The 56,799-nt window shown below is 59.2% G+C and carries 54 protein-coding genes and 2 tRNA genes (2 of these 56 only partly in view); 21 read left to right on the top strand and 35 right to left on the bottom strand.

What is annotated here, in order from left to right:
• Positions 1-46: the final stretch of a hypothetical protein gene (locus QM647_RS13965; RefSeq protein ID WP_414996145.1), read on the top strand. Its footprint begins 1,676 nt before the window's first position; the window shows 46 of its 1,722 coding nt (coding positions 1,677-1,722); the start codon falls outside the window, past its left edge; it ends in the stop codon at positions 44-46.
• Here QM647_RS13965 and QM647_RS13960 read toward each other — a convergent pair.
• From QM647_RS13960 to polA, 5 genes are all read right to left on the bottom strand, one after another.
• Complete coding sequence (locus QM647_RS13960; protein ID WP_414996144.1) at positions 43-435, bottom strand: VOC family protein; 393 nt, start codon at positions 433-435, stop codon at positions 43-45. The genes QM647_RS13965 and QM647_RS13960 overlap by 4 nt on opposite strands.
• On the bottom strand, positions 432-872 hold the full coding sequence (locus QM647_RS13955) for a hypothetical protein (RefSeq protein WP_414996143.1): 441 nt from the start codon (positions 870-872) through the stop codon (positions 432-434). Before QM647_RS13955 ends, QM647_RS13960 begins: the two co-directional genes overlap by 4 nt.
• Before the next feature lie 48 nt (positions 873-920).
• On the bottom strand, positions 921-2,603 hold the full coding sequence (locus QM647_RS13950) for a methyl-accepting chemotaxis protein (protein ID WP_414996142.1): 1,683 nt from the start codon (positions 2,601-2,603) through the stop codon (positions 921-923).
• 196 nt (positions 2,604-2,799) lie between these two features.
• A complete protein-coding gene (locus QM647_RS13945; RefSeq protein ID WP_414996141.1) occupies positions 2,800-4,482 on the bottom strand; it encodes a methyl-accepting chemotaxis protein in 1,683 nt (560 codons plus the stop codon).
• A 220-nt stretch (positions 4,483-4,702) separates the two neighbouring features.
• A complete protein-coding gene (gene polA, locus QM647_RS13940) occupies positions 4,703-7,561 on the bottom strand; it encodes a DNA polymerase I (protein WP_414996140.1) in 2,859 nt (952 codons plus the stop codon).
• A gap of 206 nt (positions 7,562-7,767) precedes the next feature.
• On the opposite strand from polA, the gene QM647_RS13935 reads away from it, so the two are divergent.
• The gene (locus QM647_RS13935) at positions 7,768-8,049 is read left to right on the top strand and encodes a hypothetical protein (RefSeq protein ID WP_414996139.1); all 282 of its coding nucleotides are present in this window, start codon (positions 7,768-7,770) and stop codon (positions 8,047-8,049) included.
• Between the two features lie 20 nt (positions 8,050-8,069).
• On the opposite strand, the gene QM647_RS13930 is transcribed toward QM647_RS13935, so the two are convergent.
• The 3 genes from QM647_RS13930 to QM647_RS13920 form a co-directional block, all read right to left on the bottom strand.
• Positions 8,070-8,486 carry an endonuclease domain-containing protein gene (locus QM647_RS13930; RefSeq protein WP_414996138.1) on the bottom strand — a complete coding sequence of 139 codons (417 nt, stop codon included), beginning with the start codon at positions 8,484-8,486 and terminating at the stop codon, positions 8,070-8,072.
• Between the two features lie 71 nt (positions 8,487-8,557).
• Positions 8,558-9,013, bottom strand: a complete 456-nt coding sequence (locus QM647_RS13925) for a VOC family protein (RefSeq protein WP_414996137.1) — start codon at positions 9,011-9,013, stop codon at positions 8,558-8,560.
• A 3-nt stretch (positions 9,014-9,016) separates the two neighbouring features.
• Entirely contained in the window at positions 9,017-9,232 is a 216-nt protein-coding gene (locus QM647_RS13920) for a zinc-finger domain-containing protein (RefSeq protein ID WP_414996136.1), read from the bottom strand.
• 86 nt (positions 9,233-9,318) lie between these two features.
• Between QM647_RS13920 and QM647_RS13915 the strand changes: the two genes are divergently transcribed.
• Positions 9,319-10,608, top strand: coding sequence for an MFS transporter (locus QM647_RS13915; RefSeq protein WP_414996135.1), 1,290 nt, complete (start codon positions 9,319-9,321; stop codon positions 10,606-10,608).
• 102 nt (positions 10,609-10,710) lie between these two features.
• Here QM647_RS13915 and QM647_RS13910 read toward each other — a convergent pair whose 3' ends face one another.
• The 5 genes from QM647_RS13910 to QM647_RS13890 form a co-directional block, all read right to left on the bottom strand.
• Entirely contained in the window at positions 10,711-11,133 is a 423-nt protein-coding gene (locus tag QM647_RS13910; RefSeq protein ID WP_414996134.1) for a DUF3597 domain-containing protein, read from the bottom strand.
• A 109-nt stretch (positions 11,134-11,242) separates the two neighbouring features.
• Positions 11,243-12,064, bottom strand: a complete 822-nt coding sequence (locus QM647_RS13905) for a TIGR03915 family putative DNA repair protein (protein ID WP_414996133.1) — start codon at positions 12,062-12,064, stop codon at positions 11,243-11,245.
• Positions 12,065-12,068: 4 nt separating this feature from the next.
• Positions 12,069-12,440, bottom strand: a complete 372-nt coding sequence (locus tag QM647_RS13900) for a hypothetical protein (RefSeq protein WP_414996132.1) — start codon at positions 12,438-12,440, stop codon at positions 12,069-12,071.
• 62 nt (positions 12,441-12,502) lie between these two features.
• Positions 12,503-13,735 (bottom strand): putative DNA modification/repair radical SAM protein, encoded by a 1,233-nt coding sequence (locus QM647_RS13895; RefSeq protein ID WP_414996131.1) that lies wholly within the window; start codon positions 13,733-13,735, stop codon positions 12,503-12,505.
• A 32-nt stretch (positions 13,736-13,767) separates the two neighbouring features.
• Entirely contained in the window at positions 13,768-14,478 is a 711-nt protein-coding gene (locus QM647_RS13890; RefSeq protein ID WP_414996130.1) for an HXXEE domain-containing protein, read from the bottom strand.
• A 138-nt stretch (positions 14,479-14,616) separates the two neighbouring features.
• On the opposite strand from QM647_RS13890, the gene cutA reads away from it, so the two are divergent.
• Positions 14,617-14,934 (top strand): divalent-cation tolerance protein CutA, encoded by a 318-nt coding sequence (gene cutA / locus QM647_RS13885; RefSeq protein WP_414996129.1) that lies wholly within the window; start codon positions 14,617-14,619, stop codon positions 14,932-14,934.
• 77 nt (positions 14,935-15,011) lie between these two features.
• The gene (locus QM647_RS13880; RefSeq protein ID WP_414996128.1) at positions 15,012-16,136 is read left to right on the top strand and encodes a serine hydrolase domain-containing protein; all 1,125 of its coding nucleotides are present in this window, start codon (positions 15,012-15,014) and stop codon (positions 16,134-16,136) included.
• 33 nt (positions 16,137-16,169) lie between these two features.
• Here the strand turns inward: QM647_RS13880 and rarD are convergent, their stop codons facing one another.
• The gene (gene rarD / locus QM647_RS13875; RefSeq protein WP_414996127.1) at positions 16,170-17,093 is read right to left on the bottom strand and encodes an EamA family transporter RarD; all 924 of its coding nucleotides are present in this window, start codon (positions 17,091-17,093) and stop codon (positions 16,170-16,172) included.
• A 74-nt stretch (positions 17,094-17,167) separates the two neighbouring features.
• The gene (locus QM647_RS13870) at positions 17,168-18,199 is read right to left on the bottom strand and encodes an aspartate-semialdehyde dehydrogenase (RefSeq protein WP_414996126.1); all 1,032 of its coding nucleotides are present in this window, start codon (positions 18,197-18,199) and stop codon (positions 17,168-17,170) included.
• 130 nt (positions 18,200-18,329) lie between these two features.
• Between QM647_RS13870 and QM647_RS13865 the strand changes: the two genes are divergently transcribed.
• The 3 genes from QM647_RS13865 (at position 18,330) to zapE (ending at position 20,735) form a co-directional block, all read left to right on the top strand.
• Positions 18,330-19,175, top strand: coding sequence for an NAD(P)/FAD-dependent oxidoreductase (locus QM647_RS13865; RefSeq protein WP_414996125.1), 846 nt, complete (start codon positions 18,330-18,332; stop codon positions 19,173-19,175).
• Positions 19,176-19,195: 20 nt separating this feature from the next.
• Entirely contained in the window at positions 19,196-19,450 is a 255-nt protein-coding gene (locus QM647_RS13860; RefSeq protein ID WP_414996124.1) for a hypothetical protein, read from the top strand.
• A 172-nt stretch (positions 19,451-19,622) separates the two neighbouring features.
• On the top strand, positions 19,623-20,735 hold the full coding sequence (zapE, locus tag QM647_RS13855; RefSeq protein WP_414996123.1) for a cell division protein ZapE: 1,113 nt from the start codon (positions 19,623-19,625) through the stop codon (positions 20,733-20,735).
• Between the two features lie 9 nt (positions 20,736-20,744).
• Here zapE and QM647_RS13850 read toward each other — a convergent pair whose 3' ends face one another.
• From QM647_RS13850 to aceA, 5 genes are all read right to left on the bottom strand, one after another.
• Positions 20,745-21,248 (bottom strand): GAF domain-containing protein, encoded by a 504-nt coding sequence (locus tag QM647_RS13850; RefSeq protein ID WP_414996122.1) that lies wholly within the window; start codon positions 21,246-21,248, stop codon positions 20,745-20,747.
• 83 nt (positions 21,249-21,331) lie between these two features.
• A complete protein-coding gene (locus tag QM647_RS13845) occupies positions 21,332-21,754 on the bottom strand; it encodes a cupin domain-containing protein (protein WP_414996121.1) in 423 nt (140 codons plus the stop codon).
• A gap of 138 nt (positions 21,755-21,892) precedes the next feature.
• Positions 21,893-22,678, bottom strand: coding sequence for a DUF4253 domain-containing protein (locus tag QM647_RS13840; RefSeq protein WP_414996120.1), 786 nt, complete (start codon positions 22,676-22,678; stop codon positions 21,893-21,895).
• A gap of 133 nt (positions 22,679-22,811) precedes the next feature.
• Positions 22,812-23,018: a hypothetical protein gene (locus QM647_RS13835; protein WP_414996119.1), complete on the bottom strand. Its 207-nt coding sequence runs from the start codon at positions 23,016-23,018 to the stop codon at positions 22,812-22,814.
• Between the two features lie 11 nt (positions 23,019-23,029).
• Positions 23,030-24,328 (bottom strand): isocitrate lyase, encoded by a 1,299-nt coding sequence (aceA, locus tag QM647_RS13830; protein ID WP_414996118.1) that lies wholly within the window; start codon positions 24,326-24,328, stop codon positions 23,030-23,032.
• A 337-nt stretch (positions 24,329-24,665) separates the two neighbouring features.
• Between aceA and QM647_RS13825 the strand changes: the two genes are divergently transcribed.
• From QM647_RS13825 to QM647_RS13815, 3 genes are all read left to right on the top strand, one after another.
• Positions 24,666-26,072: a helix-turn-helix domain-containing protein gene (locus QM647_RS13825; RefSeq protein ID WP_414996117.1), complete on the top strand. Its 1,407-nt coding sequence runs from the start codon at positions 24,666-24,668 to the stop codon at positions 26,070-26,072.
• Positions 26,073-26,168: 96 nt separating this feature from the next.
• Positions 26,169-27,155: a LacI family DNA-binding transcriptional regulator gene (locus QM647_RS13820; protein WP_414996116.1), complete on the top strand. Its 987-nt coding sequence runs from the start codon at positions 26,169-26,171 to the stop codon at positions 27,153-27,155.
• Positions 27,156-27,215: 60 nt separating this feature from the next.
• A tRNA-Arg gene (locus QM647_RS13815) sits at positions 27,216-27,292 on the top strand.
• A 74-nt stretch (positions 27,293-27,366) separates the two neighbouring features.
• Here QM647_RS13815 and QM647_RS13810 read toward each other — a convergent pair.
• On the bottom strand, positions 27,367-28,275 hold the full coding sequence (locus QM647_RS13810) for a LysR substrate-binding domain-containing protein (protein ID WP_414996115.1): 909 nt from the start codon (positions 28,273-28,275) through the stop codon (positions 27,367-27,369).
• Between the two features lie 117 nt (positions 28,276-28,392).
• Here QM647_RS13810 and QM647_RS13805 point away from each other — a divergent pair, with 117 nt between their 5' ends.
• Positions 28,393-29,160 (top strand): SDR family NAD(P)-dependent oxidoreductase, encoded by a 768-nt coding sequence (locus QM647_RS13805; RefSeq protein WP_414996114.1) that lies wholly within the window; start codon positions 28,393-28,395, stop codon positions 29,158-29,160.
• Positions 29,161-29,228: 68 nt separating this feature from the next.
• A complete protein-coding gene (locus tag QM647_RS13800; RefSeq protein ID WP_414996113.1) occupies positions 29,229-29,639 on the top strand; it encodes a nuclear transport factor 2 family protein in 411 nt (136 codons plus the stop codon).
• Between the two features lie 278 nt (positions 29,640-29,917).
• On the opposite strand, the gene QM647_RS13795 is transcribed toward QM647_RS13800, so the two are convergent.
• The 7 genes from QM647_RS13795 to traA all read right to left on the bottom strand — a co-directional run bounded on the left by QM647_RS13795 (position 29,918) and on the right by traA (position 44,068).
• Positions 29,918-31,060 carry a reverse transcriptase family protein gene (locus tag QM647_RS13795; RefSeq protein ID WP_414996112.1) on the bottom strand — a complete coding sequence of 381 codons (1,143 nt, stop codon included), beginning with the start codon at positions 31,058-31,060 and terminating at the stop codon, positions 29,918-29,920.
• A 1,524-nt stretch (positions 31,061-32,584) separates the two neighbouring features.
• Positions 32,585-35,710 carry a type I restriction endonuclease subunit R gene (locus QM647_RS13790; RefSeq protein WP_414996111.1) on the bottom strand — a complete coding sequence of 1,042 codons (3,126 nt, stop codon included), beginning with the start codon at positions 35,708-35,710 and terminating at the stop codon, positions 32,585-32,587.
• Positions 35,707-37,653 carry a hypothetical protein gene (locus QM647_RS13785; protein ID WP_414996110.1) on the bottom strand — a complete coding sequence of 649 codons (1,947 nt, stop codon included), beginning with the start codon at positions 37,651-37,653 and terminating at the stop codon, positions 35,707-35,709. Before QM647_RS13785 ends, QM647_RS13790 begins: the two co-directional genes overlap by 4 nt.
• Positions 37,650-38,657 carry a PDDEXK nuclease domain-containing protein gene (locus QM647_RS13780; protein WP_414996109.1) on the bottom strand — a complete coding sequence of 336 codons (1,008 nt, stop codon included), beginning with the start codon at positions 38,655-38,657 and terminating at the stop codon, positions 37,650-37,652. The genes QM647_RS13785 and QM647_RS13780 overlap by 4 nt, the downstream gene beginning before the upstream one ends.
• Positions 38,654-40,492: a type I restriction-modification system subunit M gene (locus tag QM647_RS13775; protein ID WP_414996108.1), complete on the bottom strand. Its 1,839-nt coding sequence runs from the start codon at positions 40,490-40,492 to the stop codon at positions 38,654-38,656. The genes QM647_RS13780 and QM647_RS13775 overlap by 4 nt, the downstream gene beginning before the upstream one ends.
• Before the next feature lie 113 nt (positions 40,493-40,605).
• Positions 40,606-41,127: a hypothetical protein gene (locus tag QM647_RS13770; RefSeq protein WP_414996107.1), complete on the bottom strand. Its 522-nt coding sequence runs from the start codon at positions 41,125-41,127 to the stop codon at positions 40,606-40,608.
• Between the two features lie 13 nt (positions 41,128-41,140).
• Positions 41,141-44,068 (bottom strand): Ti-type conjugative transfer relaxase TraA, encoded by a 2,928-nt coding sequence (gene traA, locus QM647_RS13765; protein ID WP_414996106.1) that lies wholly within the window; start codon positions 44,066-44,068, stop codon positions 41,141-41,143.
• Between the two features lie 171 nt (positions 44,069-44,239).
• On the opposite strand from traA, the gene QM647_RS13760 reads away from it, so the two are divergent.
• On the top strand, positions 44,240-44,569 hold the full coding sequence (locus QM647_RS13760) for a conjugal transfer protein TraD (RefSeq protein WP_414996105.1): 330 nt from the start codon (positions 44,240-44,242) through the stop codon (positions 44,567-44,569).
• A gap of 13 nt (positions 44,570-44,582) precedes the next feature.
• A complete protein-coding gene (locus QM647_RS13755; protein ID WP_414996104.1) occupies positions 44,583-44,849 on the top strand; it encodes a conjugal transfer protein TraD in 267 nt (88 codons plus the stop codon).
• Positions 44,850-45,533: 684 nt separating this feature from the next.
• Here the strand turns inward: QM647_RS13755 and QM647_RS13750 are convergent.
• Entirely contained in the window at positions 45,534-46,082 is a 549-nt protein-coding gene (locus QM647_RS13750; RefSeq protein ID WP_414996103.1) for a hypothetical protein, read from the bottom strand.
• Positions 46,083-46,593: 511 nt separating this feature from the next.
• Here QM647_RS13750 and QM647_RS13745 point away from each other — a divergent pair.
• The 4 genes from QM647_RS13745 to QM647_RS13730 all read left to right on the top strand — a co-directional run bounded on the left by QM647_RS13745 (position 46,594) and on the right by QM647_RS13730 (position 48,881).
• The gene (locus QM647_RS13745; protein ID WP_414996102.1) at positions 46,594-47,178 is read left to right on the top strand and encodes a sigma factor-like helix-turn-helix DNA-binding protein; all 585 of its coding nucleotides are present in this window, start codon (positions 46,594-46,596) and stop codon (positions 47,176-47,178) included.
• Between the two features lie 86 nt (positions 47,179-47,264).
• The gene (locus tag QM647_RS13740) at positions 47,265-48,182 is read left to right on the top strand and encodes a HEPN domain-containing protein (RefSeq protein ID WP_414996101.1); all 918 of its coding nucleotides are present in this window, start codon (positions 47,265-47,267) and stop codon (positions 48,180-48,182) included.
• 241 nt (positions 48,183-48,423) lie between these two features.
• Positions 48,424-48,624 carry a helix-turn-helix transcriptional regulator gene (locus tag QM647_RS13735; RefSeq protein ID WP_414996100.1) on the top strand — a complete coding sequence of 67 codons (201 nt, stop codon included), beginning with the start codon at positions 48,424-48,426 and terminating at the stop codon, positions 48,622-48,624.
• A gap of 26 nt (positions 48,625-48,650) precedes the next feature.
• Positions 48,651-48,881 (top strand): helix-turn-helix domain-containing protein, encoded by a 231-nt coding sequence (locus QM647_RS13730; protein WP_414996099.1) that lies wholly within the window; start codon positions 48,651-48,653, stop codon positions 48,879-48,881.
• A gap of 54 nt (positions 48,882-48,935) precedes the next feature.
• Here QM647_RS13730 and QM647_RS13725 read toward each other — a convergent pair whose 3' ends face one another.
• From QM647_RS13725 to hemC, 6 genes are all read right to left on the bottom strand, one after another.
• Positions 48,936-50,129 (bottom strand): tyrosine-type recombinase/integrase, encoded by a 1,194-nt coding sequence (locus QM647_RS13725; RefSeq protein ID WP_414996098.1) that lies wholly within the window; start codon positions 50,127-50,129, stop codon positions 48,936-48,938.
• A 163-nt stretch (positions 50,130-50,292) separates the two neighbouring features.
• Positions 50,293-50,368: transfer RNA gene (locus tag QM647_RS13720), tRNA-Thr, on the bottom strand.
• Between the two features lie 82 nt (positions 50,369-50,450).
• Positions 50,451-52,001 (bottom strand): heme biosynthesis protein HemY, encoded by a 1,551-nt coding sequence (locus QM647_RS13715; RefSeq protein ID WP_414996097.1) that lies wholly within the window; start codon positions 51,999-52,001, stop codon positions 50,451-50,453.
• Entirely contained in the window at positions 51,998-52,939 is a 942-nt protein-coding gene (locus QM647_RS13710; protein WP_414996096.1) for a COG4223 family protein, read from the bottom strand. Before QM647_RS13710 ends, QM647_RS13715 begins: the two co-directional genes overlap by 4 nt.
• 1 nt (position 52,940) lies before the next feature.
• The gene (locus QM647_RS13705) at positions 52,941-53,669 is read right to left on the bottom strand and encodes a uroporphyrinogen-III synthase (protein WP_414996095.1); all 729 of its coding nucleotides are present in this window, start codon (positions 53,667-53,669) and stop codon (positions 52,941-52,943) included.
• Positions 53,670-53,673: 4 nt separating this feature from the next.
• Positions 53,674-54,615, bottom strand: coding sequence for a hydroxymethylbilane synthase (gene hemC / locus QM647_RS13700; RefSeq protein ID WP_414996094.1), 942 nt, complete (start codon positions 54,613-54,615; stop codon positions 53,674-53,676).
• 80 nt (positions 54,616-54,695) lie between these two features.
• Here hemC and tsaD point away from each other — a divergent pair, with 80 nt between their 5' ends.
• Together tsaD and QM647_RS13690 are read left to right on the top strand one after the other, a co-directional pair.
• Positions 54,696-55,805: a tRNA (adenosine(37)-N6)-threonylcarbamoyltransferase complex transferase subunit TsaD gene (tsaD, locus tag QM647_RS13695; protein ID WP_414996093.1), complete on the top strand. Its 1,110-nt coding sequence runs from the start codon at positions 54,696-54,698 to the stop codon at positions 55,803-55,805.
• Positions 55,802-56,799: the 5' portion of an NAD(P)H-dependent glycerol-3-phosphate dehydrogenase gene (locus tag QM647_RS13690; protein WP_414996092.1), read on the top strand. The gene runs 10 nt beyond the window's last position; the window shows 998 of its 1,008 coding nt (coding positions 1-998); its start codon is at positions 55,802-55,804; its stop codon lies off the right edge, out of view. The genes tsaD and QM647_RS13690 overlap by 4 nt, the downstream gene beginning before the upstream one ends.

The raw sequence follows: 56,799 nt of genomic DNA, 5'->3' as shown, positions 1-56,799 counted from the left end.
GACGCTCAAGCCGATGATGCAGGCCGCCGGGGTATTAGCCGCTTAATAGCGGAAGTTCAGTTCCAGCAGCACATTGTTGGGATCGACGACGAACAGTTGCGTCAGGCTTATCTCTGGGAGTTCATTGCGTTCATAGCGCAGGCCGCGCGCCGCGATGCGGGCGAGGGTGTCATCGAGCCCCTCGCACTCGAAAGCGATATGATGGATGGCGCCGGTGGGGGCGCCCGGCATGACCTCGCGTTTGTAGGTATTGTCGGTGCCGAAGAGATTGAGATGAATGACGGCGCGGTCTCCGGCATAGAGCCACTGGCGATGCTCCGGCCGGCGCTGCGGCGCGGTCTTCGCCACCAGACCGAGCAGATCGGCATAGAAGGCGATGGTGCCGGCCATGTCGCGGGTCTGGATATTGACGTGGTCGAGGGTTTTGACGGTCATTTTCGACGCAGTCTGTCTATGATTTTGAGAACTTCACCGCGGTTCTTCGCGACTTTTACCCATAAAGGCAGTCGTGAGCTGACAGATGAATTACGAAAAGTCACCGGGCCGAAATCGACTCGACGCAAGGGGGCAGCGACATAAGCAGCTATATGATCCAGATGCTCGAAATTGAAGGCATAAAACTTACCCAGACGTGTCTCAGCCTCAAGCCAGAGCGGATGGCCATTACAGATGTTAGCTGTTGGTGGATAGGTCGTTATGCCTTTGTCACGAGGCAGGATATTGCGGGCATGAAAACAAGCTGTGCAGGTCAGGCGACGCTTGCCAGGCTCTGATGATCGCCGCACTTCCGCTCTGCCGTGACATGCGGGGCATTCGACCAGGATCAGATCAAGAAATTCACATTGATGTCTGGCGAGTAAAGGCGCGCTCATAGACCGACCATAACAGATACGGTCAGGATGTGAACGCGCCTTAGTTAATTAAGCCGCTCTGACGTGCGCCAGGAAGCCATTGATCTGATTGCGCAGGTTGGCGGCCTGATGGGCCAGTTCGGACGAGGCCGACAGCACCTGAGCGGCGCCGGCACCGGTTTCCTCGGCCATGCGGGCCACGCCGGTAATGTTCGAAGTCACTTCCTGCGTGCCCATCGAGGCCTGGTTAACGGCCTGGACGATCTCGTTGGTGGCCGAGCCCTGCTGTTCGACGGCGGCGGCAATGGTCGACGACGAGTCGTTGATGTCGCGGATCGTGCCGGTGATATTTTCGATGGCCTCCACCGCGCGGCGGGTCGTCGACTGGATGCTGCCGATATGCTGGCTGATTTCGGAGGTGGCCTTGCTGGTCTGCTGGGCCAGCTGCTTGACCTCGGCGGCAACGACCGCGAAGCCCTTGCCGGCCTCGCCGGCGCGGGCCGATTCGATGGTGGCGTTGAGCGCCAGCAGGTTGGTCTGGGCGGCGATACCGGTGATCATGTCGACAATGCCGGTGATGCGGTCGGCGGCTTCGGACAGTTCCTGCACGATGGCGGCGGTGGAATCGGCTTCGCGCACGGCTTCACGCGCCTTGACCGAGGAATGCTCGACCTGGCGGCTGATTTCCTGCACGGAAGCGCCCAGTTCCTCGGCGGAACCGGCGACGGAGGTGACATTGGTGCCGGCCTCTTCGGCGGCGGCGGAAACCGAGGTCGCCTGGGCGGCGGATTCCTGAGCAGAAGACGTCAGCTGTGCGGCGGTGGCCTGCATTTCGGTGGCGGCGGAGGAGACCATTTCGACAATACCGCCGACGGCGCCTTCGAACTGATCGGCCAGTTCGTACATGACGCGCTTGCGCTCGGCCTCGGCCTCGGCGCGCAGGCGTTCCTTGTCGGCTTCGGAAGCAGCGTGGGCGTGGAGGGCGGCCAGCAGGAATTCACCGGCGGTGGACATCTGCTTCAGTTCGCCGACCTCATCCTTGCACGGCACGACGACCGAGGTATCGCTGTTGCACAGGCGGGTGAAGGCCGAAGCCAGTTCGCTGAGCGGCTTGGAAATGCCCATGATCATCAGCCAGCCGACGATGGCGCAGAAGGCGGCGGTGACGGCGAGGGCGATCATGATCAGGGTCATGGCGGCGTTGCCGAGGGCGATGCCGGCCATGGCGGCCTTGTTGCCGGCCTCCAGCTGATAGGCGCGGTCGGCGCGGATGGCCTTGCGCACGGCATTGGCATTGTCCTGCATGGCGCCCTTGTAGCGCTCGACGGCGCCGGCCGTATCTCCGGCCTCGACCTGGGCGATCAGGGGCGCATTGTCAGCCACATAGGTGGCCATGGCGGTCTTGATGGACTCGGCCATCTGGCTTTCCTCGCCCTGGGTCACCAGTGGCTCATAAGCCTTAATATCGGCATTCAGGCGCGTTTCCGAATCGGCCAGCTTGTCCTTCATGTCGGCGCGGCCCTCGGCCGGCACCAGGATCATCTGGCCCTGGCGGGCGCGCATCTGCTCGAAATCCTGCGACAGATCACCCAGCACATTGGCGGCGGGCAGCCAGTTGGTGGCGACATCCTTGGCGGCGGCATTGACCGCGCCCAGGCGCTGGATGGCGAAGATGCCCAGGGCCACGCAGGCGCAGAGCACAAGGCCGAAACCAAGCATGACCTTGGCGCGAATGGTGAGTTTTTTCAGCATGACGAACACAAATTCCCCTGGACCGACACAAACACAGGCCGTATCCGACAGCCTGCGTTATGCTGCAACGGATGGGTTTGGGTCCTTTAAAACGCAGACCACTTCGACACTGAAGTGGTCATACGTCCGACATGGTAAAAATCGGATTAAGGATAAATTTTGCGCGGGAAGGTTTTTTGTGAACTTTTTTTGCGGCTTATGCGGCTCTGACGTGCGCGAGGAAATTATTGATCTGGGTGCGCAGGTTGGCGGCCTGATGGGCCAGTTCGGACGAGGCCGACAACACTTGTGAGGCGCCGGCGCCGGTTTCCTCGGCCATGCGGGCCACGCCGGTAATGTTCGAAGTCACTTCCTGCGTGCCCATCGAGGCCTGGTTAACGGCCTGGACGATCTCGTTGGTGGCCGAGCCCTGCTGTTCGACGGCGGCGGCAATGGTCGACGACGAGTCGTTGATGTCGCGGATCGTGCCGGTGATATTTTCGATGGCCTCCACCGCGCGGCGGGTCGTCGACTGGATGCTGCCGATATGCTGGCTGATTTCGGAGGTGGCCTTGCTGGTCTGCTGGGCCAGCTGCTTGACCTCGGCGGCAACGACCGCGAAGCCCTTGCCGGCCTCGCCGGCGCGGGCCGATTCGATGGTGGCGTTGAGCGCCAGCAGGTTGGTCTGGGCGGCGATACCGGTGATCATGTCGACAATGCCGGTGATGCGGTCGGCGGCTTCGGACAGTTCCTGCACGATGGCGGCGGTGGAATCGGCTTCGCGCACGGCTTCACGCGCCTTGACCGAGGAATGCTCGACCTGGCGGCTGATTTCCTGCACGGAAGCGCCCAGTTCCTCGGCGGAACCGGCGACGGAGGTGACATTGGTGCCGGCCTCTTCGGCGGCGGCGGAAACCGAGGTGGCCTGGGCGGCGGATTCCTGAGCGGAAGACGTCAGCTGAGACGCTGTGGCCTGCATTTCGGTGGCGGCAGCCGAAACGGCTTCGACTACACCGCCGACAGCGTTTTCGAACTGATCTGCCAGTTCGTACATGGCTGTCTTGCGCTGGACCTCCGCATCCTCGCGCGCCTGGCGGGTTTCTTCTTCCAGCGCCAGGTTGCGGATCATGTTGTCCTTGAACACCTCGACCGTGCCGGCCATGTCGCCGATTTCATTGCGCTCGCCGGTATTGGGTACGGTGACGGCGGTATCGCCGTCCGCCAGTTTCTGCATGATGGCCGACATGCGGCCGATCGGCAGGGAAATGCCGCGGATCATGGCAAAGCCGATGACGAAACAGGCCAGGGCCGTCAGGGCGAGCGCAACCATGATCAGGGTCATGGCGGACTTGCCGAGCGCCGTCCCTTTAGCGGCGGCCTGGCTGCCCATCTTGAGCTGGAAGGCGCGATCGCCACGAATTGCCTTGCGCGCCAAGTCGGCACTGTTCTGCATGTCACCGAAATAGAGATCCGTGGCGCCGGCCATGTCGCCGGCATCGACTTTTGCGATCACCGGGCCGCTGTTCTGGATATAGGCGCTGATCTGGGTATTGATGGCTGCGGCCATTTCCGCTTCTTCGCCGGGGCTGACCAGCGGCTTGTAGGCGGTCAGGGCGGCATTCAGACTCTGTTCGGAGTCCTTGATCTTTTCGGCAAGGGCCGGTTTCTTGTCGGCGGGGGCCAGCATATATTGCCCCTGGCGGGCTCGAAGCTGCTCGAAGTCCTGGGAAATATCGCCCAGTATATTGGCGGAGGGCAGCCAGTTGGTGGAGACATCATTTGCGGCGGCATTGACCGCGCTCAGTCTCTGTATGGCAAAGAGCCCCAGGGCGGCGGTAGCGCAGAGCACCAGGGCAAAGGCGGCGATCACGCGCGCACGAATGGTGAGGTTCTTGAACATCGGCATTTCCCTGGACCTGGTACGCCACGCTCGCATCCGGCAGCCTGCGTTGCTGCGTCGAATCGGGTCGGTCCTGATACGCAGCCCATCGCGACCTCATTCAAATAACGCCGGTGCAGTAAATGAGGCGTTAATTGAAGACGGGCCGATGTATCTGGTTTTGTTGCACTTTTATGACAAAAAAGTTAAACGCATCCGGCATACGGTCGCCCAATACCGCCTAATGCGCCTCATCCCAGTTGTTGGCGGCATGGGCTTCGACCACCAGGGGCACGCTCATTTCCAGAGCGGGCAGGGTGGCGTTCTGCATGATATCGCGGATCAATGGGATCACGGTCTCGACCTCGGCTTCCGGTGCTTCGAAGATCAGTTCGTCGTGGACCTGGAGGAGCATCTTCGTGGCGAACCCGGCGTCGATCAGGGCCTGCGGCATCCGCATCATGGCGCGGCGGATGACATCGGCGGCCGTGCCCTGGATCGGGGCATTGATGGCGGCGCGTTCGGCGAAAGCCTTGAGCGCCCCCTTGCCGTTGATTTCCGGGATATGGATCTTGCGCCCCATCAGGGTGGTGACGAAGCCATTGGCGGCGACATAGGCCTTGGTGGCGTCCATATAGTCCTTGATGCCGGGGAAGCGGTCGAAATAGGTCTCGATATAGCGGCCGGCCTCGCCGCGCTCGATGCCGAGCTGGTTGGACAGACCAAAAGCCGAAATGCCGTAGATGATGCCGAAATTGATCGCCTTGGCGCGGCGGCGGATTTCCGAAGTCATCTCTTCCATCGGCACATTGAACATCTCCGAGGCGGTCATGGCGTGGATATCGTCGCCGCGCTGGAAGGCGTCCTTCAGTTGGGGGATATCGCCGATATGGGCCAGGATGCGCAGTTCGATCTGGCTGTAGTCGGCGCTGATCAGCTTGTGGCCCGGTTTGGCGATAAAGGCGCGGCGGATCTTGCGGCCTTCGGCGGTGCGGATCGGGATATTCTGCAGATTGGGTTCGTTGGACGACAGGCGCCCGGTCGGCGTCGCGGCCAGATGGAAGCTGGTATGGATGCGCTGGGTGGTTTTATCGGCGTAGCCGGTGAGGGCGTCGGTATAGGTGCCCTTGAGCTTGGCCATCTGGCGGTAATCGAGCAGCATTCGGGCCAGCGGCTGGCCCGGCTCCAGACCCGGCTTGCCCTCGGCGATCTCCTCCAGCACCTTGACATCGGTAGCCCACTGGCCTGAGGCCGTACGCTTGCCGCCGGGAAGCTGCATTTCGTCGTAGAAGATCTGGCCGAGCTGCTGCGGGCTGTTCATGTTGAATGGCCGGCCGACCAGGGCTTGCGCCTCCTGTTCGATGGCGGTCATGCGCGTGCCGAAATCGTGCGACAGGCTTTGCAGGATGGCCGGATCGATGCGGATACCGGCCAGTTCCATTTCGGACAGCACGGCGGGCATGCGGCGTTCCAGGGTCTCGTAGACTGTCACCAGACCTTCGCGTTGCAGACGCGGCTTGAGGATCTGCCACAGGCGCAGCGTCACATCGGCGTCCTCGGCCGCGTATTCGGTGGCCTCTTTCAGCGCGACATATTTGAATGACTTCGCCGACTTGCCGGAGCCGGCCACCTGCTTGAACGGGATGGGGGTATGGCCGAGGTGCAGTTCCGAAAGTTCGTCCATGCCGTGGCCGTGCTGGCCGCCTTCGAGCACATAGGAGATCAGCATGGTGTCGTCATAGGGGGCGACATCGATGCCGTGGCGATGCAGGACCGACAGGTCGTATTTGATGTTCTGGCCGACCTTGAGGATGGTCGGGTCTTCGAACAGGGGCTTCAGGGCGGCGATGGCCTGCTTGAAATCGATCTGCTGCAGGCCGCCATTATCTCCAAAATCGAAGCCTTCGCCGGAGGTATGAGCGAGCGGAATATAGCAAGCCTGGTTGACCCCGACCGCCAGCGAAATGCCGACCAGACCGGAATGGGAGGCAGACAGGTCGTCGGTTTCGGTATCGATGGCGATGATTTGCGCTTCATAGGCGCAGGCGATCCATTTTTCGAGGGCTTCCATCGTCTGGACGCATTCATAGGTCTCGCGGTGGACGGGCTGGATGGCCGCCTCGGCCGGACCAGATTTGGCGGCGCTGTAGAGCGGACGCAGGACCGGCGCTGTCGGCAGCTTGTCCAGCGCCGAGGAGGTTTGCAACAGGCTGAGCGTATTGCCGCCGACCCGCTTGGCCAGGGAACTGAACTCCATCAGCCCCAGGAAGGTGAGCAGGGCGTCCTGTTCCGGTTCCTTCAGGATAAAGGTATCGATATCGACCGGCGTGGGCGAGTCACAGCGCAGGGTGACCAGTTCGCGCGACATCAGGATCTGATCGCGGAAATCGATCAGGGTCTGGCGGCGCTTTTCCTGCTTGATCTCGGAGGCTCTGGCAAGGACGGCATCGAGATTGCCGTATTCGAGCAGCAGCTGCGCGGCGGTCTTGACGCCGATGCCGGGAGCGCCGGGCACATTATCGGCGGAATCGCCGATCAGGGCCTGGGCGTCGACCACGAGTTCCGGCGGTACGCCGAACTTCTCGATCACGCCTTCGCGGCCGACAATGGTGCCCTTCACCGGGTCCATCAGGCTGACATCGTCATCGACCAGCTGCATCAGGTCTTTGTCGGACGAGATGATAGTGACCTTGAAACCCTGTTTTTTGGCGAGGTGGCTGTAGGTACAGATCAGGTCATCGGCCTCGAAATTGGCCATCTCGACGGCGGGCAGGCCGAAGGCGCGGGTCGCATCGCGGATCAGCGGGAACTGCGGGATCAGATCTTCCGGCGCCGGCGGACGGTGGGCCTTGTACTGGTCGTAAATCTCGTTGCGGAAGGTTTTCGAGCCGGCGTCGAAAATGACCGCCAGATGCGAGGGGGCATCGTCGCCGCGGTGTTCCTTGATCAGTTTGAACAGCATATTGCAGAAGCCGCTGACGGCGCCGACCGGCAGGCCATCCGACTTGCGCGTCAGGGGCGGCAGGCCGTGATAGGCGCGGAAGATATAGCCGGAGCCGTCGATCAGGACGAGGCGCTTCTGTTTTTCGGTATCTGACATGCGGTATTTCTGCTCAGGGAGTGTCCGGCTGTCTTCATAGGCCGTTCCGCATCTGATGCCAATTCAAAGCGACAGGTAACGGCAGGATTTACATTCTGAAACCAGTTATGTCGGCACCGCCATTATGCCGCAGTGCAATATGAACTTCATTGTGCTAGTGCGAGATAAATTTTTCAACAGACCCAGTAAAAAGACGGAGTACCCCCATGTCCATGATGAGAGAAACCGACCAGAACCGCCTGCGCATCCAGGCCAGCGGCATTCTCGAAGGCTTTCTGCAGGCACACATCACCTTGCGTGAGGCCGTGGCCGATCTGGGGCTGCTGTGCCGTCTGGACCTGTGCCATCTGAATGGCCCCGCCCTGGACAAGCGCCTGGCGGATACGCTGGTGCTCGCCGCCAATGGCGAAATCGATGCGGAGTTTGCCCTGTCGCATCTGGTGCGCCTGGCCACGACCCATGTGCTGTGCGTGGAAGCTTTCAACTGATTGCCCTTCGCCCGCCCCGTTTACGGGGAGGGGGGACCGCCGCTTGCGGCGGTGGGAGGGGCTTTTGCAAGAAAAGCCACACGTTCAATGGCTAAATCCAAAACCCCTGTCGCGGCTTCATCGGGATCGGCCAGTAAATCTCTCGCAATAATTCGGTGAACGTGAATGCCTTGGCCCACGAGCCATTGATCCCGCACCAGGTCTCGTTCGCGCTGATGGTCATGCGTATGGATTTCTCCATCGACTTCAATGCAAAGCCTCGCCTTGACGCAATAGAAGTCGAGAATATATGGGCCGAGCGGATGCTGATTTCGAAAGATAATGCCGCCAGAGGTGCGGGCCTTTAATCGCAGCCACAGCCAGAGTTCAGGCTTGGTCAGGTCTTTGCGGAGCCGCCGAGCTGTTTTGATCTTAGAGTCAATTCGAATGGTTCGCATGGTTGCCCCTCCCACCATCGCAAGCGATGGTCCCCCTCCCCATAAATGGGGCGGGCGAAATCTGCGAGACCTTACCAGCTGCCGGTATTTGCCATCGAAGCCCATGGCTCTGCGGGTTCGAGCGAACCGTTTCGCTGCAGCAATTCCACTGAAATACCGTCGGGCGAGCGGACAAAGGCCATGTGGCCATCGCGCGGCGGGCGGTTGATCACCACGCCCTGGTCGCTCAAGTGCTGGCAGGCGGCGTAGATGTCATCGACCTCATAGGCGACGTGGCCGAAATTGCGGCCGCCGGCATAGGTCTCGATTTTGCCGTCGGCATCCGGCCAGTTATAGGTCAGTTCCAGTTCAGGGGCGCTAAAAGACCGCGCATGGTCTTCATCGAGCGGCGCCGCCAGATAGATCAGGGTAAAGCGTCCCTTTTCCGATTCCATGCGGCGGGTTTCGATCAGGCCCAGTCCCTTGCACCAGAAAGCCAGCGAAGCGTCCAGGTCATGGACCCGGACCATCGTATGCAGGAATCTCAAGGTTTAGTGCTCGCCTTCGGGACGCGGCGCCGGATCATGGTAATCGTGCGCATGGTCCTTATGAACGAACTTGCGGTCGCAATAGCCGCACTCGACCGTGCCGTCCTCGCCCAGTTCGTAATAGGTCAGCGGATGACCCAGTGCGCCGCCGCCGCCATTGCAGGCGACCTTGTGGGCGTCGACATAGATGACTTCGGGGGGCGGGATGGTGGCGCTCATGAGACTGGATACCTTGCGGGAGATGGTTGCCGATCCTTAAAACAAACCGCCTTGTCTCGTCAATTGAACTATGAAACCCTGCGATCATGAAACAGGGCAAAATAACGGGCACCAAACTGGGCTCCATCCTCGGCGGTTCGATCGGCAATCTGGTCGAATGGTACGACTGGTACGCCTATTCGGCCTTCACCCTCTATTTTTCCAAGGCCTTCTTTCCCAATTCGAGCCCGACGGCGCAACTGCTCAATACGGCGGCCATCTTCGCGGTCGGCTTCTTCATGCGCCCGATCGGCGGGTGGCTGCTGGGCTGGTATGCCGACCGCTACGGCCGCAAGGCCGGTCTGACCGCCTCGGTGCTGCTGATGTGCGCCGGCTCGCTGATCATCGCCATCACGCCGGGCTACACCACCATCGGCATAGCGGCGCCGGCCCTGCTGTTGCTGGCGCGGCTCCTCCAGGGTTTAAGCGTCGGCGGCGAATATGGCGCCAGCGCCACCTACCTGTCGGAAATGGCCGGCCAGACCCATCGCGGTTTCTGGTCGAGCTTTCAGTATGTCACCCTGATCATGGGACAACTGATCGCGCTGGGCGTGCTGATCCTGTTGCAGAAAACCCTGCTGTCCCACGCCCAGCTCGAAGCCTGGGGCTGGCGGATACCGTTCGTCATCGGCGCGCTGCTGGCCTTTGCGGCCCTGTTCATCCGCCGCCACATCAGCGAAACCGAGTCATTTCAGGAAAGCCGGAAGTTTGAACGCAACCGCACCCTGACCCTGCTGAAAGAACACCCCTGGCAGGCGCTTCAGGTGGTGGGCCTGACCATGGGCGGCACGGTCGCCTTCTATACCTACACCACCTATATGCAGAAATTCCTGGTCAATACCGCCGGCTGGAGCAAGACCGACGCTACCAATCTGTCGGCCCTGACCCTGTTCCTCTATATGCTGGCCCAGCCGCTGTTCGGCGCGCTGTCTGACCGGATCGGACGCAAGCCCCTGCTGATCGGCTTCGGCGTACTGGGCGTGATCTTCACCGTACCGATCATGACAGCCCTGGCGCATGTGCAGGGCTTCTGGCCAGCTTTCGGACTGGTCATGGCGGCGCTGATCATCGTCAGTGGCTATACCTCGATCAATGCGGTGGTGAAGGCGGAACTCTTCCCCTCGCATATCCGGGCACTGGGCGTGGCCCTGCCTTATGCTGTGGCCGTGTCGCTGTTCGGCGGCTCGGCGGAATATGTAGCGCTGTGGCTGAAACAGGCCGGCGCGGAGGAAAGCTTCTTCTGGTACGTGACCGGCTGTATCGCCGTATCGCTGCTGGTCTATGTCTTTACGGCCGATACCCGTACGAAGACCGCCTTCCATCCGGATGAAGGGTAGAGCACTTTCCGAAAAGTGTGACGCACTTTTCGGATTAAAAAGTGCGGTAAAGTAAAGAACTAGAGCGTTTTCCGATCTGATACAATCAGATCGGAAAACGCTCTAGTTTTTGAGTTCCGCTGGCACCTTGCCGCCGTTTTCGGCCAGAAGGCGCATGACCTGCTTGTGTAGCCAGACATTCATGGCGCCGGAGTGGCGCAGATCGCCGGTATAGCCCAGCTCGGCGGCCAGGGCCTGGCGGACGCCGAGATCGGATTCCAGGCCGACCAGTTTCAGCAGGTCGACGATCGACATGCGCCAGTTCAGCTTCGGATCGCGAGTGGCATTTTCCTGATCGAGAATAGCGGCGACATCGACCTGTTCCATGACCGGAGCGGGCATCGGGTCGGCCATGGTGGTGGCCGGCGCTATGGCTTCGGACGTATGAAGGGTTTCTTCGGCGGGAATGGGCTGCCTGGGGGCGGGCACGATCTGATCGCTGTGTTTGTGGAAAATGAAGTCTTTGATATGACTGAAAATACTCATAAGCCTTAACCTGTCTGTCAAACCCCCGTTTGCCACGACCCGCATACTGTCTAGGCTGTCGGATTGTAAAAATGCGATAAGGGATTACGGTGCGGTTATGATTGGCCGGTCACGATTGCCGTGTGCGCAGGCGATGATGAAAGGCCGGCGCCTGATCGCTGGCGGCGCGTTCGGCCATCTCGCGCACCCGCTGCTCGGCGCCTGAGATCAATTCGGGGATCAGGGCGGCTTCGGGCAGGTTTTTCCAGTATTTCTTCGGCATTTCCGTCTGCATCATCTTCACCTTCAGGCGCGCCGGATTGAAGATATGGGCGTAATAGGTGCGCCACAGATCGTCAGCCTCATCGCTGATGTCCGGTCGTTCCGCGGGCGCGTCGCAAAAGCGCACGGTTTCGCCATCCCAGGCAATGGAGCCTTTCGGCGTGGCGATCAGCCAGTCCATATCGGTAAAGCGGCGCTGGAAGAAACCGGCATTGCGGGCGACGATATAATGATCGGGTTCGAACCAGGCCACGAAGGCGCGGCGCTCCGTTTCGGAAGGCATTTCCTTGAAGCGCACAAAGGCGTGCATCTTGTGGCTGTCGCGATGGACCGCGCGATTAAGCGCATGGGCGCGCGTCACATCCGGATCGGAGCGGATGTGCAGCAGGTCTTTTTCGCTTTGCAGCCGCCACAACAGACGATAGGCCAGATCGAAACGCGCCGGATCGCTGTGGCAGATCAGGCTTTCAGCCAGCGGCAGGAAATCCTTCGGCACGGAGATGGCGCGGGCGGCCGTTTTGGGTGCGACGGGTGGAGGAAACAATTCCTGATCGGCGGCCGCTTCGCTCAGCCAGTCGATATCGCGCGGGGAAATGCCTTGCGCCAGCGCATGCCGGGCCGCGTCGCGCCATTCATCGAAATCACCACGAGCACGCAAGATGATCCGCATCTGACTATTTTAGCCCCAGCTTTTCTTTCAGATCGGCCGACAGATCATGGTTCTGTTCCCAGGTAATATGTTGTCGGCCGCAAATAGTGGTCGCCTGGTCGCCCAGCCATTGTTCGTAACCGCTTGTCTTGATGGTGGCGAATGGCGTCCAGTCGGACGGTTCGGTGCCCGAACCGGCACGAAATTCCCCGCATAAAAGATATTGATCACCGTTGCCTTGCTCTATGGCGCCCAGCCGCAGGTTACGGATATCGACAGGCTTGGGTGGCGCGTGTGTCTGGAAATCGCTTGCCGACGCCGTCAGCAATTCCTCGGTTACGGCTGGCTGACCGAATAGGTGAGCGCCGGCGAGCAGAGCTAAAATCAGTGTTTTCATTCTTTCCTCCTCTAGGCTTGCCGGATGACATGGGAACTGTATCGATTGTCCGCAATCCGGACTCACAACAGTTGCAGTTGTCGTGGTTCCGGCGCGAACATGCCGCGCAGGTCGCCGCGATCGATCAGTTTCAGCGGTGTCCAGCCGGCGGCCTCGACAAAGGCCTGCACTTTTTTAATCGACACTTTCAGCGGCGCCAGATCATCGAGGGCCAGCCGCTTGAAGCGGCGCGTATTAAGGATGGCATTGACCGTTTTTACGCCGAAGCCTGGCACCCGCAGCAGCATCTCCTTTTCCGCTTTATTGATATCGACCGGAAAGCGCGCGCGGTTTGCCAGGGCCCAGGCCAGCTTGGGGTCCAGATCGAGATCGAGCATGCCATCGGGCCGGGCGGCGGTGATCTCGTTGATGCCGAAACCGTAGAAGCGGTAGAGCCAGTCGGCCTGATAGAGGCGATGTTCGCGCACGAGAGGCGGCCTGATCAGCGGCAGGGCCTTCGAGGCATCGGGGATGGGAGAGAAGGCCGAATAATAGACCCGCCGCAACCTGTAGCCGCTGTAAAGCCCGGCGCTGGTATTCAGGATGGTGGCATCGCTGGCCGGATCGGCGCCAATGATCATCTGCGTGCTCTGACCGGCCGGCACAAAGCGCTTGCGCGTCTTACTACGCATCGTCGGTTCACTGGCTTCGTCGATCTTCGCCTTCAACTCGCCCATCGACCGCCGGATATTGGCCGGATGCTTCTGCGGCGCGAAGGCCTCCACCCCGGCATCGGTCGGCAGCTCGATATTGATCGACAGGCGGTCGGCGAAAAGCCCGGCCTCCTCGATCAGCTTCGCCGAGGCTTCGGGGATGGTCTTGAGGTGGATATAGCCGCGGAAATTATGCTTGAGCCGCAGGTCACGGGCGATCCGCACCATCTGCTCCATGGTGTAGTCGGAATTGCGGATAATGCCGGAAGACAGGAACAGGCCCTCGATATAGTTGCGGCGATAGAATTCCAGGGTCAGCCACACCACCTCTTCCGGTGAAAAGCGCGCCCGTTCGACATTGGAAGACGACCGGTTGATGCAGTAGGCGCAGTCATAGATGCAGAAATTGGTCATCAGGATCTTGAGCAGCGAGATGCAGCGGCCGTCTGGCGCATAGGCGTGGCAGATGCCGGAGCCCTCGGTCGAGCCCAGGCCACCGGACGCCGATGAGTCACGCTTCGTGGTGCCGGACGAGGCGCAGGAGGCGTCATATTTGGCGGCGTCCGACAGGATGGCCAGTCTCTCTTTAAGCGTCTTCTTCATAAATGTTCATGATATGTTCTTGTGGTGAAGTGTCAAGGATCGAAATGTTTGCCGCAGGCCAGCCACGGCAGAACAATAAGCCAGAGCGGATTGAGGGCCTGGATCGTATTGAGCGTTAGCGCACCGATCAGGCCATGAGTGTAGGCGAGCAGCGGCAGCATCAGGCACAGATGAAGCAGGATACCGGCCAGAAGGATCGCGATCAGGGCGCGATAGGGCAGTTTGCCCTTGCCGAAACAGGCCCGGACGATCCATCCGGTGATCGGGAAAAACAGCACAACCGCGGTCAGCAGGCCGGGATCATAACCCTGACCGCGTAAGACCGGAAGCAGATGGACAATGCCATTGGTTGCGGTCAGACCGACCATGGAAACGCCGAATACCGGATGGCGGCGCGCCAGCAGCGCGCACAGGGGCGCGGCGATCCACACGGCGCAGATATTGACGAACAGATAGAAGACGGGCGGGATCACGCAATTCGGGTAGGTCTGGAAGCCAAGCTGCGCGCACAATGCTGTGGGAAAGGCGTGGGGGTGACCTAGCGCATCGATCCCGTATTCTTCCACATTGTGGATGAGGTAGATTACGGTCAGAAGCCAGCCGAGCCAGGCCGGATCACGCCAGCGTGAAACATCATGATTGCGGCGCAACAGGTTGGTGCCGAAAAGCAGCGGCAGCAGGACCAGGGCGCCCGCCAGTCCGATCCACGGAAAGGCCAGGTCAAATACACTCCACTGATACATCTGTTCCTCCAGCGGCTACGGACGACAATATACGGGAAGCCCTGAATAGGCGTGTTGAAACTGAACTGAAGTGGTAATAGGTCAGCAGCATTGTCGTCAGTGACATTGCAGATATCTTGATTCCTAGCGGACGGCGGCATGACCGATATTGTGACTGTTTCCATTGCCTGCGCCAATGAGGCCGAATGCCAGAGCCTGACCGGCCTGCTGGTCACCGCCCGTCTGGCGGCCTGTGTGCAGAGTTTCGAAATCCATTCCACCTATCGCTGGAAGGGCGAGATCGATACGGCCGACGAGGTCATGCTGACCGCCAAGACCCTGGTGGAAAAACTGCCGATGCTGGAAAAGCTGGTCAAGCAGCACCACGGCTATGAGGTGCCGGAAATCCTCGCCACGCCGGTGGTCTGGGCCAGTGAGGACTATGAAAAATGGCTGCGCGAGTCGCTGGAGGTGTGAGCGCCGCCGGGCTATGTCTTGTCACATCCCAGGTGTAGCGATACACACGAAGGAATCAGAAAAAGGTGCCTCCCCCCATGACCGAAATTTCCGGTATCTGCCCGCCCAAATTCGCCGCCGTTAAGGATGTTTTCGCCGCCAATTTCGCTCAGGGGCTTGAACGCGGGGCGCGCTTTTCGGCCGTGGTCGATGGCGAGACGGTGCTGGATATCTGGGGTGGCAATGCCGACCGCGAAGGGGCGGTGCCCTTTAGCGACACGACCCTGACGCCGGTGTTCTCGACCGGCAAGGCGGTGATGGCGGTAATGATCGCGCGGCTGGTCGATGCCGGCAAGCTCGATTACGAAACGCCGGTGGCGCATTACTGGCCGGAATTCGGCCAGAACGGCAAGGCGGGGATTACGGTGGGCCAGTTGATCTCTCACCAGGGCGGTTTGCCGGGCTTTTCGCCGCCGCAGGACCCGTCGATCTGGTTCGATGTCCCGGCGACGCTGAAGGCGTTATGCGAGCAGGCGCCTTTGTGGACGCCGGGCGAGGGCTCCGGTTATCACCCCATTGCTGGTGGGTATCTGCTGGGCGAGGTGTTTCGCCGCGTCGATGGCCGTTCGCTGGGCACGGCCTTGCTTGAGGATATCGCCACACCGTTCGGGCTTGACCTGATGATCGGTACGCCGGACGAATATGCGCCGCGCATTGCGGTGATGCAGAAGCCGACCTCGGCACCGGATCTCGGTCCGATCGACGCCATCAAGCAGGCGGCCTTCCTCGATCGCGGTTCGGCCCCGGCGGGCAAGGGCTCGGCCGACTGGCGGCGCATGGAAATCCCTTCGGCCAATACGCATTCGACCGCGCTGTCGCTGGCGCAGTTCATGGGCCTGATCGCCAATGGCGGCGCGCTGAAGGGGCAGAAGCTGTTGTCACTCGGCACGCTGGGCCAGTTGACCCGCGAACGTGTCTATGGCCAGGACCGGGTGCTGCCGTTCAGGCTGAGCTGGGCGGCGGGCCTTCTGCGCAATCGCGGCATCAACATCTATGGCCCGAACGACCGCGCTCTGGGCCACAGCGGATGGGGCGGTTCCTGCGCCACGGCCGATCCGGAAAAGCGCCTGAGCGTCGGCTATGTGATGAATAAGCAATCGGCCTATCTGATGGGCGATCCCCGCCCGGTCGGGCTGATCAATGCGCTGTATTCTTGCCTTTAGGTTTTGGGATCAAAGGGGCTGAGCCCCTTTGCCTTAATTCGCCTCTACCGGCTTGATCGCTTTCAGCCGCCGCCACGCCCCAAAGACAAAAACGCCAGCACCCAGCCAGATAAAGGCGAATGACACGCCACGCAGAGGCGTGAAGGGCTCGCCCTGAAGCAGGCCGATCAGGAAGGTCAGGGTCGGGCCGATAAACTGCACAAAGCCGAGCGTCGAAAGCGGCAGGCGCTTGGCGGCAAAGGCAAACAGCACCAGCGGCAGCACCGTCACCGGCCCGGTCAGCATGAACCAGAAGGCGTGCGATGGCGCGAAGAAGTGCCCCTGACCGTGGCCCTCCAGCCAAACCAGATAGACAACGGCCGGGATAACCAGATAGGCGGTCTCAACAAACAGCCCGGCCAGGGCAGGCACCGGCAAATGCTTGCGCACGACGCCATAGCTGCCGAAGGTCGCCGCCAGGATCAGCGCCACCCACGGTATGTGACCGATGGCCATTGTCTGGATGACGACGCCCGCAACAGCCAGGCCGATGGCGGCTTTGCCCCAGTTGTCGATGCGTTCCTTGAACAGCAGCGCGCCGGCCGCCATGTTGAGCAGCGGTGTGATGTAGTAGCCCAGCGCGGACTCGATGGTGTGACCACTGGTCACGGCCCAGACATAGACGCCCCAGTTGGTTGCGACCAGCAGTGACGATAACAGCAGCATCCAGCGCAGATAGGGCGTGGCCAGTACGTTACGTACCTGTGGCCATTGTTTCAGGGCCAGAACCAGACCGCCGGCCCAGACAAAAGCCCATAGCGACCGATGACCGATGATTTCGATGGCGCCGCCACCAAAGGCGTGGATCGGCGCGTAGAACAACGGGACGATGCCCCAGATCGTATAGCAGGCGATGGCCAGCCCGATGGGCGAGGTCAGGAGATTGCCAGCGATGGGAGAGGGGGCTTGCGAAGACATGGGGCATCCAGAAAGAAAAAGCCGGTGGAACCTTCAGGCTCCGCCGGCTTTAAAAACATCACGATCAGTGAGATTTAAGCGTCGGTCTTGGCCTCGATAACACCGCGTTCGTCGAGAAGCTGCGCGATCTGCACGGCGTTGAGCGCCGCGCCCTTGCGCAGGTTGTCCGATGCACACCACAGCGAGATGCCGTAAGGCACGGAAGTGTCGTTGCGGATGCGCGAGACGTAGGTATCGAATTCGCCGACCACCTCGATCGGTGTGATGTAGCCGCCGTTCTCGCGCTTGTCGACCACGGCGACGCCGGGGGCTTCGCGCAGAATTTCACGGGCCAGCTGCTCGTCCATCGGGCTCTCGAACTCGATATTGATCGATTCCGAGTGGCCGACGAAGACCGGCACACGCACGGCGGTGGGGACGACATCGATGGTGGGGTCGAGAATCTTGTGGGTCTCGACGATCATCTTCCATTCTTCCTTGGTATAGCCGTCTTCCATGAAGACGTCGATGTGCGGAATGACGTTGAAGGCGATCTGCTTGGTGAACTTCTTGGGCTCCTTGTCGCCGAGACCATAGATGGCCTTGGTCTGGTCCCACAGCTCGTCCATGCCCGCCTTGCCGGCGCCGGCCACCGACTGATAGGTCGAGACGACGACGCGCTTGATGGTGGCGGCGTCATGCAGGGGCTTGAGCACGACCAGCATCTGGATGGTCGAGCAGTTCGGGTTGGCGATGATGTTCTTCTTCTTGGCGTCCCAGACCGCGTCCGGGTTCACTTCCGGAATGATCAGCGGCACGTCCGGGTCCATGCGCCAGGCCGACGAATTGTCGATGACGATGGGGCCGGCCTTGCCGATCTTTTCCGACCAGGCCTTGGAAACGTCGCCACCCGCGCTCATCAGAACGATATCGACCTTGGAGAAGTCGAACTGCTCGAGGTCCTGGCATTTCAGGGTTTTTGTGCCGAAGGAAATCTCGATACCCATGGATTTACGCGAAGCGACCGCGTAGATTTCCGAGATGGGGAAATTGACTTCTTCGAGGATCGCCATCATTTCGCGACCCACGGCGCCGGTGGCGCCGACAACGGCGACCCGATAACCCATAATGCTGCTCCTCAAGCTGAACGTGTACGTGGCGCGCAAATGGGCCTTTTTCAGCCATATGACAAGACCTAATTGCCGGCTTAGGATGATTTAGACAAAAATGCCGTTTCCAGGGAAACCATAAGGGATCATGCCACATACGGATGTCATCATTATCGGCGGTGGTCCGGCCGGGATCGCTTGCGCCATCTGGCTGAAGAAGCTGGGCGTGACGTGCCTTTTGTTGGAGGCATCATCGCAGCTGGGCGGTTTGCAGACGCGAAGTCCGTATGAGAACCTGTGGATACCGGGCGTGCAGGGCAAGACCGGCCAGCAGGTCGCGGCCTCGCTGGCGGCGCATGCGGCAGCCGAAGGCGTGGAGGTGCGGCTGAATAGGCCTGTCCTGAGCGTCTCGGAAGACGGGCTGTCTGTGCGGACGCAAGGCGAAGTCCTCTCCACGCGCTATCTGGTGATCGCCACCGGCTCGAGGCCGCGCGCCGGCTTTTTCACCGCTTCGGACCGGGTTGTCGTCGGACCGGGGGCGGCGATGGAGGCGCTGGAGGTGAAGGGCAAACGCGTGGCCATTTTCGGCGGCGGCGACAATGCCTTCGACCAGGCCCGGTTTGTGCGTGATCGCGGCGGAGAGGTGACGATCTTCAGCCGCAACCGCCCGAGAGCGCAGAAGCTGCTTCAGGAGATGATCCCGGATGTGTCGGTGGTGACTGGCCAATGCGATCTCGATACCGATAGCCTTGCGGTCAATGGGCAGGCCTTTGACTATTGGGGCGTGATGTACGGCTTCGAAGCGGTGGTGCCGGAGGGGCTGACGCTGGACCTCGAAAATGGCTATGTGCGGGTCGATCGCTTCGGCGAAACCAGTGCGCCGGGTATCTATGCCTGTGGCGAGGTGACTGACTACTGGCATCCCTGCGTGACCACCTCAGCCGCTCATGGTATTCAGGTGGCCAAGCAGATTTCGAAGCGATTGACAAAGTAGTCTACGGTCAGAGGGCTTTTATGACTGACAAGGATGAACACTGGTTCATAGATACAAAGCCGACGATCATTTCACGTGGCATGATCATTCCGGTCCACTGGAAGGCATGGCTGTTTTTGGTTGTCGTCATTGGCTGGTGTTTTGGCTTTGTGCGTTTGGCCGATAGATATAGTGCTGCTGGAAAACCGCAGGAAGCTTTTGTGTGTGGGCTGGCGGTAGCATTGGGTGTTGTTGTGTGCGCGTTAACTGTCGCTGCCCGCAGCAAGCGACTTTAAGGCTTCGCCTGAAAAACTCCCTGACTGCAAAACCTTTGTAAAAGGCTGAGGCCTGGATTTGCTGACCCAACGCACTTGCAGCATTTTTTTAACGCCATTTTGAAGCCTATCGTCTATAAACGGACCCTATAAATGGTGGGTGGCCGCAAAGGCCGTCGCGTGAACAGATCGAATGACCAATATCCGTAGTGAATACAAACGCCTGCTGAAAACGGGCGAGATTATTCCCGATGCCGCCCAGAAGGCGGCCATCGAAAGTCTGGTCGTGCTCGAACGCCGCATCCGCCAGAGCAGCGCCCTGTGGCGCCGCTTGCTCGGCATCCAGCCGCGCGTCTGCGGTCTCTATCTTTACGGCCCGCCGGGGCGCGGCAAGTCCATGATGATGGACCTGTTCTACAACAATGTGCACAAGATTTCGAAGCGTCGCGTTCACTTCCATGCCTTCATGGCCGAGGTGCATCACAACATCCGCCTGTGGCGCGAAAGCGACGCCAAGACCCGCAAGATCAATTTCGGCACGCACAAGGGCGACGACCCGATCGCGCCGGTGGCCCGCCTGATCGCCAGCCAGTCTCAGCTGCTATGCTTCGATGAGTTGCAGGTGACCGACATCGCCGACGCCATGATCCTGGGGCGCCTGTTCGAGGCCCTGTTTGCCCGCAAAGTCATACTGGTGGCCACGTCGAACCGCCCGCCCGACGATCTCTACAAGGACGGGCTGAATCGCGAGCATATCCTGCCCTTTATCCGTATGATCAAGGAACGCACCACCCTGGTCGAGGTCTCCGGGCCGAAGGACTTCCGCATGGACCGCCTGCGTGGCGCCAAGACCTGGTTTTCGCCCTCCACCGAACCGCACGCCATCGCCGCCTTCAATAGCCTGTGGGCCGACATGAAGCACCTGATGACCGAACTGGACTGCGTGCTGACGGTCAATGAGCGCAAGCTGCATTTTGCCCGCGCTGCCGGCCCCATGCTGCGCGCCACCTTCGCGGAGCTGTGCGCCGCCAATAATGGTCCGGCCGACTATCTCGCCATCGCCGAACGCTTCACTACGGTGTTTATCGAGGGCGTGCCGATCCTGTCGCCCTCCAACCGCAATGAGGCCAAACGCTTCGTCACCCTGATCGACGCCTTGTATGAAGCCGGCACCAAGACGGTAATCCTGGCCGATGCCGAGCCTTCCCTGCTCTATCCGGTGGGCGATGGCGCGTTCGAGTTCGAGCGCACGGTCTCGCGGCTGGAGGAAATGCGTTCGGAAGACTATCTCAATCGGGCGGGCTAAAACAAAGACCTAAAGCAGCAGTTCGTCGTTGTCGCGTTCAGAGGCGTTTTTGCGCAATATACCCGCGGTCATTTCCGCCAGATGCTTGAGCACAGCCACTTCCCGGTCACCGAACTGGGTATTGGGTCGATAATCGATCACGCAGACAGTGCCGATATTCTCGCCCTCATAAGTGATCGGCGCACCGGCATAGAAGCGGATCTTGATACCTTCGGTCACCAGCTTGTTGTCGCGAAAGCGCGGGTCCTTGGTGGCGTCCGGCACGATCATTACCGACTGCCCGCGAATGGCATGATCGCAGAAGGCGACATCGCGAGGTGTGCTCTGCACCTCAAGGCCGACGCGTGATTTGAACCACTGGCGATCCTCATCGACCAGCGAAATCAGGCAGGTGGGCATATGGAGAAAACGGGCGCCCAGCTGGGTCAGCTGGTCGAAAAGGGGTTCCGGATCGCTGTCCAGAAGACCGGTACGCTTGAGCGCCGCCAGGCGGCTGGCTTCGGTGTTTGGCATTCATTTATCCCAAAATACGCGGGACTTTCCCTGAAGGCCTATCCTGACATGGCACGGTTAAAAAATCCCTCGCAGGCCGCAATTTATGTCCACGGCGTAATCGGTGGCGCGATGCAGGGGCCCTTGCAGGATATCGTGCCGAAATCCGCCGGGCTGACGATTTCGAGATATTCCATGTCCGGCGAATAATCGAACAGGTAATGGACCAGTCCGGGGCGCTGGTGGACGCAGTCACCGGCCTCTACCAGCGTGACCTGGCTGCCGTACATGAACTTTGCCCAGCCTTTTATCATCAGGACGATCTGGAAATCGGCGACGTGATAATGCCAGCCCGTGCCGTTTGTGGGCGGGTGATTGGCCTTGACCAGATGGGCGATGACATTGCCCTTTGTGGCATCGGCCACCCCGAGGTCGCGGTAGAGGAAGAAGTCGCGCAGGCCATCCGGCCGGTAAGGGGTATCTGCGGGCTTGATATGGGAAAACAGGGTATCCGAAGGCGTATTCATGATGAAACTCCATTGCGGGACATGTCTGCAGGTCCTGCTGGTCGTTTCGTCCTGTCGGTGGTTTCTGATGAGAAGGCTGGCGATAAATCTGTGCCCGTAACTCTGTTTTGTAAAGCGCAGAAAGAGGCAGGCTGAAAATTAATCCCACCAGAAGTACCACCAGTCCTGTCCGATGAGTGTTGCCGCCAGTGCCGACAGACTGCCTACGCCCTGCTCCACGAGGTCGGCGCAATAGACATACTGTTCCCGCGCCACAGCCAAGGCCTCATCCTTTTCACGCAAGGGTCTGATGATCTGCAGGTTCAGGACATCCCCGCTGAGGCCGGCGATTTCGGCGCCAAACCGCTCATGCCACGAACGCAGAAGCGCCACATGATATTCAGGCGGCGGGCAGGCGTTCCAGTTCCCCCAGCGCAGATAGGCCGGCACTTCCCAGCTATGTGTGGTCGGGACCATGATGATGTAGGCGGTTGCCAGAGGTTTATCGGTCAGGATGTCAATTGCCACGCTCAGGCCGAGATTGCCGGAATCTACCTGCGCCGGCCATTCGCCAACGGGGTCGCCCAGTCCGCCATAGCCATTGGTCGCCTGCCAGGCGATCAGATCCTTTGGCAGGGTCAGGGCGTCGGCGGCCTTGAGGATATCAACCGGTGTCCGGGGGGCGGCATAGCTGAAGTTCTCCAGCAGCATCCGCAGGTCGTCTTCACTGCCAACGACCACGGGCCAGCCCTCGTTATTGGTTTTCAGCCGGCTCCATTCCGCCAGTGCCTTTTCGCCGGTGGTGGTTATGACCTTATAGGGGAAGCTTGCCAGCAGGGTATCCAGAGAAGGCGGTACAGGTGCGCCTTGCGTATCCGCGGCTTTGGCCGTGAAGGGAATAAGTGCGCCGAAGGCGCCCATAAGCCAACGTCTCGTAAGGCGCATTATCATCTTTTCCCCGTTGCTCGACGGCATATTATGCAGTGGATACGCGGGTGTAAATCCACGAATGACGACGCCCTCTCCGGGGGCAGGAGAGGGCGTCAAAACCGGCGTTTATTCTTCTGATTATGCCGGGTTATTCGTAGCCGTGGGCGGCTTCGTTGATGACCAGGGAGGGCATCTGCGAGAAGTCGACCGCGACCGGGCGTCCGGCCTGCGACTGGAAGGTCTTGAGTGCGTGGTCCAGACGGCGGACGGTTTCGCGCATGGCTTCGCTGTTCGGATTGAGGTTCAGCGGCGCCAGGCAGTAGGCGATGATCGAGTCACGATTGCTGGTTTCCATTGTCAAATCTCCTATTCTGCGGCGGCGACAAACTGCGCCGTCTCGGTTGAGGCCTTCATGGCCGTGGTGGAGGATTGTCCATTGCTGATCGTCATTGCGACCTTGTCGAAATAGCCGGTGCCGACCTCGCGCTGGTGACGGGTAGCGGTGTAGCCGGTGGCTTCATTGGCGAATTCGCGCTGTTGCAGTTCGGAATAGGCCGCCATGCCGCGATCGCGATAACCGTCGGCCAACTCGAACATGCCGTTGTTCAGCGAGTGGAAGCCGGCCAGGGTCACGAACTGGAACTTGTAGCCCATGGCGCCCAGCTCGCGCTGGAATTTGGCAATGGTGGCGTCATCCAGCTTGGCCTTCCAGTTGAAGGAGGGCGAGCAGTTATAGGCCAGCAGCTTGCCCGGATGGACCTTGTGGACGGCTTCGGCAAACTTGCGGGCGTCGTCGAGATCGGGGTGCGAGGTCTCCCACCACAACAGGTCGGCGTAATCGGCATAGGCCAGACCGCGGGCGATGCAGTGATCGAGACCGGTGCCCGGCTTCAGGCGATAGAAGCCTTCAACCGTACGGTTGTCGCGTTCGATGAACGGATGGTCGCGCTCATCGACGTCCGAGGTGATCAGTTGCGCCGATTCCGCGTCGGTACGGGCAATGGTCAGGGTCGGCGTCCCCATGACATCGGCGGCCAGACGGGCGGCGGTCAGGGTGCGCTCGTGCGCCTGGGTCGGGATCAGCACCTTGCCGCCGAGGTGGCCGCACTTCTTTTCAGAGGCCAGCTGGTCCTCGAAATGGACGCCGGCGGCGCCTGCCTCGATAAAGGCCTTCATGATTTCGAAGGCGTTCAGCGGGCCGCCGAAACCGGCCTCGGCATCGGCGACGATCGGCGCGAACCAGTCACGCGCATTTTCGTTTTTTGGCCAACCTTCCGAGTGCTCGATCTGGTCGGCGCGTTGCAGGGTTTTGTTGATGCGCTTGCACAGTTCGGGGGCTGCATTGGCAGGATAAAGCGACTGGTCCGGATACATGGACGAGGCGGTATTTGAGTCGGCCGCGACCTGCCAGCCGGAAAGATAGATGGCTTTCAGGCCGGCGCGGACCATCTGCATGGCCTGGTTGCCGGTCATGGCGCCCAGCGAATTGATGAAGGGCTCCGTGTGCAGCAGCTCCCACAGCCTGTTGGCGCCGCGCTCGGCGAGCGTGTGCTGGATGGGGAAGGAGCCGCGCAGGCGCAGGACGTCTTCGGGGCTGTAGTTACGCTGTATGCCGTCGAAACGGCCCTTGGGAGCGGCGGGGACTAAATCCTGGAACGTTGTCATGATCGCTTATCCTTGTTGGGGGGGGGCAGGCGTGGAGGTGGTGAGGCGGCGGGCGGCCATCAGAGTGCCGGGCGCGAAGAGCCCAAAGGAGGCGGCATAGACGGTGGCCCAATCTTCAAGAGCAAAGCCCCAGGGGTTGGTGATGGGTGTGGATTTGAGCTTTTGTGTCATAATATGTCTACTTTCAGACGGCGTACCGTCGATGTGTGTGAAGACATGAAGCGCTTATATTGTTGGTAAAGATAGATATTTAGGCATGCAAATGGCGTCATTTGGAAAATTGTGACATTGCGTTATTTGTAAATTTATGACAATATTTGCCTCTTGGAGGCAGCCTATGGCCGATCTGGATCGCAAACTCTTCCTCGGCGGGCGGCTGAAGCGACTGCGCTATGACCTCAGCCTGACCCAGACCCAGATGGCCGCCGATCTCGGCGTCTCGGCCTCCTATCTCAACCATCTCGAACGCAACCAGCGGCCGGTCACGGCGCAGGTGCTGCTCAAGCTGGCGGCGACCTACGATCTTGACCTGCGCACCTTTACCGACGACTCCGAACCCGCCGGCGAGGCCGACCTGGTCGAAATCTTCGCCGACCCGCTGTTCAAAGACCTGCACCTGCCACGGCGGGAAATCTCCGAACTGGTGGCCTCATCCCCCATGGCGGCCGAGGCGGTGACGCGGCTCTATCGTGCCTATACCGAACGCCGCAAGCGCGATGCCCTGGTGGCGGCGCCGGAAGAGACTGAGCAATCGCCCACCGACTGGGTGCGCGACCAGATACAGAGCCACCACAACTTCTTTCCGGAACTGGACGAACGGGGCGAGCAGCTTTTCAATGCCCTGGGCGGCGATCCGCATACGCTTGAAGAGGCGGCCCTACGCCAGCTCAAGGACGCATACGGCATCGAAATCCGCCTGATGCCGGCGCAGGTGATGATGATCTACCAGCGTCGCTTTGATCCCCACCGCCGCCGCCTGATGATCTCGGAGACCCTCGGCGGTTCGTCGCGGCGCTTCGCTATCCTCTACCAACTGGCGCTAAGCACCTGTGGGGCCGAGATCAACGCTCTGGCGGAAAAGGCGAAGGCGCCCGATCTGACCACGGCGCGGCTCTACAAGATCGCCCTGCTGAATGCCCTGACCGCCGCCACGCTGATGCCCTATGGCCGCTTCCTCAATGAGGCCGAAAGCAATGCCTATGATATCGAGCTGCTGCGCGCGCCATTCGAGGTCTCCTACGAGCAGGCCGCTCAGCGCCTGACCACGCTCTCCCGGCCCGGCAGCCGTGGGGTGCCCTTCTTCCTGATGCGCATCGATTCCGCCGGCAATGTCTCCAAGCGTTTCGCTGCCGGACATTTCCCGTTTTCCAGATATGGCGGCGCCTGTCCGCGCTGGAATATCCACCAGGCCTTCCAGACACCCGGCCGGATCATTACGCAGGTGATCGAAACGCCTGATGGTCAGCGCTATTTCACCCTGTCGCGCACGCTTGATCGGGGGTTGCGCGCCTATGCCGATGGCGCCTATGCCGAACAGGCGATCGGCCTGGGGTGTGAGCTGAAATATGCCGAGAAACTGATCTATGCGCGCGGGCTCGATCTGGCCCAGCCCAATGCCGTCCAGACCGGACCGATGTGCCGGCTGTGCGAACGGCCCAATTGCCGCGAACGCGCCGCCCCGCCGGCGGTCAAGGCGCTGGTCATCGACGAATGGATCAAGGGCGTGACGGCGTTTCCATTTTGAAAGACGAAGGGCCACCATTTTAGTGAAGGCTTGGCCCTGCACCCGCAACTTTACAGCGCTTCATAATCGACTTACATCAGAAGGGAAGGAGATCACATGGCCGGAGCTACGCTGAAAGACATCGCGCGCGAAGCCAATGTGTCCATCGCCTCGGCGTCCCGCGCCATCAACGGCCTCGATAATGTCGCTGACGATGTCAAGCAGCGCGTGCTGGAGATCGCCAAGCGCCTGCGTTATGTGCCCCATGGCGGCGCGCGGTCGCTGGTCATGTCGCGCACCAATACCGTCGGAGTGTTGCTGCCAGATATCTATGGCGAATTCTTCGCCGAAATCATTCGCGGCATCGATGTGGCGGCGCGGGCGCGCGGTCTGCATCTGCTGGTGTCCGGTTCGCACGGCAATCCGGATGAAGCGCTCGGTATCATGCGCGCCATGGGTGGCCGGGTCGATGGTCTGCTGGTCATGTCACCCTTTGTCGACTCGCACGACCTGGCGACCGTCCTGCCGCTGAACCTGCCCGTGGTGACCATTGTCAGCCATATCGGCGCCGGCCAGGGCGGCATCAGCATCGATAATTTCGGCGGCGGTGTTACGGCTGCCCGGCATCTGCGTGAGCAGGGCTGTCAGAGACCGGCGATCATTTCCGGACCGTCGCATAATTTCGAGGCGCGGGAGCGGCAAAGCGGTTTCCTGTCGATCTGTGAGGGTGCGGCGCTGTTCGAAGGCGATTTCACCGAGGAGTCCGGCTATCGCGGCGCCAAGGCGCTGCTGGCCGGGCCGGAGCGCCCGGACGGTATCTTTGCGGCCAATGACATGATGGCGGTTGGCTGTCTGCTGGCCTTGCGGGAAGCGGGCGTAAAGGTGCCGGAAGACATGGCGGTGATCGGCTTTGACGATATCCCGATCGCCCGCTTTACCTCGCCGCCGCTGACCACCCTGCGTGTCGGCGTGTTCGATCTGGGGCGACGCGGGCTGGAAATGCTGGTGGCGGCGCTGGAGGCGGGGGCGCCGGCGCCGGCGGAGGGGGTTATCGTGGCGCCGGAACTGGTGCGGCGCGAAAGCACGCGGCCTAATTCCGGCTAATGTCATTTTTGCAGTTGAGTGCGCGGACGGTTTCGCTTAGGTAGCTCTGGTCCTGTAGCGGCACCCATAGCTCAGCTGGATAGAGCGTTGCCCTCCGAAGGCAAAGGTCAGAGGTTCGAATCCTCTTGGGTGCGCCATAGGACTGTTGATCGCTTTCGGAAGCGCCGCAGCGCAGACTTGTTCCATCGGACGCGGTCGACCGCCATTGATATCAGCCGTTGGCGCCGCTGAGCGCATCTTTCGGGAAACCCGCCGCCAGATGATCGATCAGCTTGCGCACTGCCGGCGGCAGGCCGCGCCGGGTGGTGAAAACAAGATGGACGATGCCTTTTTGACCGCGCCACACCGGCAGCACACGGGTCAGGCGGCCATCCTCCAGGGCCTGCCGGCACACATGGTCGGGAAGAAACGCGACACCTAGTCCCGCTATGGCGGCCGTGCGTACGGCGGCAAAATCCGTGCAGCCCATGCGCGCCTGATGCCGAATGAGCTGGCGGCGCCCCTCATCGGTTTCCAGGGGCCATTCTGTACTGTCCTGGTCATCGCTCGATACGAGAAGGGGATAATCCGACAGCTGATCGATGTCACCGATGCGGCCGGCCAGTTGCGGGCAGGCCACCAGTATGCGGGTCGATTGGTCAAGGGTTCGCATAGTCAGCGAGGCATCGCTGTCGAGTGACAAGCGAACCCGAAGCGCCAGGTCGATCCGTTCGGTGATCAGGTCAACCGAGCGATCGGTGGCGACGAGCTGCAGCCAAACCTTCGGATAGCGCTCGAGGAAGCCGGCGACCAGTGGCGAAATGACTTCGACCAGGCCGGTGGGGCAACTGAAGCGGATGAGGCCATGGGGTTCGGACTGCGCCTCCGCCACGAGCGCTTCGGCCTGTTCGGCTTCGGCCTGCATGGCGCGGCAACGCTGATAGAAGACCTGACCGACATCCGTGACGCGAAAGCGCCGGCTGGAGCGTTCGATCAGGCGCACGCCCAGCCTGTCTTCCAGCGCGGCGATCCGGCGGCTGAGTTTCGACTTGGGTTCGCGCAAGGCGCGCCCGGCGGCGGCAAACCCGCCATGTGTGACTACCTCGGCGAAATAGGCCAGATCGTTGAGGTCGCTACGCATTATCGTTCTCCATTTGGAACGATATGTAACAGATTTGCCGACTACAGCCAGTATCGTTCTGAATTTATGTTTCTCCCGTCAGCGGCAATGCAGCCGTCTAAACATGGAGACAGACAAATGGTACATTCATTGGAAAATCGGGCATTCGAAAACAAGGTCGTGGTGGTTACCGGCGGCACCAGCGGGATTGGTCTGGCCACCGCAAAAGCCTTCGTTGCCGCGGGCGCTTCGGTCTTTATCACCGGCCGCCGTCAGGAGGCGCTCGATGCCGCCGTCAAGGCGATTGGCGGTCGTGTGACCGGCGTGCGGGGCGACATGGCCAATCTGGCGGATATCGATCGGCTGTATGATGCTGTCCAGCAGCAGCACAGCCATATCGATGTGGTCTTCGCCAATGCCGGCGGCGGCGAGTTCGCCCCCCTGGGCGCCATTACCGAAGATCACTATCAGAAGACGTTCGACACCAATGTGAAGGGCGTATTGTTCACGGTGCAAAAGGCGCTGCCGCTTCTGCGGGATGGTGGCGCCATCGTCCTGACCTCATCGACAACCAGCATTTCGGGCACGCCGGCCTTCAGCGTCTATTCCGCCACAAAGGCCGCCGTGCGCAATTTCGCCCGCAACTGGATACTGGACCTCAAGGACCGCCAGATCCGGGTTAATGCCATAAGCCCGGGCGTGACCGATACTGCCGGCCTGAACGATCTGTTTGGAGGCGGTGATCAGGCCGAGGGCACCAAGGCCTATCTCGCCAATCTGATCCCGGCCGGCCGTGTGGGGCAGGCGGATGAGATTGCCAGGGCCGTGCTCTTCCTGGCGTCCGATGAGGCCAGCTTCGTCAATGGCATCGAGCTGTTCGTCGACGGTGGTCAGGCCCAGATCTAGCGCTGAGGCGCCCGATGCGTCGGGCGCTTTCTGCTCCCACGAAAAAGCGAGTCTGAGGAGATTGAAAAATGTTCATCCCTGTCAACGAATCCGCCGACCGTATCCGCGAATTGCTTGACCGCAATTTGCAGGAAGTCTTCGGTGAGGGCGATCCTGTCCGCCGTCGTGCCGCGATCGGTGAATTATGGAACGCGGATGCCGTGCTTTATGTGCCGCCCGGCGCCATTACCGGCCTGGATGCCATAAACCAGTTTGCCGGCGATCTGCGGGCGACCCATCCTGATTATGTCTACACGCCCTCTGGCAAGGGGCAGGTCCTGCTCAATGGCGGCCGTATGGCCTGGGGCTCGGGGCCTCGCGATCTGGCGGTTGTTTACACCGGTTGGGACGTGATGATCGTGCGTGAGGGCAAGATCGCGGCCCTCTATGTTTTCCTCGATGAGACATCCGATGAATTCCAGCGGACAAGCCGGAGTTAATCCTGGAATCCTGTGTGTCCGAAACCGGACTCAAAACTGATTTCGCGGAAAATGTCTGTGATCAAGAGGAAGTGGTGCGCTTAGGTGACTCGAATTCAAGAAATAACCCATTGAATTCAATTTCGTTTGAAAATTAAGGGTTTCGCGGAGCCCCCAAATTGGCCCCCAGGACTCATGTGGTGTTTCGGTTACGGTCCTCAATAATACTCTGGATCACTGGATGGGCATTATACGGCCCTAATAAAATCACCGCACTTTGCCCCGTAAAATGAACTTTTTCAGGGCCATGCTACGGAGCGAAGTTGAACTCTCAGCCTCTCGCCATAAGGCTCATCTACTCGCCGTGCATGCGCGACTAAACCTGTGATATGCCGCCTCATGCCGATTATAGACGCGAATTTACGTTCTTCTGCGTGAGCGAGCGGGCCGATAGACGGAGAAGTTAAGGCATACAGGTGGGTTTCAACGTTATTCTTGTATTCCTTTGTCAGTCGGAGCCGATCTGTATCAACAGCGATACCAAGCACGACTTTCCTGGCTCCCGGTGGCACTAAGGACGTTTTCTGCCTGTGAGCATAAAGGCCGACCCGTGTTAATGTCATTTCGACTAATTTTGATAGCGACATTCCGAGCCCACGGGTTGCCTCACCGGTTGTACTGAAAATCAGATCATCAGCATATCGGGTATAGGTCCACCCGAATGCCTTCGAAATATTTGTCACCCTTTCATCAAAATGATGCATAGCGAAATTGGCTAGCATCGGGCTTGATGGAGCCCCCTGCGGCAAGTGGCCCATAGGCCACCTAGAAATAGGCTTGCCATCTGCTTCGAGGCGTGTCGGATTTCCGTCTTTCGATAATCGGGTGCATATTCTGGCAAGTTGGAATGACACTAGCGCTCCGTATCCGAACCGCCGGAATACAAAATAAACCTGCTTTTCCGATATAGATTCGAAAAAATGCCGTACATCCATTTTGAGCAACCACTTGCATTCTAGATGCTTTTCAGCCGCCTTGATGATTCCACCGTTGGGGGCAAATGCATAACTGCTATGGTGAGGTGACATTACATTGAGGACGTTTTGAGCAATCCATCTCTGTAAGCGCATTAGATTTGGCTCAGGCACGCAAATCGTTCGATATCTCCGCGGCGCGGCGGCACCGTTACCAGAAACATTACGCTTCTTTACTCGAAAGACTCGGTACGGATGCTCGCCAGTCTTTTGGACGATGCGTTCGAGGTATTTGATTGGCAAGTCTGTCAGAGTCGCTAAGTGCCCTAATGTCAAAATTACAGGAAGGTCATTATTTTTACTTTTGATCGACCTAGCAATACGAAGCGAGGCCATCACGTCTTCTTCGGGAAGACCTGCCTCCGAGGCGCCATGCCTAAATTGTTGAGAACTCCAGGGATGCTTCATCTACTTCGGTCCGTGCCGGTAGGCGTGAGTTCGGCTTCAATCGAGCCGGCGAGAGAGCCCGAGGCACGAGGGATGAAGGTGAACTCACGTGTACCGGTAATCAATAGCTCCATCAACGGCGAGCAGAACCTGCTCCCCCACGGCAGGAAACTCGTGCTTCCCACCCTGGCTGACCCGGAAGTCAGCTAACGCTAGTGAAGAATCGCGGAGTTCTCAACGAAGACGGATAATATGAGTCGCTGCGCGTGGGAATAGTGGGCCGTTTCAATTCCCGCTGGGTTCCGGCAGCAAGAAATGCTTGGCCTACATCAGTTAAACGACCAGATGAATCTAGGAGTCTGTACCGGATTGCCCGCTCATATACCATCAAGACCTCTGGCACGGACAAGCCTGTCAATTCGGCGAGGGCCACCTGAGCGCCGGCGCGCCATCTACCGCGAACCGCCTGCAAAACTAGGGCGTCCTTTTCCTCTAACTCCTCCAGATCAGCTGCTATCTTTAAGCCAAGTGCCTCGGAAGTCTCCGCTACAATTGCTGGTGATGGACGTATACCAAAGGCAGATGCGGAGTCCTCTGGCACGGGGCCTTTGTATAACGCCCTCCATCCGACGGATGGGTCATCTTCTGTAAATATGGGAGGAAGGTTGTTTGGTAACCGGTAACTGAATGCGATTAGAGCCGCCGAATCTTTGTATCCTAAAATACCGCCCCCTCTCCCAGATGACGGGCCGTAGTAGGTTAGCAACGACTCTCGACGCGATTGTTCGACGGGGCTGCACTTACTGAAAAGGTTAGAAACAACGTGCGCAACATTTACTCGGGGGGCGGTTCTATGTGCCTTAACCGCCGCGATTCCTTGAACAGTTCCAGCCGCAGCGAAAACAGCAAGCTTAATGTTTCTGGTCGATATCCACGATTTGACGCTCGGGACCGCCCACAACTTATCCAGGAGCGATAATATGCGAGTGCCGGAACCGATAAAATCTGTCACTAAGCCGATAGTTCTGACCGGACTAGACTTTGCTCGTATACGATCTGGGCCTGGATGATTTTTAACGCGGATTGCCGGATCTTCAGCAAGTTGCGATATTAGGAATGCGATAGGTCCTTCACTCCCTACACGTACGCCGCCTCGCTTGGGTTTTACAGCCGGACGCCCCTTGGCACCGTAGGCCCGCATGCGAGGCGTCCCCTCTCGATCGGCAGTTAGCTGACTTTCAAAGAAGTGCTGCTCCGGCATTTCTCGTTCTGCGAACAATGCGACGTATTTAGTTCTCCTTTTGTGTGCGCAGGCATATTTCCTGATTAAGGCGCGAATGGCGCGCGAAACATCTTCCTCATTCATCAGGAAAACAGCGTCGAGTATTCGTTGGGCGACAGCCTTATCATTTGCCGTGGGAAATTGAGATAACCATGCCTGTCCGCACGGCGTGGCTGACAACGGGGGGCGTCCCATATTTTTAGTCATCCGCTTATCGTCCACGTTGAATGGAAATTGGATTTCCATTGTAATAAATTACCCGATTAGAACTGAACGCCGCGCTGTATGCCACTGCTTTCCCCAAGTGATTTTGCCCTCAAAGCCTCATAGAGGCCAGCAGGCCCAAGCAAGGTGTCCTTTAGGCCATTTCGAATGCGTTCGGAATTCAGAGCCTGGGAACTCATCGTGCTATGTGCATCCAGGGCGTCCATAATGGCGTTCACAAGAGCAGTTTTCAGGTCGGGCGAGTTGGAGAATTGTTCCTTCGAATTGTTCGCCGCTTGCTGGATCAGCGTTTCGTTCTCGACCATCTTCATGACCAGGCCGTTGACGTAGACCAACTGGTCGTTGTCGGTCAGTTCACCCTCGAACAGTCCGTTGACCTTCTCGATAATCTCGTTCAGCAGCGCCTTGTCTTTTTCCTGAACCGAACCCGTCCCGGCGGCATCCATGGGCTTTAGCTTCTCCGCTTGGCCATGGTTAAGGTTGAGCGTCTGTTGGCCGGTGCTGCGCAGATTGTGGTGCGTCAGGATGACCTTGGATAGATCGACAGTGTCGCGCTCGCGGCCGAACTCCAGCAACGGAATCAAGCGCTTGTAGAATAGGAAGCGCTTTTCGATGTCCGTGTTGCCATAGTCAAATATCTGCGACAGGAAGGCGTACAGCCGCACGAAGGTCTGTATGTCGCCCTTGAACAGCGTAAGACTGTCCATTTCGTCTTTGGCATCTTGCGCTGCTTTTGTATCCTCGCGGTCCTCAGCCGCCTTCCTGTCTGCTTTGGCCGCAGAAAAGCGCTTCAACAAACGATCGCCTACAGGCGCAATGGCTGCGCTCAGTTGGGATTGGGTGCCATTCGGGTCCATCTCGACCTTGGCGACACGGTCAACCTCAAAATCGTCATAGTGGCCACTCGAATCCAGCTTGGCGCGCAGGTCATAGACCATATGCGGGTCGGTCGTGGTTTCCAGTTCTGCCGTTTCAAAATAGGTCTTGAAGGCTTTCAGTACCTCAGCGGGGTCGTTGACAAAATCGAGGATGTAGGTGGTGTCCTTGTTCGGATATGCCCGATTGAGCCGCGACAGGGTTTGCACGGCCTGGATACCGCCCAGGCGCTTATCGACATACATGCCGCAAAGCAGCGGCTGGTCGAACCCGGTCTGGAACTTGTTGGCAACCAGCAGCAAATGATAGTCGGCACCCGCGAACGTTTCACGGATGTCGCGGCCGTTCAGGCCCGGATTCAACACTTTGCTGACCTCGGTCACCGGTTCGGGGTATGAGACCTTGTCGTCAATCTCACCGGAAAAAGCGACCAGACAGCCCAGAGCATAGTTCTGCCGTTCGATATAACCCCGGATCGCCTTTTGCCAGCGGACAGCCTCTTTCCGGCTGCCGACGACGACCATTGCCTTAGCCTTCCCGTTGAGCAATGGCTGCACGTTTTCGCGGAAATGTTCGACGACGACCTGGACCTTTTGGGCGATGTTATAAGGGTGCAGCCGCACCCACTGATTTATGCCTTTCAGTGCCTCGTTACGCTCGACCTCGCGCTCGTCCCATTCCTCACCATTGTTGGCGAGGCGGTACGCCAACTTGTAGGTCGTGTAATTTTGCAGCACATCGAGTATAAAGCCCTCTTCGATGGCCTGACGCATCGAATAGACATGAAACGCCTGTGGGATGCCATCGGCATCCTTGCGGCCGAACAGTTCAAGGGTCTTTGATTTGGGCGTGGCGGTGAAGGCAACGTAGGTCAAGCCGTCCGAGCCTGACCGACCTGCCATTTGCGCCGCCAGCAGGTCTTCGGTGCCGATTTCCCCGCCGTCCTGGAGTTCGGCCAGTTCATCTGCCGACAACAACATCTTCAGCTTGGCCGCGGCTTCGCCGGTCTGGGACGAATGGGCTTCGTCGGCGATGACAGCAAAGCGCTTACCCTCGGTGGCCGAGAGTTCCTTGACGGCTTCAAGCGCGAATGGAAAGGTCTGGATGGTACAGACGATAATCTTTTTACCGTCCTTCAGCGCCTGCGAAAGCTGAGCACTCTTTGAGCCGCTATCGTTGCTGATCGTCGCCACTACGCCTTTGGTGCGCTGGAAATCGAAAATGGCTTCCTGTAGCTGGCTGTCGAGGACGGTGCGATCCGACACAACCAAAACGCTATCGAAAACCTTCCGGTTTTGATCGTCGTGGAGGTCCGCGAGAAAATGCGCCGACCAGGCAATTGAGTTGGTCTTTCCCGACCCGGCCGAATGCTGGATCAGGTAGCGTTCGCCGGCGCCGTTCGTTAGAACATCGGCAATCAGTTGCCGCGTGGCGTCTAACTGGTGATAGCGAGGGAAGATGTAGCGTGACAAAGTCTTGGTCTTGGGGTCGCGCTGACCGATCATATAGCGGCCGAGAATATCGAGCCAACTATCACGCGCCCAGACCTCTTCCCATAGATACGACGTTGCGAAACCGTCGGGGTTGAGTGGGTTGCCCTTACCGCCATGATCGCCCTTGTTGAAAGGCAAAAACACGGTTTGCGGCCCAGCAAGCTTGGTCGCCATCATGACTTCGGACTGCGATACCGCAAAATGCACCAGCGCGCCGCCGGGGAAGGCCAGCAGAGGTTCGGCTTGACCGCCCTTAGGCGACGGATTTCTGTTGAATTTGTATTGGTCAACGGCGTCGTCGACACTTTGAGTGAAGTCGGATTTCAGCTCAACAGTGGCGATGGCAATGCCGTTGACGAACAGTACCAGGTCGAAACATTCGGCCGGATTATTGAGCGAATGCTTGATCTGCCGGACTACGCGCAGTCGATTGGCTTCATAGAGTTTCTGAATTTCCGGGTTGATGCCGAGCGCCGGCTTGAACTGCACCAGCGACAGAGGTTTGGTCAAGCCCAACATCTCCACACCCCGGCGCAGCACCTCCAGCGTACCGCGCTCATTCAAGCCCTTACGAACACGTTCGGCCAGGCGCTGCACCGTTTGTGGGCCGTGGGTCTTGGTTAGTTTGTTGAGGCTGTCGGCTTGGGTATCTTCTAGCCAGGACAAAAGGTCGGGGAGGTAGATGGCATTCTGACGATCATAGAATGCGGGGTCGCTGTCACTATACAGCCAACCGCTCGCTGCCAAATGACCGCAGATCTCATCTTCGAAATGAATCTCGCGGTGCAGGTTCATGCGAATAACCGTCCGGTTTCAGTTTTCGGACCGGTACCGGTTGGCACCAGATCATGGTCCCGCATCCATTTGAGACGCAATTGCAATTCCTGGGCAGTGAAATTTTCAGGTTTCTTGGGATGCCAATCATTGAGAAAACCATTGATGATCTCATCATCAGTCGGTTCTTTTTTCTCAAGCTTGAAGTCATTCCACACGGCAAATAAAGTTGCCACCCCCTCCGCTTCATGTGTGTTGAGGGGGGCGAGCAAGGCATGCAACCGCTGCAATTTCGCGCTACGTTCCGGACCTAGTTGGCGGGCGAGTTCGTCGCTAAGGGTTCCCGCCGACCGTGAAAGGAGATAGGTGAATGATCGGTTTGTGCCTGTGGGCGGCTGAGTGACGATGCCACAAAGGGTCTGGGCCTCGCTTTCCATGTCGGCGATCATTTCCCGATCTAACGGACCATAATCGTTACGGATATACCTACCGCCAATTTCGTGGACGCCAGCGAAGACTTCCGCCAGATAAGCATGCTTTTGCAACGCGGTGCGTCCAAAGGTTGGTCTCCCTTGGGATTTCTCGATGAGTTCGACCGCCAGAAGGCCCCGCACTCGACGACGCACCGCGTCGAGGTCAATGATTTCGGCTGACGGGCGGCGCAAGTCGATTTTACCTGTTACGGCAGCAGAGATGAGCGCTGCTCGTCGTTCTTTCAACAAGTCTATTACGCGGCCGGCCTCCGTGATCAGGGCATTTAACTTGCCGGTCTCCGAAGTTATAAATGCGACAATTGCTGTTTGCTCTAATAACGGAGGAAGTGAAACGATAAAATCGCCGAACTGTCCTTGTGTCAAATTCTGCATGCTGGAGCTGGTACCCGAACAGACCATTTCGACTTGCAGTCTATAGAACTGTGTTTGTGTCCATGCATGTATGAATTTTGGCAAGGCTTCATGGAAGCTCACCTGCCAAAGTCGATCGGGTAGGAAGATGTTCTCGCGGTTTTGACTCACATAACCTGCGGCGCCCACTAATGAAGGCGTGTTCATACGGCTAACAATGAGCGTCTCAGCTCGCACAGGGCAGCTAACGCGGTTATACTCTTCGAGTACAACGGATTTGTTTTCTTCAGGGCGAAAGTCGCCATCGTAAACGCAACTGGTTTTCAGAACACCGAATTCACGTCCCTGCGCTGATGTGTCCGTTGCATTAACGCTGGTTCCTGATTCGACTGCTGCGATGGAAAACTTTAGGCGTTCGACCTTCCAATTTGCCGGAATTTCGCCAAGCCATTCGACGCCGGAGTCCTTCATGGGGGCGTCAGGATTCAGGCCTTTGGTCACGGCATAGGAAATCGTCGCCTGACGTTTTTCGGCCAGCAGCACGATCAGCTTTTCCTGCTCCGCAACCAGCTCATCGAGCTTGCTCGTCTCTCGGTCTAAGAATGCGGTAATGGCGTGCTGCTCGTTCGATGTGGGCACTAATATTGGCAGACGTTTGATGTCATCAAACTTCATGGATTGGCGAAGTCCGCCCCCCATTGAATAGAATACCTTCGTCACGTCGTAGGAGCGAAGCAGGTAGTTTAGAAAGATAGATGAAACACCAAATGGCTTCGCCGCCAAATAAGCACTGGTAATGATACCAGTCTCCGGCACCAATGCAGTTCGCAAGCTGCGTTTATCATTTTGTAAGTCGGTAAGACGGAAAACTATGTCCCCCGCTCTAACTACTTGATACGTCTCGAATGATTCCGGCAGTAATCCGTCGTTCGATTCCATATCTTTGCGAATAATCTTGCCATAGCTAAGCGACAGCAAGTTGTCCTCGACCATGCCCTTGTTAGATTCATTTCGCTCAGATGCTACTCTGTAGAAAGGTATTACCTTCCAAGAGTCCGGCACTTGCCCAAGCCAGGCCACGCCGCTGTCCTTGTAGGCAGGATAGGGTTTCAGGCTCATGCGTCGTCTCCCTGTCCGGCACTCAACAGGTAGAATTCATGTAGCTTGGCGCGCAAAAGAGCTTTGTCCGGCAACTGAGTTTGATATTGCGCTACCAGGGCAGGGGACAGGCTACGGCTGAGAGCATATTCTACCACCTCGTCGTCGGCGCTGGCGCACAGTAATAGGCCGATGGCCGGATTTTCATGAGCCTTGCGGACATCACGGTCCAGAGCTTCGAGGTAGAAGCTGAGCTTGCCTAGATGCTCCGGCTCGAAGCGGCCGATTTTCAGTTCGATGGCGACCAGCGCATTCAGGCCCCGATGGAAGAAAAGCAGATCAAGAGCGAAGTCGCGACCGCCGACCTGGAGGGGATATTCCGAGCCGATGAAACAAAAGTCGCCGCCCAATTCTATCAGAAACGACTTGAGCGCACCGATCAGGCCTTGATGCAGATCGGCCTCAAGGTGAGAGTCGGGGAGGTTCAGGAACTCGACCATGTAAGCGTCTTTGAAGGCGGTCAGTGCACTGGGGAATAATTGTCGCACCGCCGGTGAGACTCTTGGCGGGTGCAAGATAATTCGTTCGAACAGAGCGGCTTTGAGCTGTCGCTCCAGTTCGCGCTTGCTCCATCGTTCCGTGATGGCCTGGCGCACATAAAATTCGCGTTCTTCAGGACGCTGGCTTTGCCCCATTATGATCAAATGATGCGTCCATGGCAATTGTGCCACCAGTGGTGCGACAATTTCATCGTCGCGGTACGTCTCATAAAACTGCCGCATCCGATAAAGGTTGGCGCGCGTAAATCCGCGCAGGCCAGGATACGTCGCCGCGATGTGCTGCGCCAATTGCGTGACAACGCCTTCGCCCCATTCGGCAGTGGCGATCTTGCGGCTCAGGGTTTCACCGACCTGCCAATAGAGATCGATCAAGGCCGTATTGACCGCCGCATAGGCCTTGGCCCGGGACGCCTCGATCAGCTGCGTTATGGTCGCAAAGGCATCAATGGCGGGAGCGAGTGTCATTCCGCCAGCCCTTCGATGAGTTGTAAAATCCGCTTCGTGACGACCTTAAGTTCATCGTCGATGGTATGCAGATCACGCGGCGGCTCAAAAACGTAGAAATGGCGATTGAACGGGATTTCGTACCCGATCTTGCTCTTGTCCTCGTCGATCCAGGCGTCGGGCGCGTGGGGGAGGACCTCGCGCTTGAAATAGGCCCCGATGTCTTCCGATAGCGGCACATTCTCTGTGTCGCGCAGGGCGCTGTCGGCTTGGGGTTTACCCTTGGCCTTGCCCTTTTGACCCACCACGACTTTACCCATCTCATCACGCAACGGGCGTTCGACAGTGATAGTCGTATAGCCGAAATCCTCGTTCTTGAAGATACGAGAGATAGGCACGATCTTGACCTTGCCACCTTCGGGCGCCGCTGGTGGCGCTTGTCCGTCGACGAGCAGATGACGTGACACTTCCTTGCCGGTGGCATCGGTCATGATCGCCTGTTCCGCCTCTGCGAACCCGCCGAACAGTCTGGTAATGTCGGTGTTATGTCCGTCGCCTAGTTCCTTGCGCTTGCTACCAAGGGACTTGCGCATTTTCTGCCAGAAGGACGATGCGTCGATCAATTGGACCAAGCCCTTGCGGGGTTTCGGCTTCTTATTCGACAAAATCCAGATGTAGGTGCTAATGCCCGTGTTGTAGAACATGTCGGTCGGCAGGCCGATGATGGCTTCAACCAGGTCGTTTTCGAGTACATAACGACGAATTTCGCTTTCGCCGGACCCGGCACCACCGGTGAACAGAGGCGAACCATTCAGGACGATGCCGATACGCGAACCGCCATCGATGGCGGGACGCATTTTGGACAGCAGGTGCATCAGGAATAGCATTGAGCCGTCAGAGACACGCGGCAGCCCAGGGCCGAAACGACCGTCGAAACCTTTCTCAGCGGCCTCTTTGCGGACTTCCTTTTCGACCTTCTTCCATTCGACGCCGAAGGGCGGATTGGACAGCATATAATCGAACTTGCGGCCGGCGTGACCATCATCCGACAGCGTGTTGCCTACCACGATATTGCCGACATCCTGCCCCTTGATCAGCATGTCGGCTTTGCAAATGGCGTAGGATTCGTCATTCAATTCCTGGCCGAACATGGTCAAACGGGCCTTCGGATTGTGGTCGTGCAGGTGTTCACCTGCCACTGACAACATCCCGCCCGTACCCGCCGTTGGGTCATAGATGGTGCGCACGACGGCGTTGCCAGCGGTCAGCACGTCGTCATCCTCGATGAACAACAGATTGACCATGAGGCGGATCACTTCACGCGGGGTGAAGTGCTCACCGGCGGTCTCATTCGAGATTTCGGCGAACTTGCGGATCAGCTCTTCGAAAACCAGCCCCATCTGCGCGTTATCGACATGCTTGGGGTGCAGATCGATGTTGGCGAACTTCTCAGTCACCAAATACAACAGACCGGATTTCGCCAGACGTTCGACCTGGGTGTAGAAATCGAAACGCTCGAATATGTCGCGGGCGGAATCCGAAAAGCCCTGAACGTAGGAATATAGGTTCTGCCGGACATTGTCCTGATCGCCCAGCAGCTTGACCAGATCGAGCGATGAGGTGTTGTAAAAGCCCTGGCCTGACTTACGAAGCAAGAAGGATTCAGGATTCAGGCCTTGCGCGGTTTTGGCGGTAAATTCGCCAAGCACGGCTTCCTTTGTGTCCGCCAACACGCAGTCGAGACGGCGCAGGACAGTGAAGGGAAGTATCACTTTACCGTATTCCGACTGCTTGTAATCGCCACGCAGCAAATCGGCGACCGACCAGATGAACGATGACAAGGTTTGGTGATTCAACTCTCTGCCCCCACGGCGATTGCATATTCTGCCCGGTTCGGGTCAAGCAGGACTTTAAGCAGGTCGCGATTCAACTGGCAAGCGATTGAAGCAGATGGGCATTTTAAAAATCGTTACTTGATTGCTATCCTGTGGTTGGCAGACCGGCAACCATTCAAACCCAAAATCCAGGCCGCACTATGTTCGGGAGCCACGTGCAGCAGCCCAATTGCCAGTAACATGCCGGCCAATGTCCCGCCACTGACACCACCGATCCCGACTCGCCAAAGCCATTGCCTCTGTGAGTTTGCATCCTTTGCTCTGGAAACTAGCCCATCTATTTTCCCAGTCGCTTGCGACATAGCGCGCGCCGCCTCCAGAACAGTTTCACGGTCCAGTTTGCGCGCCTGTTTACCGGCTGCGCAGATCCGGCTTGCCAGTTCGTCGGCCGGCACTTGGATGGCCGGTCTATTGACCAGCCAGGTCATACCATCTGCTGCCTCTTTCATGTCGCGCATGATCTTACCGAGCGTCTGACTGTAGTCTGGCGTCTGGCGCTCGTTCAGCAATTGCTGCACTGCCATGCGCAACAAAGCGACTTCCTGCTTAAGGGCTTCAAACGCTTCTGCCGCCGATTGTGCCGGTTCCTCCATCATTTGCTGTTCTCCTTTACATCCCTATCCCGAGGCCGCGATCTTTCTCCTTGCCGAAGCCAATGCTGCTGGCCAGGTCATGCGACAGTTTGCGGCCACGATCCCAGTCGGGGAGGTTGTCCAGCCCCAATTGCTTGCGCCGACCGCGAAGCAAGGACTCCATCTGTGGATCACGTTCCAGCTTGTGGGCCAACTCGCGCATGTCGTCGCTGATACGCCGGGCACCGGCTCGGTCGCCGGATCGCTGTGCTGCATGTCCTTGAGACTTCATACCCGTCCACTCCTCGACAAACCGATCAGCGCGCAGCGATGGGTTGGCGCGGACCTCCGCCTCCATCTGTAGGACGCGGATCGAGCGCTGGGTTTTGCCGCTGGCGGCTTCACTCGCCATGGATGGATCGTTGATGTAAGCGGGCTCCAGGTCTTGGGACGCGTGCTTGTCAAAGGCGTTCAGTGCCGCCCGCGCTTTTTCCAGCGCGCTCCATTGATGGGGTAGGCCTGGCAGGTCCTGTTCCCGCATTCGGAGGATATCGACAGCTGCGCCGGCATGGCGGCGTATGGCCTGGTTGCGGAGGACCTCGCGTTCTGCCCGGTAATCGACAGGTGCCGGATGTGGAGCCTTGGCTCTTTGCCCGAGGTCTAAACCGTCGAACATGCTCCGCACCGGTTCGGGTAGCTTTCGAACGATCTCAATGACCCGTTCGCGGAAGCCTATACCGCGTCGTTCGGCGAAGTCCTTCGCGCCGTCATAATCCCGCGCCATGTCCTTTGACCGCTCACGCGACAGCGTGCGGTTCAGGCGGTTCAGATCCTCGAAGTCGTCCCTGCCGTAATGGAGATCTACGCTGTCGCGATGACGAGACAGGGCAACGTAAGCCGAATGCCGGTCCAGCCCCGGCGTTGCCAACACATGCACCCGGTCGATGCTGACACCCTGAGATTTGTGGATGGTCACAGCATAGCCATGGTCGAGACTGTTGTAGTCCTTCAGGTCGAACGCGACCGACCGACCATCATCCAGGCGAACCGACATCCGGTTGGGCTCAACAGCCTCCGCCGTCCCCAGCGTGCCATTCTTCACCCCACCCTGGTCATCAAGCCCGCGCTCATTCTTCAGGAACAGCACTCGATCACCGGGCGCAAAGCTCCGCTCGCCGCGCTCGACCTTGACTTCGACGTCCTCACCCAACTCGCCGCGCGCCCTCAGCCGGTCGCGTGCCAATAGGTTCAGCGCCTGAACCTCTTCATTGGTGTGCGTCAGGATCAGGCGTGAGGCCTCTGGATTATCGACCCGATCCTTATCCCATCTATCGACCATTTCTTTGCGGGCATCCTCCCGCGTCTCGGCTTCATGGACATGCCCTTTGTCATAGTAGGCATGTAGGGCTTGCGTTGTTCGACCGGTCGCTAGATGGCGCGTGGCGTCTCGCTGCCAGTCCTCATGCTGCCGGCGCACCTGGGTAATCTCGACGCCGCCATGGCGCTCGTGGATCGACCGGAAGGCTGCCCCGGCTTCGATGGCCTGAAGCTGCTCCGGATCACCAACCAGCACAACCTTGGCGCCGGCCTCGGCAGCGGCCGACAGCACGCGCTCCAACTGCCGCATCCCGATCATGCCGGCCTCATCGACCACCAGCACATCGCGTGCGGTCAGACACTCACGGCCCTTGCCCCACTGATGCTCCAGACTGGCAAGAGTGCGAGAGGTGATACCTGAGCCCGTCTCCAGATTCTCGGCTGCGATCCCCGACAGAGCTGCCCCACGAACCGTGTAGCCGGCGTCCTCCCAGGCCTCTCTCGCCACCCCCAGCATGGCACTCTTGCCGGTGCCGGCATAGCCTATGACGACGTTCAGGCTCCGTGAATCCGTAACATGGTCAAACGCGCCCTTCTGCTCGTCGGACAGGGTGAAGCCGCGCGCCTGGGATCGCCCCAGGACGATTTCTCGACTGCCCGCTGACACACGATGCTGCTCCCGCGCCTTCATCAGGTCCGCCGCGCGGTGCAGGCGCTCCTCGGCCTCGATCATGTCGCGACTGGTGAAGCGGTCCTCACCGTGCCCGTCCTTGCCCAACTCTCTCAGTTCAGGCGATTGCCGCACGGCGGTCATGACAGCATTGAACTGGTCCGCCCCGTCCGAATGGCGATGCACGAACATGGCCAGATCGCGTTTGGTGAAGGTCGCCTGGCCATGGGTAATGGCATCGAGCGCGATGTTAGGATTGGCGATAATCCGTTCGCCGTTTCTGTATGCGATGTCGTGATGCTCATCGATCCGGTCGGCTTCCAGCCCCTGATCCTGCATGCGGCGGGCGGCGGCGCCGATCTTGCTCTGTGGCTCCAGCTCGATGCCTTGATCTTCCAGACTGCGATGATCGATTTGAGCGTCGATATCGAGTTCGGTCAGGCGCTGATTGACATGATCGGCCCAGGCCTCGCGCCAGTGCTCGATCAGCTCGACACGGTTCCAGTCACGTACCTTCGGGCCGAAGCCGTCTTCGCTGACCTCGCGCATAGTCAACATGACATGGGCGTGCGGCTTGGGTTGACCATCAGCGCCGATATCCCAATGCACATTGAGATCAGCGATCATGCCGCGATCGACAAACTCGCGTTGAACAAAGTCGCGGGCGAGATCGATGCCTTGGGCCTGGTTCATCTCTCTAGGAATGGCGAACTCGACCTCGCGGGAGAGTTGGACGTCCTTGCGCTTCTCGAACGCCTCGACGGCATTCCACAGCCGCTCGCGGTCCGACCATTCCGGCGGCGCGTTGTCGGGGAGCATGACCTCGGAGTGGACGACGCCCGACTTGTTGGTGAAGTCGTGGGCCCGATCCAAGCGTTCGTCGAACAGGCGGCCGGCTGAGCGATAGGCAGCGGCAGCAACGGCGCTGGAGCCGGCTGCTCGGGAAATGACTTTCGCTGAGAAATGAAATATCGCCATGGCGACATACCAACTACGCCTAAAAGCGCACGTCGGCACGACGTATAAGCGCGCACTCCCTAGATTAAATCTCGGGATGGACCGGGCTGTCTCAATCGGTCTCGGTGACATTGCAGCTTATCGCGGCACCTTACCCTATAATGGTCTCAGGCTCAAATGACGGAGACAGAAATGCGTAAACCGAGGGACTTCGATGCGGAACTGAAGGCGCTGAACGATCGCGCCCGGACGCTGAAGGAGCGCAAAATTCGACAGCTTGGCGAATTGGTTGTCGCCACCGGCGCCGACGCCCTGGACATCGACACACTGGCGGGCGGGTTGCTCGGAATTGTGTTGGATGCCGCAAGCCAACGGAAGGAGACAATGCGCAACTCCGGTGCGGCCTTCTTTCAAGGTGGCGGACAGAAAGACGCTGGCGCAGGATCTGACACGAACCCTCCGGCGAATACAAAAGCTGACGGCCTTGCGGAACCGTTTGCACTTAAGCCAAGCCAGGACTGACACGCGAGAGTGGATGGTGAAGCGGCGCGAGCGGACACGGCATCTGATCGAACTGGGTGGCCTCGTCATCAAGGCCAGGCTGGACGAACTGACGGCGGATGACAGGACGGTTCTCTATGGTGCTTTCCTTACCCTAGCCGCCAACCTCAGAAGGCCGGAAGGCGCCGGCACGATCGAACTATGGCGGCGGACGGGCAAGCGGGCATTCGAGGCGGAAGCTGAAGCCAATGGCACAGAACCCAGGCGGCGACCACGGGTGCAACAAGGTCAACAGAACTGACACAGCCTACATAGGAAGGTGTCGGGCGTTCGAACGCGCCTCAAGCCCCGGATCTACCGAAAGGCCGGTAAATCCGCCTGACGGTAGAGGGCTTGACCCACGCCCGACCGCCCGACAAGTGGCCACCATGTCCGTAAGCGGGAGACTGCCCGCTTACGGACATGGGATGAGAATTTAAGGGCGCAGCGGTTTCTGCGAAAGGAAGCGCGAGGACGTCCAAAGAAGGATACCAAGCAAGAGAACATACATACATTTAATTGCATTGGGCACCCATATGGTAAGACTTTGAAACTGCTCAGCCCGCATACCAGATACAGTTTTTTGGATGATGTAGGCAGTGACTAGGGGGGCGCCGATTATCGCAACTCTGGTCACGATTCTGTTCAGTCGCGCTCCGATTCGATAATCTCTGGATAATAACCGCCGAATGCCGGCGAAATTTAGTATTATCAAGCAAATAAGCATCGGCATTACCGCAACCTGGAATTCTGGTGCCGCCCCAAGAAAGGCATTTACTGGGTCTGCTTGCTTAAGAATGTGGGCGGCGATTATTTTTTTGTCGACAGGGCGTGGTTCTATTCTGTGACCGTTCGAGTCGACCAGTTCAGCTCTTGAATTCATGAGCATTGTCTTTGAATCCTTTCACACGAAGAGATTTAGAAAGAATCTCGTCGGCGTTGGCAGTCATTCTGCTCCACCGAACTTGGGTCCGCGATCCTCGTAGCCAAGTTCAAGCGCATGTTTAATCAACCGCTCACCTTCTCCGGGCGCTAAATTTCCGCAAGTATCTTTAATTGTCCTGATTTCATAATAGACTTCTGGAACTCGGGTATTCGGGCCATCACTAGCTAGCGGTGCCTTAAACTCCGAACTGCCTATCTTTTCCAGTTCCGCAACCAAGGCCGGTTCATTCTTACAATCCAGTTTTGTGCCTAATCGTTCCGTTTTAAGCTTTACGAACGCCGCCGTGATATCACCTCGATCTTCCCAAAAATCGAGACCTGCTACTCCGTAGAAGCGCGCGATACAAGCGTTGTCCAAGGGGCGATCATATAGTTTATCTATCCGGTTGTATCGGTGCCCATACCTTCGATCGAAATCAGACGCCGACACAGCATACTTGTTAAAACTCAAGGGGCCCTCGCAACCTTCGTGAAGGGGCCGGTGCATGGTCACTCTTTCAATGCCGTCTCGGACGATATTTATCGGGCCGCCATCTCTCAGGCGAGCCATAAGGTGGTCGCTTGTGATGAGTCCGCACGCCACTATCCCAACTGCAAACGCCACGATTGCGACAATCAAATGAGATCCGTTCCTCATCTGCTTTGGCTCCCCTTGCAAAGGCATCTGTTTGATCAGCCCAAATCCCTTCAACCATAACCGGGGGCGCGTCTAAATATCAAGTTCCCCTTGCGGTAACTTTGCACTTGGATTACGCTCTTGGGTGGAGTTGCCACATGCAGCTCTGGGGCGTGGAAACCCCGAAGTAAGCTGGTTAGTTTGTCGTCCAAAACGATAGCACTTCCGCTATGAACCGTTCGAGATTGCCACTACAGTGTGCGGCCATGCCGTCTGCTGTCCGGCAGTCCGCGCGTTGATCATGGTGGGGGAGCCCTTGGCGTATGTCCAGGCACGTCCGTGCTAAAGGCCAGGGGGATCGGGCTTACTCGGTTTTCCAACTCCCCCGTCACCAACGCGAATGCGAGGCCGCTGTCAAAGCGCAGGCCTCGCGGAGGTCAAGGGAATGGGACTGCAATGGACGAAACCACATTGGTTCACTGAAGAGACCATGGGCCGGCAGATGTGCTGGTTCTATGCCTATATCTCGCCTCATCAGGCCGAATACATTGCCTTGGCGCGGCGGCTAAGTGATAGCATGCGGGCCGCTCGGCGTATTGTTTCCGAGGCCGAGGTAGAGCTGATCAATTGCGACCACTGGGAATATATCACCGATCCCAAACGCTACATGCTGCGCCTAGTGTTCGACATCGCCGTCCGGAGACTTGGCGACATCCAGCCGTCGATCAATCACTATGTGGCGCCGCAGCCGGTTGAAGCGCCCGAAAAGGCCCAGGCCACGGCTGATCGAGACTTGGCTCTCAATGCCTTAGACCGTGTGCCTTTGCTCTACCGTCGGGCGCTTCTCATGCGGCAGGCTAAGGGACAGACGGCGACGGAAATTGCCGACAAGTTCAAGTTGACACCGGAGAAGGCTCGTCAGCGACTGGCGCAGGCCCGTGTCATGTTCTGTAATGCACTGGATGAGGAGGCCTGTATACCGGTGCGCGCCTGCGATTTGACCGATGGCTACTTCCGCCCCGGCATCTGACAACGACAACAGGCTACAGGAATGGATTACCACCTCATTGATCCATCAGGCGAAGTGGTGCACAAAGAATCGGGAATAGAGACGCCATGAACACCGACAAACTCGATCATCTGCCGGATACGAAACGACGCGAACTGGAACGCGTCGTGAAGATCCTGTTCGACGAGTTTGAGGATGCGACCAAGACGGCGCTCTCCCCAAAGCGCAAGGCAGGGCGCATTCTCAAAGTCATTCTGTTCGGCTCTTATGCGCGCGGCGACTGGGTGGAGGATCGCCTGAGCGGCTATCGCTCGGACTATGACCTGCTGGTGGTCGTCAATGGCCAAGACTTTACCGACCTGCATACTTACTGGGACAAGGCCGATCAGCATTTCATCCGGGAACTGACGGTCACCCAGCATATCAAGACGCCGGTGAACTTCATCGTGCACAGTCTGGATGATGTGAACGAGCAACTGAGCCGGGGGCGGCCGTTTTTCTCAGATATCGCGCGCGATGGCATCGCCTTGTATGAAGCGGAAGGACACCCGTTCGCGAAGCCAAAACTGCTTACCGCCGAGGAAGTAAGAACGGAAGCAGAGGCGAACTACCGGCAATGGTCAGTGAGTGGCCAAGAGTTTATTGAGGCCGCTGAGTTTCATCTTTCTCGACATCACGGCAATAAAGCTGCCTTCAACCTGCATCAAGCCACTGAGGCATTGTACCACTGCACTTTGCTTACCCTCACGCTGTACAGTCCTAAGAGCCATCGTATTTCAGCATTGCGCTCCCAAGCTGAAGACCTCGACGAGCGTTTAAGGGGCATTTGGCCTTCCGACAGCCGACTGCACCGTCAGGCGTTTGATCGGCTGCGTCGCGCTTATGTTGAAGCACGTTACTCTGCCGAATATCAGGTCACGGATGAAGAGCTGAATTGGTTGGTCGAACGAATTATCGCCCTCCAGGAAGTCGTGAAACTGGTCTGTGACGATCACTTGTCTAGCTTGAATCCCCGGCAATCGTAGTTCTATTTGCGCTCTATGAAGTAAAAGGGCGACGACTGAGACGTGGTGGGACGATCGAACACAGAAACGTTACCTTTCTAATTCTTTCTTATTATACGCCATAGTACGCCCTCGGACGACAGGCGCGGACTCTGAAGGGCTTTTCGCCCGTTCTGGCCCCAGGGCATCTTGAATTTGCTTGGGATTTTGCTCAATTTTCTTACACGATGCCTGTGCATCTCAAAGGAAATTGGAGAAGCCCATGATGTCCCCACCGGACCGCATAATCCGCCTGAAGACCGTCTTAGATCGGACAGGTCTGAGCCGGTCGACTCTATATCGCAAGATCACCGAGGGATCATTCCCATCACAGGTCAAAATCAGCGTCCACGGCGCCGGCTGGCGAGAGTCGAGCATCAATCAATGGATTGCCGACCCGGCCGGTTGGCATCACGGAAACTGAGCCCACCTGATCGCTGAATTTGTTCCATGAAGAGCGGCGTTAGGGGAGAAGCTTCAATGCCGGTACAAACGATCGAAAAAATTGCCTATGGCATCGACGAAGCTGTCAAGGCGTCGGGCCTTGGCCGCACATTTTTGTATGAACGGATTGCCTGCGGTGATCTCAGGTCCATCAAGATTGGAAGACGGCGGCTCATACTTCACGCGGACCTCGTTGCGTTTCTAACGAACTTCAACAATGGTCTAATTCTTAATTGAGATCCACGCCACGAAGAGGGCGCCAGTTTTCTTGAGGCTACGCCACTGCGCCGCCTATTTGGGCGCTCGCAAATCATCGAGATAATCGGCCCACCATTGCGCCATTTCTACACGTTCAGCCCAATGCGCGCCGCGATGGTAAGCCGCGCGAATGGCGTCTTTGTCTTTATGTGCTAATGATCGTTCGATTGCGTCGGGCGACCATTTGTTTGATTCATTGAGCAGGGTGCTGGCCATGGCGCGAAAACCGTGGGCGGTCATTTCATCCCCGGTGAAGCCCAATCTCCGCAACGCCGCATTGACCGTATTTTCAGACATTGGATTTAGTGGTGATCGAATAGACGGAAATACGTAGCGTCCCCTGCCGGACAAGAGTTTCGCTTCCTCAAAAAGTGCCAAAGCCTGCCGACAAAGAGGAACAGCATGTTCCATCCGGGCTTTCATTTTCGCGGCAGGTATGTGCCACACATTGGAGCCCAAGTCGATTTCCGCCCATTCAGCCCGGCGAAGTTCGCCAGGGCGAACAAAGAGCAGCGCCGATAATTGTAAAGCAATGCGCGTAGAAGGATGGCCCTCGTAGCCATCAATTGCTCGCAGCATTTCACCCGCCTTGCTGGGCTCAAGGATTGCAGCGTGATGCTTTTGTTTGCGTTTGGCCAAAGCGCCACGCAAATCTCGGGTCGGATCAGATGGCGTGAGCTGATTGGCGACCGCGTAACGGAAGACCTGGCCAATGAACTGCAATGTTCTGTGCGCCTTCTCATCGTTCTTTGATGCCTCGAAAGGCCGGACTGCATCCAGAACTTCGTAGGGTTGAATTTCGGCAATAGGGCGATGTCCGAGTGACCTCTCAACAAGGCGCGTGAACCACTCGCGCTTCAGTACCGTCGCGTCGGCCAAACCGTCGCGTTTGTTCTTAGCAATGTAGGATTTTGCAACCGAACCGAATGTGTTTGCGGCACTGACCTTTGCAATGTGTTTATCGCGACGCTTCTGTTCGGCGGGGTCAACGCCGTTCGCCAGCATCCGTCGCGCATCGTCCCGACGTTCCCTGACTTGCTTCAAACCAACTTCCGGGTAGGTCCCAAGGGATAACTTTTTCTCCACCCCGGCCTTGTTGCGGAATTTCAGCTTCCAGAGGCGGCCGCCCGACGGCGTTATCAGAAGATACAGGCCTTTTTCATCCGTTAGCTTGTAAGGCTTTTCCATAGCCTTGGCGTTGCGCAGGGCAATATCCGTTAGTGCCATTTGGGGGCCTCTCATTTTTGCGTTTCGCAAAGGCCCCCACGCAAGCCCCCAAAATCACCTGAATGTAGGCGAACGGCGGCGGACACTAGCGGCCAGCTAGCGTCTAAAGTAGCAGATTTTATTGGATTTTTCAAACATTCGCGGACTTTGGCGAACGAGGTAGTGGTGCCGCTTAGGTGACTCGAACACCTGACCCCCTCATTACGAATGAGGTGCTCTACCGGCTGAGCTAAAGCGGCCCGGAAACAGCGTCGCGGCGCTGGGCGCGCGAGCAGGCGCGTTCATTACACATCTCTTGGCGGCTTGCCAAGGCCCCAAACACTATTTCTTTGTGCGTGAAGGCGTACGGCGCGGGCGGGCCGTCTTGACCTGTGGCACCTCGATCATGTCCAGATCCTGGCCGGTGATCGCCGCATCATAATCGCCGGGATCGTCGGGCAGGGGCATGGCGGTTACCTTGCCGGACGCGACCTTGCGCGCCGCCTTGATGAACGGCATGGAGGGCACGTAGCGCGATGACAGTTCAGGCACTTCCGGCAGGCCCTTTTCGCCGCGTTCATAGCGCGGATGGGCCAGGGTGGCGTTGCGGGCGAAGGTTAGGATCAGATCGCTCCAGTCCGAGGCGCTGTAGGCGAACGCCCTGCCTTCGGCATCGATATCCGACCATTCGGGTTCACCCTTGGCCAGAACGGCCTGAGCCACCCAGGTGCGGGCGGTATCGAGATCGCCCAACGCTTGAGCGCCGCGCGACATCAGGCCACAAACCCGCTTGGTCACCCGGTCCTCGGCGGTGTCTTCCGAAAGCGCTGACATGGCGGTGGTAATATCGGCTTTCACGCCACTCAGGATGGCGCGTTCGAGCTGCAGCATCCGGCTTTCACGATGGCTTTTGTTGCGGTCGATCAGGCCCTGCAGGCGGCGGGCGCGCTCCTTCGGCGTTTCGCTGGAGACGAGGTCGCGATAGGTCAGCCAGATGGCCGGATGGGGCTGCGCGGCCCAGGCGGCTTCCAGTACATCCTCGGCGCGGCCGACCTTTTTCGCACCGTTCAGCAGACGCGCGGCCAGTATGGCGGCGGGGGTGAAGGCGGGTTGCAGCTTGGCGGCGCGCTGGGCGTAATCGAGCGCCTGGTCGCGCATTTGCGCTTCTTCTGAGGTTTCCAGCCGGGCGGCGGAGGCGGCCATCAGGGCGGCCTTGGCGCGTTCGGAGAAGATCGGCGAGATCAGCTTTCGGTTCAGCGCGCTGTCGATGAGATCGAGCGCTTCGGCCCATTCGCCGGCTTCGAGCCGGGCTTCGAACAGGGTCTCGAAGGCCCACATGGCGGGCTTGGGTTGATTATAGGCCTCGCTGGCCAGCCGCACAGCCTCGGCCTTCTCGCCCTGGCCCTTCGCCAGCTGCATCAGGCCCTTGAGGCCGGCGGTTTTCAGTTCGGGCACATTGAGCATGGCCGAATAGGCGGTCTTGGTCGCCACATCGTCGCCGGCCTGTTCGGCGGCCAGGGCGGTGAGCACACGGACGAGGGCGATATTATCGCAGACATCGAGCGCCTTGGCGGCCTGGCGACGGGCCTCGGCGCCATCGCCACTGGCCACGGCCAGAAAGCCACGTGTCAGAGTCTCATCGCCCTGCTTGCGGCGGGCGGCGGCGCGGGCGCGTTCGGCGCGCTGGGGCGAGCGTGACAGCCACAGGGCGATATTCCAGAAGGTAACGGCGCAGAAGGCCATGACGCCGACAATGATAATGGCCGCCGCCGCCGAGGTATCGACGCGATAACCGAGCCAGAGCAGTGAAGCCTGTCCTGCATCATGCAGGCTGGTCATGGCGATGGCGATCAGGACGACGATGCCCAGCAGGATCAGAAGGGTGCGGGTCATAGAACGCCCCCATTGGTCGGTGCGGCCTGGGTGTTCGTCAACTGGCTGAGGCGGCTGAGGGTGGTTTCGGAAATGCGGCGGGTGGCGTCATCGACCAGCACACGGGCGCGGGCCTGTTCCAGCCAGGGGGAAAGGGCTTTTTGCGCGCTGGGCGGCAGGGTATCGATATAGGCCAGGGCGCCCTTGAGATCGCCGCTGTTAAGACGGTTTTCTGCGTTCAGCAGGGTGGCGTCAGACCCTTGCGCGCCATCGATGCGGCGGATATGGACAAAGCCGCCGAGGAAATGGCGGATATTATCCAGCACACCATGCTTGCCGTCATCGGCTTGGGCGGCGCCACTGGAACGGGCGGCAATGGCGGGGAAGGCGACGGCCAGGCTGATGGCGCTGGGCACGCCCTTTTCGGCGTAGGGGCGCAAGGATGCGGAAAGCGCCGGATCGTTCAGCGCCGGCTCGATGGCGGCCAGTTCGGACAGGAAGGGCTGCTGACCTTGGGCGGCCGTTTGCAGGCTGCGGGCGGCATAGGCCGCGGCGGTGGCTTTCGCCAGTTCGCGCTGGGCGGCTTCGACGCGATCGAGACGGGCGGACAGCTGGGCCAGGGCGCCGGGATCGGCGCTATAGACCGACTGGGCCGGGGCGGTGGCCACAGGGGTTTCGGCCGGGTGTTGCTGGTTTTGCAGGGCCAGGATCTGCGCCTGCAACTGGGCGATCTGGGCGTCCTTGTCTGTAACGGCCGGCGCGCTGGCGGCGGCCACAGGGGCCGAGACGGCCGGTTTTTTCTGATGCGTCAGACCCCAGAAGACGGCGAAAATGGCGATGAGCACGAATATGGACGGCAGGATGAAGAAGGCCAGCATCCGCGCGATATTGGTGGTTCTGGAATCGGCCCAATCCTGCGTCTCTGCGCTGGTGTCGTTGGTATTTACCGGTTCACTCATCTTATTTGTCCGTATCTAAAAGCCTCAGCATGGCGGCCTCGTCTGGCGTGGCGGCGATGCGCCGCTCCAGGCCCGCTGCCATGGCCTTGCCAAGCGTCGTTTCCAAGCCCTGCCATGCCGCTTCAGAAATACAGATAAAGCAGAGCTTGGGGAAGTGCAGTTTATCATAATGGGCGAGCAGAACGTCCGCCACCGCGCGGCCACCCCTGGGCGAATGGATCAGGATATGTCGCAGGCGCGCCAGATCGGCCGGCGACAGCGGTGGCCTGATGGCTTGCGTTTCGTAAACCGCCACCTCGCTGACTTGGAAACCGTCAGCGCGCAGGGTTTCGCAAAGGTCACCGGCAGGCTCGCGTGGCGCGGCATGGAGCAGACGGCTGTGGCGGTCGCTGTCGCGGCGGATCAAGTCGATCAGGTCGCCGACATTGCCATCGGCACTGATGACCGTCTGGAAGCCGTGCTGTTGCGCGGCGGCGGCCGTGGCTTCGCCCACGCACCAGGCGGTTAACGCCCGGCGGCTGCACAGGCTGGAAAAAGCCTCGACCCCATTGCGGCTGGTAAAGATCACGGCGTCAAAACTATGCGGATCGATGACCGGTTTCAGCGGCGCCACGCGCAGGACGGGGGCGATCAGCGCCTCATAGCCCAGGGCTTCCACCGCGCGTGCCGTCTTTTGCGCGCCCGCCGCCGTTCGGGTGATCCAGACGAGGGGGAGCGCGGACGACGACATGGTTCTAGCCGCCGTACTGGATCAGGTCAGGACCGGCCTCGGTCTTGATCTCGACGCCGAGGCGCAGGCCCAGATTGCGGGCGCTCAGGGCGTCCGGCTGCGGCAGGGTTTCGCGCCGCTGCCAGCGGGTCTTGCCATCGGCGCTCAAGGCTTCGACGAACAGCGACAGGGTGTCGCCCTCAATGGTCGCATAGGCGCCGACAGCGGTGCGGCAGGAGGCTTCGAGCGCCTCCAGTGCGCCGCGTTCGGCCTGGACGGCGAGGAAGGTCGGTTCGTGATGCAGTTTGCGCATCCAGTCGGCGCCGAGGTCTTCGCTGCGGCATTGCACGGCCAGCGCGCCCTGTCCCGGGGCGGAGGCATGAATGTCGGCATCGATAAAGGAGCGGATATGGTGCGACAGGCCCATACGGTTCAGCCCGGCCGCAGCCAGCAGCATGGCGTCGCACTCACCGGCGGCCAGCTTGGCCAGGCGGGTGTCGACATTGCCACGGATCATGACGATATCGAGATCAGGCCTCAGGCTGAGCATCTGCGCCTGGCGCCGCAGGCTGGCCGTGCCCAGACGGGCGCCGGCGGGCATATCTTCGACACGTGCGTACTTGAGGCTGATAAAGGCGTCGCGCGGGTCTTCGCGCAGCGGAATGACGCAGATCGACAGGCCGGGGATTTCAGCGGCCGGCATGTCCTTCAGCGAATGGACGGCGACATCGATATCGCCACGCAACAGGGCGTCCTCGATTTCCTTGGTGAAGAGCTGCTTGCCGCCCGCCTCGATCAGGCGGCGGTCCTGGATGCGGTCGCCCTGGGTGGTGATGATGGTCAGGGGGGCGATGTCATCCGCCTGTGCCGGATCAAAGCCCATGGCGGCCACAATCTGCCGCTGTACCCAGCCGCATTGGGTCAGGGCCAGTTTCGATCCGCGTGTACCGATTTTCAGCTTGCTCATGGGCCTTCACTAGCACTTTGTCATGCAGGATCAATGCAAAACACTTGACGTGCGACTATATGACGGGGTGTAGAAACCTAATGACGCAGACCCTCACCGTTCTAGGCATTGAATCGAGTTGTGACGAAACCGCCGTGGCCGTGGTGCGTCGCGACGGCACCGGCACGCAGGTGCTGTCGTCGGTGATCCATTCACAGGTGATGCAGCACAAGGCCTTTGGCGGCGTGGTGCCGGAAATTGCCGCGCGCAGCCATGTCGAAACCATAGATGATCTGGCGCGGCAGGCGCTGGCTGAGGCCGGCGATCCGACGCTCGATCTCGTGGCCGCCACCTCCGGGCCGGGGCTGATCGGCGGCGTGATGGTGGGCTTAAGCTTCGCTAAGGGCTTTGCCCTGGCGCGCGACCTGCCGCTGATCGGTATCAACCATCTGGAGGGCCATGCGCTTTCCGCCCGCCTGACGGAAGATGTGCAGTTCCCGTTTTTGCTGCTGCTGATTTCCGGCGGACATTGCCAGCTCTTGAGTGTGAAAGGCGTCGGTGATTACGAACGTCTGGGCACCACGATCGATGATGCGGCGGGCGAGGCCTTCGACAAGATCGCCAAGGTGCTGGGCTTGGGCTATCCCGGTGGGCCGGCGCTGGAGACCTGCGCGAAAACCGGCGACGCCAGCCGCTTTACCCTGCCGCGCGCCCTGCTGGGTCGCAAGGACTGCGACTTTTCTTTCTCAGGTCTCAAGACGGCCGCCGCCATGATCGCCCACGCCGAGGTCAAGACCAAACAGGACCGCGCCGATCTCTGCGCCGGGGTGCAGGCGGCGATTGCCCGGCAACTGGTCGAGCGCTCCGATCGCGCCATGAAGTTATTCAAAGAACAAAACAGTGTGACCCAACCGGCCTTTGTGGTGGCCGGCGGCGTGGCGGCCAATCAGGCCCTGCGCACGGCCCTGACCGCCACGGCGGAAAAGAATGGCTTCACACTCAAGGCGCCGCCGCTGAAATACTGCACGGATAATGCCGCCATGATCGCCCTGGCGGGGCTTGAACATTATGAAAAGCTGGGCAAGGGTGCGCTCCCCGATCCGGTATCGGGCATGAGCACCATTGCGCGGCCGCGCTGGCCGCTCGATGAAGTCAGCGCCGCCAATGCGCCGATCCATAAATATTCCGGCCGCAAGGGAGCCAAGGCGTGACGGTTCAGACATTCAGCAAGGTCGGCGTGATCGGCGCCGGCGCCTGGGGCACGGCCCTGGCGCAGGTGGCGACGCTCGGCGGCAATACGGTCGTGCTCCACGCCCGTGAAGCCGAGGTGGCCAAGGCGATCAACGACGCCCGTGAAAACGCCGTCTATCTTGGCGGGGTGACGCTGTCCGACGCCATCACCGCCACCAGCGATTTCGCCGATCTGGCCGCCTGCGATCTGATCCTGGCTGTGCCGCCGGCCCAGTTCATGCGTTCCACCTTGACGGCCTTCAAGCCCTATGTGCGCGATGGGCTGCCGGTGGTGCTGTGCGCCAAGGGGGTCGAGCGCGGCACCGATGCGCTCATGACCGAGGTGCTGGCGGAAGTCCTGCCGCAAGCCGTGCCGGGGGTGCTGGCCGGGCCAAATTTTGCCAAGGAAGTCGCCATGGGCCTGCCGTCGGCCGTGACCCTGGCCTGCGCGGATGAAGCCCTGGGTGCGCGCATCGCCGCCACCCTGGCCGGGCCGACCTTCCGCCCCTATCAATCGACCGACCTGATCGGCGCCGAGGCCGGCGGGGCGATCAAGAACGTTATCGCCATCGCCTGCGGTATCGCCGAGGGGCGTGGACTGGGGCGCAATGCCCATGCCGCCCTGATTACCCGCGGCTTCGCCGAAATGTCGCGCATGGCGATTGCACTCGGGGCACAGTTCGAAACCATGTCCGGCCTGTGTGGGCTGGGTGATCTGGTGCTGACCTGCTCGTCGCCGCAATCGCGCAATATGAGTGTCGGCCTGGCGCTGGGGCAGGGCCAGACCCTGGCGCAGTTCCTGGAAGGCAAGGTGTCGGTGGCGGAGGGCGTCCAGTCGGCACCAGCCGTGGTCGATCTCGGCCGCAAGCACGGGGTTGAACTGCCGATCTGCGAGGCGGTCAATGCTGTTCTGATCGGAGAGATGGACGTGTCCCGCGCCATCGAGGCCCTGCTGTCTCGGCCGCTGAAAAGCGA

The organism is Asticcacaulis sp., assembly GCF_047605585.1.
GTDB lineage: Bacteria > Pseudomonadota > Alphaproteobacteria > Caulobacterales > Caulobacteraceae > Asticcacaulis.
This window is presented reverse-complemented; position numbering and strand designations above follow the sequence as displayed.

Bases quoted from the DNA above. Each gene is read 5' to 3' on its own strand.
- QM647_RS13960 (WP_414996144.1), bottom strand. From the start codon at position 435: ATGACCGTCAAAACCCTCGACCACGTCAATATCCAGACCCGCGACATG.
- QM647_RS13955 (WP_414996143.1), bottom strand. From the start codon at position 872: ATGAGCGCGCCTTTACTCGCCAGACATCAATGTGAATTTCTTGATCTG.
- QM647_RS13950 (WP_414996142.1), bottom strand. From the start codon at position 2,603: ATGCTGAAAAAACTCACCATTCGCGCCAAGGTCATGCTTGGTTTCGGC.
- QM647_RS13945 (WP_414996141.1), bottom strand. From the start codon at position 4,482: ATGTTCAAGAACCTCACCATTCGTGCGCGCGTGATCGCCGCCTTTGCC.
- polA (WP_414996140.1), bottom strand. From the start codon at position 7,561: ATGTCAGATACCGAAAAACAGAAGCGCCTCGTCCTGATCGACGGCTCC.
- QM647_RS13935 (WP_414996139.1), top strand. From the start codon at position 7,768: ATGTCCATGATGAGAGAAACCGACCAGAACCGCCTGCGCATCCAGGCC.
- QM647_RS13930 (WP_414996138.1), bottom strand. From the start codon at position 8,486: ATGCGAACCATTCGAATTGACTCTAAGATCAAAACAGCTCGGCGGCTC.
- QM647_RS13920 (WP_414996136.1), bottom strand. From the start codon at position 9,232: ATGAGCGCCACCATCCCGCCCCCCGAAGTCATCTATGTCGACGCCCAC.
- QM647_RS13915 (WP_414996135.1), top strand. From the start codon at position 9,319: ATGAAACAGGGCAAAATAACGGGCACCAAACTGGGCTCCATCCTCGGC.
- QM647_RS13910 (WP_414996134.1), bottom strand. From the start codon at position 11,133: ATGAGTATTTTCAGTCATATCAAAGACTTCATTTTCCACAAACACAGC.
- QM647_RS13905 (WP_414996133.1), bottom strand. From the start codon at position 12,064: ATGCGGATCATCTTGCGTGCTCGTGGTGATTTCGATGAATGGCGCGAC.
- QM647_RS13900 (WP_414996132.1), bottom strand. From the start codon at position 12,440: ATGAAAACACTGATTTTAGCTCTGCTCGCCGGCGCTCACCTATTCGGT.
- QM647_RS13895 (WP_414996131.1), bottom strand. From the start codon at position 13,735: ATGAAGAAGACGCTTAAAGAGAGACTGGCCATCCTGTCGGACGCCGCC.
- QM647_RS13890 (WP_414996130.1), bottom strand. From the start codon at position 14,478: ATGTATCAGTGGAGTGTATTTGACCTGGCCTTTCCGTGGATCGGACTG.
- cutA (WP_414996129.1), top strand. From the start codon at position 14,617: ATGACCGATATTGTGACTGTTTCCATTGCCTGCGCCAATGAGGCCGAA.
- QM647_RS13880 (WP_414996128.1), top strand. From the start codon at position 15,012: ATGACCGAAATTTCCGGTATCTGCCCGCCCAAATTCGCCGCCGTTAAG.
- rarD (WP_414996127.1), bottom strand. From the start codon at position 17,093: ATGTCTTCGCAAGCCCCCTCTCCCATCGCTGGCAATCTCCTGACCTCG.
- QM647_RS13870 (WP_414996126.1), bottom strand. From the start codon at position 18,199: ATGGGTTATCGGGTCGCCGTTGTCGGCGCCACCGGCGCCGTGGGTCGC.
- QM647_RS13865 (WP_414996125.1), top strand. From the start codon at position 18,330: ATGCCACATACGGATGTCATCATTATCGGCGGTGGTCCGGCCGGGATC.
- QM647_RS13860 (WP_414996124.1), top strand. From the start codon at position 19,196: ATGACTGACAAGGATGAACACTGGTTCATAGATACAAAGCCGACGATC.
- zapE (WP_414996123.1), top strand. From the start codon at position 19,623: ATGACCAATATCCGTAGTGAATACAAACGCCTGCTGAAAACGGGCGAG.
- QM647_RS13850 (WP_414996122.1), bottom strand. From the start codon at position 21,248: ATGCCAAACACCGAAGCCAGCCGCCTGGCGGCGCTCAAGCGTACCGGT.
- QM647_RS13845 (WP_414996121.1), bottom strand. From the start codon at position 21,754: ATGAATACGCCTTCGGATACCCTGTTTTCCCATATCAAGCCCGCAGAT.
- QM647_RS13840 (WP_414996120.1), bottom strand. From the start codon at position 22,678: ATGCGCCTTACGAGACGTTGGCTTATGGGCGCCTTCGGCGCACTTATT.
- QM647_RS13835 (WP_414996119.1), bottom strand. From the start codon at position 23,018: ATGGAAACCAGCAATCGTGACTCGATCATCGCCTACTGCCTGGCGCCG.
- aceA (WP_414996118.1), bottom strand. From the start codon at position 24,328: ATGACAACGTTCCAGGATTTAGTCCCCGCCGCTCCCAAGGGCCGTTTC.
- QM647_RS13825 (WP_414996117.1), top strand. From the start codon at position 24,666: ATGGCCGATCTGGATCGCAAACTCTTCCTCGGCGGGCGGCTGAAGCGA.
- QM647_RS13820 (WP_414996116.1), top strand. From the start codon at position 26,169: ATGGCCGGAGCTACGCTGAAAGACATCGCGCGCGAAGCCAATGTGTCC.
- QM647_RS13810 (WP_414996115.1), bottom strand. From the start codon at position 28,275: ATGCGTAGCGACCTCAACGATCTGGCCTATTTCGCCGAGGTAGTCACA.
- QM647_RS13805 (WP_414996114.1), top strand. From the start codon at position 28,393: ATGGTACATTCATTGGAAAATCGGGCATTCGAAAACAAGGTCGTGGTG.
- QM647_RS13800 (WP_414996113.1), top strand. From the start codon at position 29,229: ATGTTCATCCCTGTCAACGAATCCGCCGACCGTATCCGCGAATTGCTT.
- QM647_RS13795 (WP_414996112.1), bottom strand. From the start codon at position 31,060: ATGAAGCATCCCTGGAGTTCTCAACAATTTAGGCATGGCGCCTCGGAG.
- QM647_RS13790 (WP_414996111.1), bottom strand. From the start codon at position 35,710: ATGAACCTGCACCGCGAGATTCATTTCGAAGATGAGATCTGCGGTCAT.
- QM647_RS13785 (WP_414996110.1), bottom strand. From the start codon at position 37,653: ATGAGCCTGAAACCCTATCCTGCCTACAAGGACAGCGGCGTGGCCTGG.
- QM647_RS13780 (WP_414996109.1), bottom strand. From the start codon at position 38,657: ATGACACTCGCTCCCGCCATTGATGCCTTTGCGACCATAACGCAGCTG.
- QM647_RS13770 (WP_414996107.1), bottom strand. From the start codon at position 41,127: ATGATGGAGGAACCGGCACAATCGGCGGCAGAAGCGTTTGAAGCCCTT.
- traA (WP_414996106.1), bottom strand. From the start codon at position 44,068: ATGGCGATATTTCATTTCTCAGCGAAAGTCATTTCCCGAGCAGCCGGC.
- QM647_RS13760 (WP_414996105.1), top strand. From the start codon at position 44,240: ATGCGTAAACCGAGGGACTTCGATGCGGAACTGAAGGCGCTGAACGAT.
- QM647_RS13755 (WP_414996104.1), top strand. From the start codon at position 44,583: ATGGTGAAGCGGCGCGAGCGGACACGGCATCTGATCGAACTGGGTGGC.
- QM647_RS13750 (WP_414996103.1), bottom strand. From the start codon at position 46,082: ATGGCTCGCCTGAGAGATGGCGGCCCGATAAATATCGTCCGAGACGGC.
- QM647_RS13745 (WP_414996102.1), top strand. From the start codon at position 46,594: ATGGGACTGCAATGGACGAAACCACATTGGTTCACTGAAGAGACCATG.
- QM647_RS13740 (WP_414996101.1), top strand. From the start codon at position 47,265: ATGAACACCGACAAACTCGATCATCTGCCGGATACGAAACGACGCGAA.
- QM647_RS13735 (WP_414996100.1), top strand. From the start codon at position 48,424: ATGATGTCCCCACCGGACCGCATAATCCGCCTGAAGACCGTCTTAGAT.
- QM647_RS13730 (WP_414996099.1), top strand. From the start codon at position 48,651: ATGAAGAGCGGCGTTAGGGGAGAAGCTTCAATGCCGGTACAAACGATC.
- QM647_RS13725 (WP_414996098.1), bottom strand. From the start codon at position 50,129: ATGGCACTAACGGATATTGCCCTGCGCAACGCCAAGGCTATGGAAAAG.
- QM647_RS13715 (WP_414996097.1), bottom strand. From the start codon at position 52,001: ATGACCCGCACCCTTCTGATCCTGCTGGGCATCGTCGTCCTGATCGCC.
- QM647_RS13710 (WP_414996096.1), bottom strand. From the start codon at position 52,939: ATGAGTGAACCGGTAAATACCAACGACACCAGCGCAGAGACGCAGGAT.
- QM647_RS13705 (WP_414996095.1), bottom strand. From the start codon at position 53,669: ATGTCGTCGTCCGCGCTCCCCCTCGTCTGGATCACCCGAACGGCGGCG.
- hemC (WP_414996094.1), bottom strand. From the start codon at position 54,615: ATGAGCAAGCTGAAAATCGGTACACGCGGATCGAAACTGGCCCTGACC.
- tsaD (WP_414996093.1), top strand. From the start codon at position 54,696: ATGACGCAGACCCTCACCGTTCTAGGCATTGAATCGAGTTGTGACGAA.